This is a genomic window from Asticcacaulis solisilvae (assembly GCF_017875235.1).
Lineage (GTDB): Bacteria > Pseudomonadota > Alphaproteobacteria > Caulobacterales > Caulobacteraceae > Asticcacaulis > Asticcacaulis solisilvae_A.
The window spans coordinates 1-55,572 of sequence record NZ_JAGGMI010000022.1 but is presented as its reverse complement, the minus strand read 5'-3'; the positions used below and the strand labels follow the sequence as shown (position 1 = coordinate 55,572).

The window sequence follows — 55,572 nt, the reverse complement described above, 5'->3', positions numbered from 1 at the left end:
ACGGCCGCATAACCCCGGCATCCAAAAATACCCAAACCCAAGTAACGGACAAAAAACAAACCCCGCCAAAAAGACGGGGTTTGTCAGCAGTCTGAAGGCTCCCGAGGGAGCCTTTTTTCATGAATGGCGGACAGAGAGGGATTCGAACCCTCGATAGAGTTGCCCCTATACACGCGTTCCAGGCGTGCGCCTTCAACCACTCGGCCACCTGTCCATCCAGATCGTGACAGGCATAAGGGCCGTCACGCGGAAGGCGGCCTTTATAACCACGCCGCGCGACTTCGCAAGCTGGAAAGCACTCTTTCATTGGCTTTTTTTGTAACCATATCGGAGGCTGGCGCGTATAAGCAGTGTAACGAAAGGTTCCTTTGCATATGTTCGGTCTCAAAACCCAGATGATTTCCCAGAGCCAGGCCTTGCCGGGTCGGCCCGATCCCATCCCCACCGAAGAGACGCACGTGGTCCTCGGCACCCCGCTTAAAGGTCCGTATCCGGAAGGCTCGGAAAGCGTCGTCTTCGCCATGGGCTGCTTCTGGGGCGTCGAGCGCCTGTTCTGGAAACAGCCGGGCGTCTTCACCACCGCGGCAGGCTATATCGGCGGCTTCACGCCCAACCCGACCTATAAGGAGGTCTGCTCCGGCCAGACGGGGCACACCGAAGGCGTGCTGGTCGTCTATGATCCCAAGGTGATCAGCTTTCAGCAACTGCTGAAGATCTTCTGGGAGAACCATGATCCGACGCAAGGGCACCGCCAGGGCAATGACGTCGGCACCCAGTATCGCTCGGCCATCATCCCGTCGACGTCGGAACAATATACCCTGGCCATGACCAGCCGTGACGCCTTCGCCACCCAGATGAAGGCGCTCGGCAAGGACGCCATCACCACCGAAGTCTACCAGCCTTCGGATACGACCGAGGCGGATGCGCCGACGCCGTTCTACTTCGCCGAGGACTACCACCAGGGTTACCTCGACAAGAACCCGGGCGGCTATTGCGGCCTGAAGGGCACCGGCGCGACCTGCGTTATCTAGAGCGATATGGCGAAAAGTGTGAAGCGGTTTTCACCATAAATATCGCGACAAAGCAAAAACTTAGATCGGGATGATTGCTTCCATCTAAAATCATTCCGATCTAAAAGCTGATAATATGCCGGGGAGCTGGGTTTCCAGGTCCTCGGCGATCAGGCCTATGCCGAAACGGCGGGCGGCTTCGGCGTGCAGCCAGGCCGCCGCGCAGGCGGCATCGAATGTCGCCATGCCCTGGGCCATCAGTCCCGTCGCCATGCCAGCCAGCACATCGCCCGTGCCGGCGGTCGCCAGTTGCGGCGGCGCGTCGCGGTTGATGACGGTGCGGCCATCCGGCGCGGCGATGACGGTGTCTTTTCCCTTTAACAGCACAACGGCGCCGGAAGCCCGCGCGGCTTTCTGAGTGTCTGAGACACGGTCGCTGACCGGGCCGAACAGGCGGGTGAACTCGCCTTCGTGCGGGGTGAGCAGCGTGGTGGCGGACGTCGCGCGAAACAGCGCCGCCGGAACCTTCTTGAACACGGTCAGGGCATCGGCATCGAGCACACAAGGGCCTGAGGCAAGCGCGGCCATGGCGAAGTCGCAGGTCCGGGGGGAAAGGCCCGCGCCGGGACCAATAAGGACGGCGGTGATGCGCTTGTCTTCAAGGAGGTGTGAAAACGCCGCCGCGTCCCTGGCGACCTTGGTCATGATGGCTTCGAGGGCCGTGGCATAGACAGGCAGGGCCGTCTCGTCGCACACCACCGACACCAGGCCCGCGCCAATGCGTAAACACGCCCGCGCCGCCAGCCGCGCCGCACCCGTCGACTGGATCGGACCGCCGACAATCAGAGCGTGGCCGCGATCGTACTTGCTGCCGTCGGGCCTCGGGCGGGGCAGGGCGTCGCGCCATAGGTCAGGGCTGTTGTCCGTGGTCATGATGGTTCTCCGACAAAGGGCAGCAGGCGAGTGAGGTCGTCCAGTGCAATATCTTTGCCATAACGTAACGGCAACCCATGGTGCAGGCGTACCCAGTCCTCCATCATCGCCGCCTGCTGTTCGTAGCCGTAATCGCGATAAGGCTTGCCGGGGATCAGGTCGTAGGCATAGCGGCCGCGGTGAATGATGACGTCGCGGATGAAGTAGCTGAGCAGCGTCATGCCGGTACGGTATTGCCAGACATGGACCAGTTCGTGGGCCAGGACGGCCAGCATGACCGCGTTACGGCTCATGTCGCGCGGGAGGTTCGGCCAGAAAATCGTGCGGCCGCGGACCAGGATAACGGCATAGCCCCTCAGCCAGCGCGACACGTGCGACAGAGGATGCGGCTTGCCCTTTAGCACGACGTCATCAGGCGTTTCCGCCAGCAGCCCCGGAGGCAATGCCGCGCGCTCGGCAGCGGTGAGGGGGCGGGAATAGGGCGTCAAGGCAGAAGCCCCGCCCACCATTTGCTCCGCAAATGGTCCCCCCTCCCCATAAATGGGGAGGGCGAAAATATAGGGTCTGATTTATTATTGCATGCCGATCCGCGGCGGTTGGTGACAAACTGAAAGCTGACAGTACTTCGCCCTCCCCATTTATGAGGAGGGGGGACCGCTGCTTGCAGCGGTGGGCGGGGCCAGCTGTCGTTCCACGGAATCATTGCCGCCGAGCTTAGGCGCGAATAGAGTGCGCGGCAATTCGAGAGGAAACACCCATGAATCTGGCCTTCGCGCCCCTGGCCCCGACAATCGTGCCTGTCACTACGGGTGAAGGCTTTCCGGTCCGCCGGGTGTTCTGCATTGGCCGCAACTACGCCGCCCACGCCCGCGAAATGGGATCGGATCCCGACCGCGAACCGCCCTTTTTCTTTACCAAATGGGCGGAAGTGGTCGTCCCTTCGGGTACAGAAATTTCCTATCCGCCGGAAACGTCCAGCTACCATTATGAGGCCGAACTGGTTGTCGCCATCGGCAAGGCCGGCCGTAACATTGCGCCCGAAAGAGCCCACGATCATATCTTCGGCTATGCCTGCGGGCTCGACATGACCCGCCGCGACCTACAGAACGACGCCAAGGGCAAGGGGCGGCCGTGGGACATCGGCAAGAATGTCGAACAGTCCGCGCCCATTGGCCTGATCCGTCCCGCAGCGCAGTGCCCAGCCATGGATACGGGCGCCATTACCCTGACCCGCAACGGCGAAGCCAAACAGACCGGCGACCTTGGCGAGATGATCTGGCCGGTCGCCGACGTCATCGCCTATATTTCGCGTTTTTATGAATTGCGGCCCGGCGACCTGATCTATACCGGCACGCCCGAAGGCGTCGGTCCTGTCACCCCCGGCGACACGCTGCGCGTTCATATCGACGGGCTCGATGATCTCACCATCACCATCGGCGCCCCCAAGTGACCGAAAAACCGCAAACCCAAAAGCCCGTCTGGTCGCTGCTCTACGTCCAGGTCCTGGCAGGCATCGTCATCGGTGCGGCCATCGGCCTGATCTGGCCCAACGTCGCGGCGCAGCCGTGGATGAAGGCTATCGGCGACGGCTTTGTCAATGCGCTGAAGATGATGATCGCCGTGCTGATCTTCTGCACCGTGGTGTCGGGTATCGGCCATATGAAGGCCGCCGGCCAGGTTGGCCGCGTGGGCATCAAGGCCATCATCTATTTCGAGATCATGTCGACCCTGGCCCTGGTCATCGGCCTGGTCGTCGGCAATCTGGCGCATCCGGGCGCGGGCCTCAACGCCACGGGCGACCAGGCTGCGATCGCCAGATACGTCGCGCCGGAAACGCATGAAAGCCTGTCCGATTATCTGCTGCATCTCATACCCAAGAGCTTCTTTTCCGGTTTTGCGGAAGGAAATATCCTCCAGGTTCTGCTGCTGGCCATCCTGACCGGCTTTGCCCTGATGCGGTTGGGTGACCGTGTCACCCACGTACGCACGCTAATCGACGAAGCCACCCACGTCATCTTCGACATCGTCAATATGGTGATGAAGGCAGCGCCTTTGGGCGCCGGCGCCGCCATGGCCTTCACACTCGGCAAGTACGGCGCGGCGGTCATCGGCAACCTGGTGGCGCTGATCGGCGTCTTCTACCTGACCGCGGCGATTTTTATCGTCGTGGTGCTGGGGGCGGTATGCTGGGCATTCGGCTTCTCGATATTCCGCCTGATCCGCTATGTCCGCGACGAACTGCTGGTGATCCTTGGCACCTCCTCGTCCGAAAGCGCGCTTCCCAGCGTCATGGAAAAGATGGAGCGGCTGGGTTGCTCGAAACCCGTCGTCGGTCTCGTCATCCCCACGGGCTACAGCTTCAATCTCGACGGCACCAATATCTACATGACCCTGGCGACGCTGTTTATCGCCCAGGCCATGAATGTCGACCTGACAATCATGGATCAGGTGACGCTACTGGTTGTCGCCATGCTGACCTCAAAGGGGGCCAGTGGCGTCACGGGGGCAGGATTCATTACGCTGGGCGCGACCTTGGCCGTTATCAATCCGGCGCTGATACCGGGTATGGCGATCGTACTCGGCATCGACAAGTTCATGAGCGAATGCCGGGCGCTGACCAACTTTATCGGCAACAGCGTGGCGTGCGTCGTCGTATCACGCTGGGAAGGCGAGTTGGACAAGGAAGCCCTCAAGCGTGGCTTATCGGCGCGGACGGAACCGGTTTTGCCGGAGGCTTGAGCACCTTCCTAAAAGTGTGAAGCGGTTTTCGGGAGAAAGCGCGCGTGAAATTACGGCGCGACTGTCGACGCCGACACGCTGGTCATTTCGGGCACATCGACCGGCGGCAGGGCGGGCTCGTAGCTCTTTGGCGTCGTCGAGACGTTCTGCGCCGAGAACTCATCGGCCATTTCGCTTCCGGTATTGGTCAGGCGCTCGCCTTCCGGGTTGCAAGCGGCGACCGCGATGGCCAGCAGGGCGGCGGCGACGGGAAGAATTTTGGCGGCAGGACTGCGCATCGGAAGGCTCCGTGAGAAGGTTTTCCCTTCATATGCCGTCGTTGCGTCGGAATGCTTCGTGTTTGCCACGCCCTGATGATAAAATGTCGGTAAGCGCTTTTCGTCTGACCACGACGTGGTAAGGTCTGACCAAAAATTTGGGAGACAGAGATGAAAACCGCGCTCGCACTGATATTGACATTACTCGCTACCCCGGCCTTCGCGCAGATAACGACCGAGCAGGACCATCGCCAGATGCTCGACCAGTTGGGTATCACGTCGATCCGCCCCGGCCCGAGCGGCGATCCGTCCGCGCCCAATGCCGCCAATACCGATGAGAGCAAGGCCAATCCCACTCCAGACTGGCCCGAGCTTCTGACGCTGAAAAATGGCAAGCCCGTCACCACGGCCGATCAATGGCACAAACTGCGCCGTCCGGAAATCGCCGCCGATTTCGAGCGCGAGATCGTCGGCCGTATCCCCGTCAGTGTCCCCAAGGTGGCGTGGTCGGTAGTCGCCAGCGAGATGGAATATATCAACTTCAAGCCGGTGATCGCGACGAAGCTTAAAGGTGTTGCCGACAATTCCGCTTTTCCGGAACTTGATGTCGCCATCGACGCAATGCTGATCCTGCCGGCCGATGCCGCGAAGACACCCGTGCCCGTCCTGGTCATGTTCACCTGGGGCGGGGCGAAGTTTCCGGCGCCGCAGCAGCCGGCGCCCGACGACATGGCGCGCATCAATGCCGCGCTAAAGGCCGAGCTTGTCGCACGCGACCCCAGCCTGGCTGGCGTCTTTGCCAGATATCCCGCCTATGACCTGGCGGCCGCGGCGCCTTTCCCACCGCCGCCGGGCTCAGGGCCGGAAGAGCGCATCCAGCAACTGGTCGCCGACGGCTGGGGCATCGTGCTGCTCAGTCCGACCAGCTACCAGGCCGACAACGGCGCGGGTTTGACGCGCGGCATTATCGGGCTGACGAATAAAGGTCAGCCGCGCAAGCCCGACGACTGGGGCGCGTTGCGCGCCTGGGGCTGGGGCGCCAGCCGCGTCCTCGACTATCTCGAAACACGGCCGGAGGTGGACGCAAAGCACGTCGGCATCGAGGGCGTGTCGCGCTATGGCAAGGCGGCGCTGGTCACCATGGCGTTCGATGAGCGCTTTGCGCTCGGCCTCATCGGTTCGGCGGGCGAGGGCGGCGTCAGCCCCTATCGCCGCAACTTCGGCGAACAGGTGGAAAACCTGGCCGGATCGGGCGGTTATCACTGGATGGCGGGCAACTTCCTGAAATATGCCGGCCCAAAGACCGCGGCCGATCTACCGATCGATTCGCACAGCCTGATCGCTCTGGCCGCACCGCGCCTGACCTTCATTTCGTATGGCGTGCCGGAAATGGGCGACGCCCTGTGGCTGGACCAGCAGGGCAGCTTCATGGCGACCGTCGCGGCGGGATCGGTGTGGAAACTGCTGGGTGCGAAAGATCTGGGCGTCGGCAACGATTACAAGATCGCCCGGCTGCCGCCGCCCGAAACCGATCTGCTCGACGGCGAACTGGCCTGGCGCCAGCATACGGGTGGGCATACGGATGCGCCCAATATGCGCCATTTCCTGAAGTGGGCGGACGGCAAGGTCGGCCGTGCCTCACTGCTCAAATAGCGGTAAACGCCTGCCTTCCCCAAATGGTTTATTTCCCTGTCAATCGCCTGCCGCCTCGTGTTAGGTTCCGTCGAATCTCGTGGCGGGGGCTGCGAAAGGGAGTGAATGACCGACTTGACCGGCCTGCCTTTTCCCGCGGATCGCGGACCCATGGCCGAAAAGGTGCGGAATTTCGACTGGGCGTCGACGCCGCTGGGGCCGATCACGGGTTGGTCTCCGGCGCTGAAGATCGTCGTCGACCTGATGATGGCGTCGAAATTCCCCAAGTGCCTGTTCTGGGGGCCGGACCTCATCGCCATCTTCAATGACGCCTACTATCCGCTGCTGGGCGAGACCAAGATCCATTCGCTGGGGGAGCCTTACCGCGTCACCTGGGCCGAGGTCTGGGACGACATGAAGCCGATCATCGATAAGGCGATGGGCGGCGAAGCGGTATTTATCGAGGACCATCACATTCCGGTCGCCCGCTATGGCGCGCCCGAGGACGCCTATTTCACCTTCTGCTATAGTCCCGTCCGCGACGAGAACGGCCGGATCAATGGCATCATGGACACGGTCGTCGAAACGACCGGCAAGGTCCATACCGCCCGCGAACTGAAGGCCGAGCGCGAACGCCTGCTGCAACTATTCGAACAGGCGCCCAGCTTCATGACCGTCTTGCGCGGCCCGGAACACGTTTTCGAATACATCAATCCGCAATATGCCAAGCTGATCAATGGCCGCGACGTCGTTGGCAAGACCCTGGCCGAGGGGCTCCCCGAGGTTGTCGAGCAAGGCTTCGTTGGCCTGCTCGACAGCGTATATTCCACGGGAGAGCCCTATACGGCCTATGCCGCCAAGGTTGACCTGCTTCAGGACGACGGGGCCATAGAGGAACGCTTTCTTGATTTCGTCTATCAACCCATCCGCGATGCGTCGGGCGAGGTCACCGGCGTCTTCGTCGAAGGCTCGGATGTTACCGAACGGCATTTCGCCGAACGGGCCGTCCTCGACCGTGAGGAACGCCTGCGCGAACTGAACGAAACACTTGAGGTGCAGGTCGCCGAGCGCACGGCCCAGCTTGACCGCGTCTGGCGCAAGGCGCGCGACGTCCAGGTGGTGGTGGGGCTGGACGGCATACTCCACGCCATCAGCCCGGCCTGGGAGACGATACTGGGGCGCGATCCGGCCGATGCGACAGGCCGGCATTTCAGCGAATTCATCTGGCACGAGGACCTCGGCCGCACCCAGGACAATCTCGACCGCGCCCTGACGCGCGGCGACCTGAACGGATTCGAGAACCGCTACACCCATGCCGACGGCACGCCGCGCTGGCTGTCGTGGCGCACCACGACCGAAGGCGACCGCATCTACGCCTACGGCCGCGACATCACCGCCGAAAAGGACCAGACCATCGCCCTGGCCGCCGCCGAGGACGCCTTGCGTCAGGCGCACAAGATGGAGGCTGTCGGCCAGTTGACCGGCGGCGTCGCGCACGATTTCAACAATATGCTGGCCGTCATCATGGGCTCGCTGGACCTGTTGACCCGCCGCGTCGGCGTCGAGGACCCGCGCGCCAAACGCTATCTCGACGCCGCCATGGACGGCGCCAAGCGCGCCGCCGCCCTGACCCAGCGCCTGCTCGCCTTTTCGCGCCAGCAGCCGCTCCGGCCCGAAGCCATAAATGTCAACCGCCTGGTCTCGGGCATGTCCGACCTGCTCAGGCACTCGATCGGCGCGGGCATAAGGCTGGAGACCGTGCTGGCCGGAGGCTTATGGAGCGTCAATGCCGACCCGAACCAGCTCGAAAACGTCATCCTCAATCTGGGCGTCAATGCCCGCGACGCCATGCCCAAGGGCGGCCGGCTGACGATCGAAACCCAGAACGCCCACCTCGACTACCGCTATGTCGCGGCCCAGCCCGGCCTGCCCGAAGGCCAGTACGTGCTGATCGCCGTCACGGACACCGGCACGGGCATGACGCCCGAGGTCATCGCCAAGGCCTTCGATCCCTTCTTCACCACCAAGGAGACCGGCAAGGGCACAGGACTGGGGCTCAGCCAGGTCTATGGCTTCGTCAAGCAGTCGGGCGGCCACGTGAAGATCTATTCCGAACCCGGCGAAGGCACCACGGTCAAGATCTACCTGCCGCGCGTCGTCGCCGCCGCGAAGGCAGAGAACGAAGGGGCCGACTACGGCCTGCCGACCGGCGAAGCGCAGGAAATCGTTCTGGTCGTCGACGACGAGGCCGCCGTGCGCCAGTTCAGCATCGATGCCCTGACCGAGCTCGGTTATCGCGTGCTTGAAGCCGACGGCTATGCCGGCGCCATCCGCATGATCGAGCAGCATCCGGACATCGCGCTTCTGTTTACCGACATCGTCATGCCCGACGGCAATGGCCGCAAGCTGGCCGACGATGCGCAAGGCCTGCGCCCGGATCTGAAGGTGCTTTACACTTCGGGCTATACGCGCAACGCCGTGGTTCATAACGGCGTCGTCGATCCGGGCGTCGAGCTGATCGGCAAGCCCTTCACCGTTGATGCGTTGGCCGCCAAGGTGCGCGAAATCCTTGATAAGGCAGATTAACTCTGCGCAATCATGATCGATCGCGATTGACGCTGAGCACCCCCTGACTTATCCTTGGTCGTACACATACCAAGGGAGGGGACTATGGTTGTACTCGGACGGCGTATCCGCACGGCCCTGTGCATGGGGCTGGCACTGACGGTCGCGGCGCCGGCGTGGAGCCAGGCGACCACCGATGCGCCCAAATCCGAGGCCCCGAAGACGGATACAGGCAAGACGGCCACGACCGACCAGACCTTGACGATATTCGGCCGCAAGCGGAACAGCCCCAATCCCGACCACGTCCGCATCGACCCGAACCAGGCCTCGTCGTGCGCCTTCATGGAAGAATACGATCCCAATTACGATCCGATCGTCCAGGGCTACCTCGATGACTTCAACGTCCGCCGCGAGGAGGACGACAAGAATTTCAGCGCCAATTCGCCGGGCGGCAATGCCCGCTCGGGCCAGCGCTCGGACCTGCCCGGCATGAACGGCGAGCTGGGGCCGAACGACCGGGCGCCACCGTGCAATCCGTCCGATCGCTATTTCGCCGCCGGCCGCGCCATGATCGCGCGCAAGGACAAGTCGCTGCGCGAGGCCTACGCCGCCTTCGACGACAAGAAGTACGAAGAGGCGCTGGTCCTCTTCCAGAAGTCCTACGTCAAGATGGGCTATGACGTCGCCGCCCTGATGGAAGGCAAGATGTACCTGCTGGGCCTGGGCACCAAGCCCGACAGCAAGCAGGCCGTCATGTGGCTGACCAAGGTGGCCGAAGCGCCCTTCAATCCGGAAAAGGACGTCCAGAAGTGGGAGGAGGATGATCCGGCCTTTATGGCGCCGCGATCGGACGCCGCCATGCTATTGGGACGCATCTACCTGACCGGCTGGGGGATCGACAAGGACGCCAGGACGGCGCGCAAATGGTACATCAAGGCCGACACCTTCGGCTTTGTCCCGGCGGCCCACATCGCCGGGCGCATGTTCGAAGGCGGCATCGGCGGCGAGGTCGATATGAAGGCCGCGGTCAAGTACTATACCCGCGCCGGTGAGGCCGGCTACGCGCCGTCGCAATACAGCATGGGCGTCATCCTTTATGACGGCGCCGACGGCGTGCCCGCCGATCCAAAGCTGGCGGCCGAGTGGTGGTCGCACGCCGCCAAACGCGGCCATCCCGACGCACTTTATGAGATGGGCCGGCTCTATGACTTGGGCGAAGTCGTCGCCGCCGATCCGCAAAAAGCCATCGTCTACTATAAGGAAGCCGCTCTGGCCGGCCAGGCCGACGCCCAGGTCGCCATCGGCACCTTCTTCTATACGGGTGAGATTGTTGGCCAGGACCATGCCATCGCGCGCAAATGGTTCGCGTCCGCCGCCGAACAGGGCAATCCGGACGGCATGTTCAACCTCGGCGTTATGCTGTCAAAAGGCGAGGGTGGCGATGCTGACCGCGCCGTGGCGCTGATCTGGTTCCGCCTGGCCGAGGAGATGGGGTTGGAAAAGGCCGGCAAGGCGGCCAGTGCGCTTGAGCCCAAGCTGACGGACGAGGAGAAGGCGCGCGCCAACAGCGTACTGAAGGAACTGAAGGCCGCCGGGTAATATGATCCCGCGAAAAAGGTGGACTGACAAAAACGTGCTTTGACGTATCCGCCCATTCGCCCCTAAAGAGTCTTTCCCTAAGAAGAGAGACTATCAGTATGCGTTTGTATGAGACGGCCTGGGTCCAGGTCGACGGCCAGGACCAACCCTTTCAGGTGCACAAGGATCGCAAGAATGCGGCGATCTTTAATGTCGGCGAATGGCAGTACGACATCGACGGCCGGGCGATGCGCACCTCGCCGGATGCGCCGCGCATTCTCAAGATCCTGAGCCTGCAGGAAGCGCGCGAACTTGGCCTGCGCCAGGACTATAACCGCGACATTTCGATCGGGATTTAAGCCAAATCGACCTCTCCCCGCTTACGGGTTTGGCGCCAGCGAAAGTATAGCTTTCGCCAGCCATGGACGAGAGCGGAGCATAAGCGCTGACGATCGGGTGAGGGGCCGCCTACCGCTATAACCACGGAAAACACTAAAAGCTTCGCTGCCGCTCAGTGACCCGGAAGGCGCGGAATTCTCGCCTTCTGCCTCTCCAAATCTAATAGATTTGGGGAAGGGCCATTTGCGAAGCGAATGATGGGCCTTCTTTCCCACCTTGCTGCAATCGCCGCTGTGATAGTATTGTTTTTCTGACGCTGTATCCACTACGCTTTAGCGTGCATTTGGGTGTCTACAGTATCAAGCCTCTGGTGCATTGTATCTCGCCGTTAAATACGCAAGATGCATTAGTAGGTTCCACCCTATACAAAATATAACGTTAGGATTGCGAACCAATAAAAAGCCCGTTAAAATTATCCCATATGATTCTATTTCTGATTTTTACATTTTGAGTTTGACGAGTTAATCAAATAACGGGGCACGTTGTGGAGAGTATGAAGGCGAAAGAATTAATTTCCGGTGCTATGGAGATTCTTTATTTTATATTTTCTTGGATAGTATTGCTTACTATTAGTGTGATCATTTCTGGTAAATTTGCAGCAAAAGCTTTTCCTGTTGGATTTATAGGTGATGATAAAATTGCGATAAATATCGTTATCCTTAAAATGAAGGCGACAGGAGATGAAGTCGCTTTGGGATTTTCTATTTTTATACTGTGTCTAGCGGCCTCTGTAATATTTGGCGGTGGGGCAGCTTATGAATATTTTAAAATTCATTCTGGAATTGACGTCGGGCAGTGGAATTCACTTTGCGTGATATCGAGCGCCGCGTGTCTAACTATATCAATATTTGCCTATCTGATTTCAAAATTACTTGTTCCTCCGCGCGTAATAAGTGGAACTGAGCGTCAGGAAATGATTGAGAAATTGAAAAATGACAAGTGAATATTTCAATTATGAGCCTTATCACGAGGGCGGCGCGGTCGACGGGCGCTCGCTATCCAGTGTGATCGCGTTAGTCAGCGGGAAGGGGGGAAGCGGTAAGACGCTTATCGCTACTGCTATTGCTCTTGGCTACGCAAACGCCGGAAAGAGAGTTTTATTGATAGATGCTGATTTTGGCACCGGGGGGCTGACTTACTATCTAGGGTTTAGTGCTTTTGAGCGCGCACGCGAAGGATTGACTGAGGTGATGATTCAGCGGGATCAGCATGAAATTTCTCCTTTAATGCTCAAAGAGTACACTGCGAAGGCTAGCTTTGAGGCCCAAAGCGAAGCAAAGATGCTTTCATTGATCGATTTAATGCCTGTGGGCGAGCACAGGCAAATTGAAGACGGTGTGAGTAACGTTGCTATATATAAATTACGAGAAATATTAGAAGAGTGCCGCCATAAGTATGATTGCGTTATATTCGACTGCCGTGGAGGTATAGATTATGAGTCGCTATCCGTCTGTGATGTTGTAGGTAAAATTATACTTGTTGTTGAAACTGATGCAGCATCTATTCAAGCGTCTAGACATTTGTCAGAGGTTTTGCACAAGAACGGGTATGGCAAGAAATTGTCCGGTTTTATTTTGAACAAAGTTATTGATGATCCGTCAGCAATGTCTCAGGCGGGGTTAACATTTTTCAAATGCGAAAATCTTGGATCTATACCTTTTGATATACAGACGACGCGAAATTTTATTAAAGGTGAAATCCCCCAAATCTCGTCGATTTTCTGCCGTCATGTTTTCAAGGCACTTTGGAAGGCTGATCGGGCGATGGATAAGTACTCAAGTATAAAAACTTTGTCACGTGAAGAGTTTAATTCTTTTGCGACGAGAGACCCGTATGCGAGTGGCGGTGGTCTTGTAATATCCGCTATAGCATTTTATGCTCTATTAGGTATGTCAATTGCATATTTTAATGGCGGAAGAGAATGGTTATCTAGTCATTATATAGAACTTTTATCCGCTTCACTTGTAGGTGTTATCGTAGCTGCATCAGATAAATTGAGGAATTCTATAGGCTATGTATTCAGAGTTTATGCAGAGTCCCCAGCGGTCTTGATGAGACGATTACTTCGTACATAGACTCCCACTTCGCACCCGCGAAAATAGTTGCGCGGGTGCTCTGGCCTTTTGGCGCGTTTTCAGCTATATGCGCCGCAAATCAGAACAAACATCCCGTTATCAGGCGCCTCGCACCCAACGATATGAGGCGCTTTTGTCGTATGCAAAGGCTTTCATGAACCTGCGTAATATTGCCATTATCGCTCACGTTGACCACGGTAAGACGACCCTGGTTGACGCCCTCCTGGCCCAGTCGGGCGTCTTCCGCGCGAACGAAGCGACGGTCGAGCGCGCCATGGACTCGAACGACCAGGAACGCGAGCGCGGCATCACCATCCTCGCCAAGTGCACCAGCGTTCTGTGGAACGGCAAGGCCGGCGAAACCCGCATCAACATCATCGACACCCCGGGTCACGCCGACTTCGGCGGCGAAGTCGAACGTATCCTGGGCATGGTGGACGGCTGCGTCATCCTGATCGACGCCGAAGAAGGCGTCATGCCGCAAACCAAGTTCGTGCTGGGCAAGGCGCTCAAGCTGGGCCTGCGTCCGATCCTGTGCATCAACAAGGTCGACCGCCCGCACGCTGATCCGGACCGCGTCCACAACGAAGCCTTCGACCTGTTCGCCGCCATGGGCGCGTCGGACGAGCAACTGGACTTCCCGCACATCTATGCGTCGGGCAAGAACGGCTGGGCGACCATGGACCTGAACACGCCGTCGGAAACCCTGGCGCCGCTGTTCGACCTGATCGTCGACCACGTGCCGGCCCCGGCCGTGCAGAAGAATATCGACCAGCCCTTCCAGATGCTGAGCGTCCTGATCGAATCCGACCCGTTCCTGGGCCGCATCCTGACCGGCCGCATCCAGTCGGGCAAGGCCGTCCCGGGCCTGGCCATCAAGGCGCTGGACCGCAACGGCAACGAAATCGAACGCGGCCGCATCACTAAGGTCCTGGCCTTCCGTGGCTTGAAGCGCCAGCCGCTGGACGAAGGTTCGGAAGCCGGTGACATCGTCGCCATCGCGGGCCTGTCAAAGGCGACCGTCGCCGACACCCTGTGCGACATGTCGCTCACCGACGCCCTGCCGGCGCAACCGATCGATCCGCCGACCATCTCCATGACCGTGTCGGTCAATGACTCACCCCTGGCCGGCCGCGAAGGCGACAAGGTCCAGTCGCGTGTCATCGCCGCGCGTCTGCTCAAGGAAGCCGAATCGAACGTCGCCATCCGCGTCACGGAAACGGAAGAAAAGGACGCCTACGAAGTCGCCGGCCGCGGCGAACTGCAACTGGGCGTTCTGATCGAAAACATGCGCCGTGAAGGCTTCGAAGTCGCCATTTCGCGTCCGCGCGTCGTCTTCAAGCAGGATCCGGAAACCGGTGAGCGCCTCGAGCCGATCGAAGACGTCGTCATCGACGTCGATGACGAATATACCGGCGTGGTGATTGAGAAGCTGTCGGCGCGCAAGGCTGAACTGAAGGACATGGCGCCGTCGGGTGCGGGCAAGACCCGCATCACGCTGAAGAGCCCGTCGCGTTCGCTGATCGGTTACCAGGGCGAATTCCTGACCGACACGCGCGGTTCGGGCGTGCTGAACCGCGTCTTCTCGCACTACGAAGGCTATAAGGGCCTGATTGACCAGAACCGCAAGGGCGTGCTGATCTCGAACTCGGACGGTGAAACGGCGGCTTACGCGCTGTGGAACCTGGAAGAGCGCGGCACCATGTTCGTCGGCGCCGGCGAAAAGACCTATATGGGCATGATCATCGGCGAGAACTCGCGTTCGGACGACCTGGACGTCAACCCGATGAAGGCCAAGCAGCTGACCAACGTTCGCGCTTCGGGCAAGGACGAAGCGGTCCGGCTGACGCCGCCGCGCCGTCCGACGCTGGAACAGGCCATTGCCTACATCGAAGACGATGAACTGGTCGAAGTCACGCCGAAGTCGATCCGCCTGCGCAAGAAGGAACTCAATCCTTCGTTCCGCAAGAAGCGCGTCAAGGAAGAGGCGTAGTCCGATCATGGGGGAAAATGCTTTTCCCCCATGTGCTCCCTTTTGAAGATTGAGCGGCCCTGCTTTCATGCGGGGCCGTTTTTGTTTGCGCGGGAGCCCCCTCTCCCCGCTTGCGGGGAGAGGGCTGGGGTGAGGGGCAACTTGCGAAGTTCTAAAAGCAGCCGGCAGTTACAGGTTATGAAGTTTCCTGTTCGACACGCGCATTCCAATGCAGATGGAAATAAGCCCCTCACCCTAACCCTCTCCCCGTAAACGGGGAGAGGGGACTAAAAAGCGAGTCGACGTCTGATTGTGTCGGATACGCGCATCTACACTGCTGACAAAGCTGGGTGCGCCCGTGCATGATGGTCCGGCAGACACGCGAAGGAGCCTTCATGACCCAGCCCGACTACGGTTCAATCCTCATCCGCGGTGCGCGCGAGAACAATCTGAAGAACGTCTCGGTCGATATCCCGAAGCGACGCATCACCGTCTTCACCGGCGTGTCGGGATCGGGCAAGTCGTCTCTGGTCTTCGGCACCATCGCCGCCGAAAGCCAGAGGCTGATCAACGAAACCTATCCGGCCTTCGTCCAGCAGTTCATGCCGCATTACGGCCAGCCCGACGCCGATCTGCTGGAAAACATCTCAGCCGCCATCATCGTTGACCAGCAACGCCTGGGCGGCAATTCGCGCTCGACCGTCGCCACCGTCACCGACGCCGCCCAGATGCTGCGCGTCCTGTTCGCGCGCCTGGCCGAACCACGGCTGCCGGCGCCGGGCTATTATTCCTCCAACGATCCGCGCGGCATGTGCGGGGAATGCGAAGGCATCGGCCAGGTGGCCGCCATGGACATGACGGCGGTTGTCGATGAGACAAAGTCGCTGAACGAAGGCGCCCTGCTGCCCAAGGACTATTCGCGCGATACCTGGTACTGGGAAATCTACAACAATTCCGGCCTGTTCGACATGGACAAGCCGGTCAAGGACTATAGCGACGAAGAGCGGCACAACCTCCTGCACCTCGACGACGGTCGCAAGATCAAGGTCGGCAAGATCGGACTGACCTATGAGGGCGTCGTCACCAAACTGAAGAAGGGCTTGGGTTCCAAGGATCCGGAAACGCTGCAGCCGCATGTCCTGCGCGAATACGAGAAGATATTTACCCGCGCCACCTGCCCGGCGTGCCAGGGCGCCCGCCTGAAGGCCGAGGTGCTGGCCAGCCATGTTTTGGATAAGAATATCGCCGAGTTGTCGGCCATGCAGGTCAGCGACCTGGCTGACTGGGTCCGCGCCATGGACGCGCCGCAGGTCGGGCCGATGCTTCAGGCCCTGTCGGCGCGGCTGGACAATCTGGTGACGATCGGGCTCGGCTATCTCAGCCTCGACCGCGAAAGCTCCAGCCTGTCGGGCGGTGAAAGCCAGAGAGTCAAGATGGTGCGGCACCTGGGTTCTTCGCTGACCGACATGACCTACGTCTTCGATGAGCCGTCGGTCGGCCTGCACCCCCACGACGTCGGGCGGCTGGCCGGGCTGATGCAGCAGTTGCGCGACAAGGGCAATACGGTGCTGATCGTCGAGCACAAGCCCGACATGATCGCCATCGCCGACCACGTCGTCGACATGGGGCCGTTCGCCGGCAGCCGGGGGGGCGAGATCGTCTATGAAGGCGACTATGCCGGGCTGCTGACGTCGGGGACCCTGACCGGCAACCACATGACAAAGCACCAGCCGATCAAGGACAAGGTGCGAAAGCCGGACGGCGTGCTGAAGATCGAAAACGCCAGCCTGAACAATCTCAAGAACGTCTCGGTGTCGATCCCCAAGGGCGTGCTGACGGTGGTGTCGGGCGTGGCGGGGTCGGGCAAGTCGTCGCTGATCCAGGGCTGCCTGCCCAAGGCCTATCCCGACACGATCATTATCGACCAGAACCTGGCGCGCGGGTCGCGGCGATCGAACACCGCCACCTATACCGGTATCCTTGACGCGGTGCGCAAGGCGTTTGCTAAGGCGAATGGCGTCGATGCCGCGCTGTTTTCGGCTAACTCCAAGGGCGCCTGTCCGGACTGCAACGGGCTGGGGGTGACCTATACCGACCTGGCGCACCTCGACCCGGTGGCGGCGACCTGCGAGACCTGCCATGGCAAGCGTTTCCTGCCCGACGTCCTGATGCATCACCTGCGCGGCAAATCGATCAGCGACGTCTATGAGATGAGCGTTTCGGACGCCGTGGTGTTCTTTACTGAACCGGCGATAGCGCGGATTTTGAAAGGCCTCGATGATGTCGGCCTGGGTTACCTGACGCTCGGCCAGCCGTTATCGACACTGTCGGGCGGGGAGCGCCAGCGGCTGAAGCTCGCGGCCGAATTGGGGAAAGAGGGCAATATCTACGTGCTGGATGAGCCGACGACGGGTTTGCATATGAACGACGTCGACACGCTGATCGGGCTGTTCGACCGGCTGGTCGACGCGGGCTCTTCAGTGATCGTGATCGAGCACAATCTCGATGTGATTTCGCGTGCCGACTGGGTGATCGACCTGGGGCCGGGCGCGGGGCATGACGGCGGTGAGGTTCAGTATGAAGGCGTGCCGTCGGGGTTGATGGCGTGCGAGGCGTCGCTGACGGGACGGTATCTCAAGCAGAGGTGATATCTTCCCTCTCCCCGCTTGCGGGGAGAGGGTAGGCGCAGGGCGGCGAGCCTGAGGGGCAAGCTGTCAGAGTGTGAGGCGCGGGAATTGTTAGCGAGCAAGAACTTGGCTATTCGTCATTGCCTTGGTAGCCAGCTTCAACAAGCCCCTCACCCTAACCCTCTCCCCGCAAGCGGGGAGAGGGGATTGAAGTTTGATACGCCTTCGGTGTCACGCCATAATGGCTCTTGAAGCTCTGGGTGAAGCTTGAAAGAGTCGCGAATCCGACATCGAAATAGATATCCGAGGCCTTGCGGCGTTCGACCTTGAGCAGATGCGCGGCGTAGTCAAGGCGGCGACGATGCAGCCATTGTCCGGGGCTCATATCATAAACCGCCTGGAAGCGGCGTTTGAAGGTCGACAGGCTCATATGACACAGAAACGCCAGTTCCTCCTGGCTGAGGCCGTTCTGCCAATGCGCATCCATTACGCAGCGCAGGCGCGCATCGGGCGCCGGAGCCACGGGTGCATTGAACAGGTCGAAGGCGGCCGGGCCATTGGCTTCAAGGATCAATAGCAGCAGTTCTTCAAGTTTAACTGTGCGCATGGCCGGTGAGAAGTCTGCCGGATTGACCGGCCCATCCGCCAGGACATCGCGCAGCGCTGACAGCTGCGGGCTGATGGTAAAGCGCGCAAAATCGTCGCGGACCCGCGCTGTCCCTGCCGGAACATTATAGCGCTTACGGAAGGCCGTCAGCTCATCGTCGCCAAAAAAAGCCAGCAGGCTGCGATAGGGCTTGCCGGCCACGGCGATGTCGGTCGACAGGCACTGTCCACGCCGGAACAATAGTCCGCCGCCGGCCGGCAGTTCCAGGCTATGGCTGCCCTGTTGCAGGCGCTTGCGGCCGCAAATGACCAGCGACACGGCATTGGCGGTAAAGCTGATCATCGATCGTACCGGCGCGTCCGCGGCCTGATGACGGTAAAAACGAACCGAGCAGGCGGGCGTTTCCGGCCGCAGGATGTCGGGCAGGGTGATGACCTTTATCTGCGGGACATCGGACGAGTCCACTTGATCCTCCGGCGACAGTTTTTGGCAGGTCGGCGACAGTGCGTTTCCACGCAACCGGTTAAGGTTCACCGCGCCTGCAATTTCATGGAAGTGTATAAGGACCCCGCCCCGTGATCAACCGAACTCTGTTACTGATGGGGCTGGCCAGCCTGGCGGCACCCGTCGCCTTGCCGGCCGCGTCCCAGACGTTGCGCCCGCAGATGGACCTGGAAACCGCTCGCAAAATGCAGGACGGCTGCCTGGCATTTGCCAAAGAGCGCAAGCTTAAGGTCGCCGTGGCTGTCTACGACTATGCCGGCCGACTGATTACCTTTGCCTATATGGACGGTACGCCGACAGCTGTCGCCGAAGTGGCGCACTGGAAGGCCAGATCGGCGGCCACGGTCCAGATTTCCAGCGAGGAAACCGGCAAGTGGAACCTGCCGGGTGTTCCTGGCATCGCCACGGTCGGCGGGGCCGTGCCGCTGTTCGACGCATCGTGGAACGCGTTGGGCGGCATCGGCGTGTCGGGCGCTTCGGTCGAAGACGACATCGCCTGCGCCAAGGCGGGCATTGCGGCATCCGGAGTGACGCAACCGAAATAAAGCGCATCCCAAAAAGTGTGCAACGGTTTTTGGATAAGATGCGCGACAAACAAAGACTTGGCCTGTCTCCCAAGAATGGCCGCTTACGGCCCCGTGCGTCACGCCGGGGCCGCTTTTTATCGGCCAAAGCGTTCGATGACCTCGCCGATCGCCATGTGGCCCTTGCACGCACCGCTGCCGGCGATATCCTCGCCGTTCTCGACGGCCTGCGCGTAGACCGCGGCCGGATCGGCTTCGATCGTGCGGCGAACCGCATCAAGTTTGGGCCAGCGCGTGCGGTCGGCGACTTCGTGGAAATCCAGCCAGCGCGCCACGCCGATCAGCATGCCGTCAGCCAGGGACGAGCGGTCGCCGCACAGGAAGGGTGAGGGATCGATCATTTCCTCAAGCTTATCGTGGCGTTCGATGACGGCACGACGGCCGTAGACCCGCAGGGCATCCTGCATCGTCGGGTTTGGCGGCTCCATTTCCAGCGCGGTCCACAGCGGACTGAAGGCGCCGGTAAAGCCGGTATTGATATAGGCCATATGCTGGTGCATCAGATCGGCCTGCCGGGATTTGGGATCGAAGCTGATGCGGCGTTCTTCGTCGCGGGCCTCGAACCAGCGGGCAATCGCCATGGTTTCCGTCAGTATGTCGCCGGCATCTGTGATCAGGACAGGCGTTTCGACGCGCGGATTGATGCGTTTGTAAGCCGGTTTACGCATCTCGCCCAGCATATCGACGCGGCACAGGCGGTACGGCTTGCCCAGCCATTCCAGCACCGCCACAAGTCCCATCGAACTTCCCGCCGGGAAGCCATATATAAGGATCGGTTCCATTACCAAAGTCTCCGTGATGTTTGATGTCACGCTGCGCAGCAATGTGGATTTTAGGACTCCGGCTCCCCAAGTAAATTACGCACTTTTTGGTAACCTCAGGACTGTCCGATGAAAGACCTGGTCTCCCGCTGCCCGATCGAGGAAGTCATGCAGGTGTTGAGCGGCCGCTGGCCGGCCTTGCTGGTCTACTATCTCAAGGACGGCACCAAGCGTTTCAGCGACCTCAGGCGCGACAATCCGACGATTTCGCACAAGATGCTGACGATGGAACTGCGCAAGCTGGAGAATGCCGGTATTGTCCAGCGCGCCGAGTTCGCCGGCTATCCGCTCAGGGTGGAATATGACCTGACGCCGGCGGGCCTGAAACTTGTCCCGCTGATGGACGCGCTCGGTGACTGGTGGGAGGCGCTTCAGGAGGAGGTCGAGCCTGAAGCGGTTTAGGTCCGCGTATATTGCTTGTTAAATCAAAGCCCGTTACGGTGCCATGATAACGATTACAATTCGGGGAGACGCGCCGTGAAATCCATCCTGCTTGCCGCCGCCATGCTGGCAATGCCCTTGGCCGCGACCGCCGCGACGCCTGTGCAAACCCATGGCGCGCTCGCTATCAAAGGCAACCGCGTCATCGACGCGTCCGGCAAGCCGATCGCCCTGGCCGGCGTCAGCTACTTCTGGTCCAATAGCGGCTGGGGGCAGGATCGCTTCTATAATGCCGGCAGCGTCGCGACCTTCGCGAAAGACTGGAATGTATCGCTGGTCCGGGCGGCCATGGGGATCGACGGCAAGGGCGGCTATGCGGTCGAGCCCGACGCCAATCGTGCCCGCGTCGAAACCCTGGTTGATGCCGCCATCGCCAATGGCGTCTATGTCATTATCGACTGGCACTCGCACCGCGCCGAAAAGGACCCGGCCGCGGCTGTCGCCTTTTTTACCGCCATGGCGCAGAAATACGGCAATACGCCGAACGTCATCTATGAGATCTATAATGAGCCGCTGCGCGACATCAGTTGGTCGACAGGTGTAAAACCCTATTCGCAGACGGTGATCGATGCCATCCGCGCGGTCGATCCCGACAATCTGATCATTGTCGGCTCGCCCACCTGGTCGCAGGATGCCGATATCGCCGCTGCCGATCCGGTCAAGGGCACAAACATCACCTATACCATCCACTTCTACGCCGGCACGCATAAGGACGCTTTGCGCGCCAAGACGAAGGCGGCGCTCGACAAAGGTGCGTCGGTCTTCGTGTCGGAGTGGGGTTCGGTCAATGCCGACGGCAATGGCGCGGCTGATGTCGAGGAAACCGCCAAATGGCAGGCCTTCATGCGCAAACATTGCCTGAGCCAGGCCAACTGGGCTGTCAGTGACAAGAAAGAAGGCGCGTCGCTGTTCAAGCCGGGCGCATCGTCGACCGGGCCCTGGAGCGACGCCGATCTGACGGATTCGGGCAAGCTGGTGCGCGATGTGCTGAAAGGCTGGAAGGTAAGCTGTCAGTAGCCGGCCGGTTTTCGGTTACCGCGGGCCTTATCCGTACACGGAATAGTGAGCCGGTAAATTCCCCAAAAGCAACGCAAACGATTGCGCCTTTATGTGTCCCGTGACACTCTCAACAGTTCGGGAGTAAACACACAAAGAGTAAGCGTAATGGAATTGCTTATCTTGGCCGCCTTGCCGGTCATAGCTGTCGCCGGCGTTGGACTGTCCTGCGAAATCCGCAAGTTGCGGCGAAAATAGTCCGTCTCACGATCCAGCTTCTGCCAGACTGATCTCACCGCTTTGGCGGACGCGAGCGATGCGCGGCAGGACGGATTTGATCGAGAGGGCGTGCATCTCGGCGGTCGCACTGGCGCACAGGTCTTCGAGCACGACCAGTTCGTAGTTGCGCTCCCAGGCGTCGCGCGCCGTCGACTCTACGCCGAAATTGGTGGCGATGCCGCCCAGGACGATGGTGCGGATGCTGCGGCGGCGCAAGAGCAGGTCGAGATACGTGCCATAGAAGGCGCCCCAGTTGCGCTTGCGGATGACGATATCGGTCTCATGCGGCAGACCCGGGGCGAATTCGGCATAGCCTGGCGGCAGGCCGCCTTCCGGCCGCGGTGTCGGCTCATCGACCGGCTGTTTCAGGGCGTCGGCATAGTCCGGCGCAAAATCGACATGGACCAGGAAGACCGGGGCACCGGCGGCGCGGAAGCGTTCGGCCACCGTCTTTGCGGCAGCCACGACATCGGCGCCGGAACGCGGCTCACGCGGCGCATTGACGATGCCGTTTTGCAGGTCGATCAGGACAAGGGCGGTGGTGGCTGGGGAGAGGGTAAGGGGCATGAGGGGTGCCTTGAGTTTAAGCTCTTCTCCCCGCTTACGGGGAGAAGGTGGTCCGCAGGACCGGATGAGGGGCAGAAACTGTTTCCGCGCTTGCTATTCTTCCGATTGCCCCTCAGGCTCGCCGCCCTGCGCCTACCCTCTCCCCGGCCTCGGCGGCAGCCAAAGCAGGGAGAGGGGACTTTTATCGCCCCTCTCTAACGCCTTACTTGATCACCGCGCAGGCGAGGCGCGGGCCTGCATTGCCGACCGGCTGAGACGTATAGTCGTCCGGATTGCCGTGGATCACCACCGAGGCGCCGTCGTCGTCGAGCAGCTTGGCGCCGGAGCCCTTGACGGTCACCAGAGTCGAATAGATCTCGGCCGTTGCCGTGCCATCGGCCTGGACGAAGATGTTCGGCAGATCGCCGAAGTCCGTGGCGTCGGCGCGCAGCAGGCCGTGGATCACCGTGCCTTCACCGTGGACGTGGGAGCCGGCCGAAGCGAACTTTTCATCGGTGCAGGCGCCCTTTTCATGGAAATGGATGGCATGCCAGCCGGGCGTCAGCCCCTTGGCCTCGACGCGCAGCAGCACGCCCTTGGGGGCGTCGGTGACCACCACCTTGCCCAGGTCCGCGCCGGTCGGCCCCTTCAGGGCGCCGGTATAGGTGGCGGGCGTTTGGGCCATAACGGGTGTGGCGATGGCGGCGATAAGGGCGGCGGCGGCGATTAGGCGCATACGGGAACTCCTAGAGGGGCGGGATCGGGTGATGTGTTTTGCGCGAGTCGTTCGCAAGAATTCAAGACGAACATGGCGCGGGCATGGCCTTTCACGCGAATGTGAGCGTCAAAAAATCAAGCCTGGCAAAGCCTTTGCGTATTAATTCTAAAAATCAGAAATTTGGCGCGAAGCTTTCCGGATTGGCGCGATGCCATTCGCGCCTCAGCCGCGGCTCGACCGCACCGCTGACCAGCGCGCCGGCCTCCAGGTGGGTATAGGTGACGCCGCCGCGCACCACTTCGCCGGTTGAGGCGCGGACTTGCAGGTGCCAGGGCTTGAGCTGCGACGGGTGGCTGAGCCCGGCCGCGCCCAGCATTTCGGCCAGGCCTGGAGGGTATTGCGGTGATAGGAACGGACGCGTCTGGACTTATCCGACACGACCAGTGCATTGGCGCGGCCCTTGTCCTGGGTCGCCACACCGGACGGGGAGTGATTGGTGTGGTAGGCGCGGGCCTGAACGCAGCAGAACCCGCTGGAACACGAAGAAACGCGAGATCACGACGCTGCTCCCAAAACGCGTCAAAATACAAGTCTGTCAAGTTACGCGCCATATGCGACGGTTTTGTTCAACCGTATAAAATCGTTGCCAGTGTTGCGCCCAGCGCATAGGCTCGGCGTCATGAAACGACCTTGTGGCGGAGTGAGCATGGTAGACCGGCGGTATGTAGTGGGCGCATTGGCGGCCTTGTTCGGCAGCGTTGCGGCCGAGGCCCTGGCGGCGCCCAAGAAGAAAAAGAAGGCGGCCGCGAGCAAGAAGAAGTCCTCTTCCAAGTCGAAGAAGAGCAGCAAGAAGTCGACCAAAGGCAAGAAGGCCGCGCCGAAAAAGGTCGAGGCGCCCAAGCCCCCTCCGCCGCCGCCCGTGCCCGCTGTCACCGCGCCGGAAGTCGCCGCCCAGCTCAACAATGCCTACGACCTGATCCTGCGCGAATGGTTCACCGCCTCGCCGGTGCAGGCGACCTCGGCCGGCCTCGACAAAGGCCAGTTCGCGGTGGCCAAGACGAAGCTCGACGATCGTTCCGAGGCGTCGAAGGCATCGAACCTGGCGCGTCTGCGCCGCGCCGTCCAGACGCTGAGGGCCATTGATCGCAATGACCTGTCGGCCGCCGACCGGCTGAACTATGATTCCGTCCTGTGGGACAATGAGAACCAGCTCGCCCTCGCCCAGGGCTTTGCCTATGGCGACTACGGCGTCTTTGCCGGCGGGTTCGCCGCGCCCTATGTCGTCAGCCAGCTGACTGGCGCCTATCAGTTCGTGCCCGATTTCCTGGCGACCCAGCACGAGATCGCCAATAAGGCCGACGCCGAATCCTACCTGATGCGCCTGAGCGATTTCGCCCGCGCCGTCGATCAGGAAAACGAGCGCATCCGCGCCGATGCCGGCCGTGGCGTCATCCCACCCGACTTCGTCCTCAAGAAGGCGATGCAGCAACTGATCGCGCTGCGCGACACCGATCCGGCCTATAGCCCGGTCGTCACCGCGCTCGATTCGAAGACCCAGGCGCTGGGCATCGCCGGCACGTGGCGCGATGACGCCTCGGCCCGCCTGACCGGCCCGGTCCGTGAAGCCCTGACGCGCCAGATCGACATCCTTTCGGGGCTGGCCGGTCAGGCGAAGCACGACGCCGGCGTGCGCAACCAGCCGAACGGCGAGGCCTATTACGCCCAGTGCGTAAAGCTTTCGACGAGCACCGACGACAGCGCCAAGGAGGTCCACGCCATTGGCCTGGACCAGGTGGCGCGCCTGAGCGCCGAACTCGACAGCCGCCTGCGCGCCCTGGGGATGACGCAAGGCACACCGGGCGAGCGCATGCACGCCATGTATACCGACCCGAAATACCTCTATCCCAATACCGACGACGGCAAGGCCAAGCTGCTCAACGACCTGAACGGCCTGGTGCACAAGGTCGAGGCGCGCCTGCCGAGCTATTTCGGCGTGCTGCCGAAGTCGAAAGTGTCGATCCGCCGCGTACCGGTGGCGACCGAGGCGGGGGCGCCGGGCGGCTACTACATGCCGGGATCGATCGACGGCTCGCGGGCGGGCGCCTATTACATCAACCTGCGCGACACGGGCAATAACCCCAGCTGGACCCTGCCGACGCTCACCTGCCACGAGGCCATTCCCGGCCACCACATGCAACTGACCATCCAGAACGAGGCGCAAGGCATTCCGACCCTGCGCAAGCTCCTAGCCTTCAACGCAAATGTCGAAGGCTGGGCGCTCTATTCGGAGCAACTGGCGTCGGAGATGGGAATCTACAACGACGATGCGCCGGGCCGTATCGGCTACCTGCACGACGCGCTGTTCCGCGCGGTGCGCCTGGTCGTCGATACCGGCATGCACAATCTCGGCTGGAGCCGTGAACAGGCGATCACCTATATGCGCGACGCCATGGGCGACAGCGAAAGCGCCGTCACGGCCGAGATCGAGCGCTATGTCGTCTGGCCGGGCCAGGCCCTGGGCTACATGATGGGCAAGATCACCTGGCTGCGTCTGCGTGACGCGCAAAAGCGCAAGCAGGGCGGAGCATTCGACATCAAGGCCTTCCACGACACGGGCATGCTGGCCGGGTCGGTGCCGCTGTCGGTGCTGGAGCAGTTGTATAAGGATAAGGGGCTGATCTGATCTTTCCTTCTCCCTGCTTGCGGGGAGAAGGTGGTCCGTAGGACCGGATGAGGGGCAGAAACTATTTCCGCGCGTGCCGCTCTTTCCGTTTGCCCCTCACCCTAACCCTCTCCCCGCAAGCGGGGAGAGGGGACCATGACATTTTCGTAACTTGACAGGTTGGTTGCGCTGGCAACCACTGGTCCCCTGTTCATAGAGGGGCCAGACATGCTCGACCGTCGCCAACTGCTGATTTCCGCCGTCGCCGTTGCCGGTACGGCATCATTGCCCGCCGCCGCCGCTCCGACATCGCAAAGCGATCCGGCGGCCGCCAAGGCGCTTAATGAAGCGTTCGATGCGATTTTCAAGGAACGCATCGCCAACGCACCGGAAAGCGCCACTTCGCTTGGCCTCGACAAGGGCGAACTGGCAGGGCTCAAATCGAAGTTGACGCCTGCCACCGAAGCCGAGGACCTGGCTTCGCTGGCGCGCCTCGACAAGAGTATCAAGACGCTGAAGGCCATTCCGCGCGCCAAGCTGGAGGGCATGGACCGGATCAATTACGACACTATCCTGTGGCGCGCTGAACTGTCGAAGGACGGCGCCGACCGCTTCCGTTTCGGATCGTGGGGCGGTGCCAATCCTTATGTCCTCAGCCAGCTGAACGGCGCATACCGTTCGACGCCGGACTTCCTGGCCAACCAGCACACGATCGAGACCAAGGCCGATGCGGACGCGTTTCTCGCCCGCATGGACGCCTTTGCCGAAGTGATTGGCCAGCAGACCGAGCGCTTCAGGGCCGATGTCGCCAATGGCGTCCTGGCGCCCGACTTTGCACTCGACAAGGCGCTGGTCCAGATGGAATCGCTCCGCGCCATCAAGGGCGCCGACAGCCCGATGACCCAGGCGCTGGTCAAGAAGACGGCGGCCAAGGGTATTGCCGGCGACTGGGCGGCGGAAGCAGCCAGACGCGTTGAAGGCTCAATCGCCGCGGCGCTCGACGCCCAGATCGCCGCGGTGAAAGCCGCGCGCGGCAAGGCGGTGCACGATGCAGGGGTGTGGCGGCTGAAGGACGGCGATGCCTATTACGCCTTCGCGGCCAAGGTCGGTACCACGACCAATATGACGCCCGATGAGATTCACAAGGTCGGCCTCGACCTCGTCAAGGAGATCAGCGCCGAGGCCGACGTCAGGCTGAAGGCCCTGGGCTACTCGACCGGCACGGTGGGGGAACGCATGCGCGCCCTGTCCGAGGACCCGAAGTATGTCTATGCCAATACCGATGAGGCCAAGGAAAAGCTGATCGCCGACCTGAACGTTCAGATCCAGGCGATTCAGGCCAAGCTGCCGCAATGGTTCGGCATCCTGCCCAAGGCCGCGTGCGAGGTCCGGCGGGTGCCCAAGGAGATCGAGGCCGGCGCGCCGGGTGGCTACTACCAGGGGCCGAACCTCGACGGCACCCGGCCGGGCGCCTATTACATCAACCTGCGCGACACGGCGGAATGGCCGTCGTGGTCGCTGCCGACACTGACCTATCACGAAGCCATTCCGGGCCACCACCTGCAGATCGCCTTGCAGATCGAAGCGCAAGGCCTGCCGATGCTGCGCAAGACCGGCGGCTTCTCGGCCTATTCGGAAGGCTGGGCGCTGTATTCGGAACTGCTGGCCGGCGAGATGGGCATGTACGACAATGACCCGCAGGGCTATGTCGGCTACCTGCAATCGTCGCTGTTCCGGGCGATCCGGCTGGTCGTCGATACCGGCATGCACGCCAAGCACTGGAGCCGCGAGCAGGCGGTTAAGTATTTCGTCGAGACCAATGGCGACCAGGAGTCTTCGGCGATCACTGAGATCGAGCGCTATTGCGTGTGGCCCGGCCAGGCGCTGAGCTACATGGTCGGCAAGCTGCAATGGATGAAGCTGCGCGAGGCCATGAAGGCCAGGCAAGGCGCGAAATTCGACATCCGCGCCTTCCACGACACCGGGCTGCAGGCGGGCGGCGTGCCGCTGGCGGTGCTTGAGCAGGTGTATAAGGACAAGGGACTGATCTGATTTATGGCCGCGCCCGGATTCCGCGAAGGCGGCTGTGTCTGTGGCGGCTTGCGCTTCAAGGCGTGGGGCGAGCCGTTGCGCGTGACGATCTGTCATTGCCTGTGGTGCCAGCGCCGCACGGGTACGGCCTTTGGAACCGAGGTGGTTTATCCCGAAGAGCGGGTCGAGTTGCTCGGCGAAACCCTGGTCCGCTACAGGCACATGTCGGACGAGTCCGGCCGCTGGCTCGACGTCGAATTCTGCGGCCGGTGTGGCGGCAATCTCGGCTTTAGGCTCGAGGCGGCGCCGGGCATTCGGACGCTGCCGGCGGGCACATTCGACGATGCCACATGGCTGTCGCCGGCGGGACAGACATTCCGCCAGGTCTTTGTCCGCTCGCGCCGGGATTGGGCCGACGCCTCTCCGCTGGTCGAAATGCACGAACGGCATTTCCGGAATTAGAGCGATATGGCGAAAAGTGCCAAGAAGCGTCTTTGGGGTTTTCGCCTTAAATATCGCGACAAAACAAAAGCTTAGATCGGTATGATGTTTCCACTTAAAATCATACCGATCTAGCCTTGGGGTGCTCAGTCCTGCGCGTACTGCTCCAGCAGCCGCCGCAGCCGCTCGCCCTCCGGCTTGAGCATGCGGATATAGCGAACCGCATGAATGGCCGCCGACAGCAAAAGCGCGCCGCCGAAGAGCAGCGACCCTTGAACGACGTGCCGCCATTCCATCTTTCCCACCGCATGGAGCTGGCCGACCGACAGGGCCAGCACGCCGGCAAAGACCAGTAGCGCCACGCCCATCATGCGCGTGCGTGCCCGCGCCGTCCGGTTCTCGTCGATCAGCGCCCTGAGCGCGTCCGGCATGGAGGTGGTGGCTTCCGGGTAGGCGCGCACGTGCCGCTTCTGCTGCGCCTGGGCAATGAGGAACGCCAGCCACGATATCACCAGCAAGGCAAGGATACCCCATTCCTGCGTAATATCGGCGATCTTCCCCCACATAACGGCATAGGCGATCGCGCCGGTCCAGACGATCAGGGCCAGGCCGATCAGGCCCATGCCGGTCGAAAACGCGCCGCGGCGCTGCGTCAGAGTTTTCAAGGTTGCCTCCAATATATAGGTTTCAGCGACGGTGGCGCGGTCATTGGCTTCCGATCGCCATAGCTTTTCCAAGGTTTCAAAATCCATCGGACGTCTCCCCAATGATGGCCATCAGTCGCGCCCGCGCGCGGGTCAGGCGGGCACCGATATTGCTTTCGCTTAAGGCGTGCAGGGCGGACATGTCGGCATAGGATACGCCGTCGAGCGCCAGGAGCATCAGTGAGCGATCGACCGGCGGCAGTTCGCGGATCGCGGCGTAAAGCGTTTCCAGCCGAGGATCCTCACCGGATTCGGGCGGCAGGTTCATGAGATCGTCGCGAAACCTGGCGAACTTAAGCCAGCGCAGGCCTTCGCGGCGCCTCCAGGTCAGGGCACGATTGTGCGCCACGCGATAGATGAAGGTGGCGGGGGAGGCGTCGCCACGAAAGGCCGGACGCGCCTTCCAAACGGCGATCAGCAATTCCTGCATCAGGTCATGGCGGTCGGCCGGTGCGGCGAAGGCGCGGCTGATCCGGGTCAGCCGGCCGACATGCGGCGCGATCCAGTCGGCGAAGTCGTCGTCTGCCGCCACCATCGGGTCAGGGCGCGACCTGTGCGGCCGCCGCTTCGCGTTTCAGGCGCAGGGCTTCGCGGTTGTTGCTCTCGAACGCGCCGTTCGACATGCCGATAACGATGCCGATAAGGCCGACTGCCAGCGCCGCGGCCAGCACCGGCCCAAAATGTTCGCGCTTCAGAAACAGACCCAGCATGACAAATCTCCTTGTGTTGTGTCGGGAGATTAGACGCCCACGGGCTGGCGATCCTTACAGGGAGTTACACAAAAAGATCGAGCACCAGGACCGACGCCAGCCCGACAATCCCGACCAGCCCTTCCATGAGCGTCCAGGTCCTGAGCGTATCCTTGATCGACAGCCCGAAATATTCCTTGAACATCCAGAAGCCCGAATCGTTGACGTGGCTGAACATCAGTGAACCCGCGCCTATGGCCAGGACCATCAGGTTCGGATCGACGCCCGATGTCGCGACTAGAGATGTAACCAGGCCCGCCGCGGTCAGGCCCGCCACGGTCGCCGATCCCAGCGAGACGCGGATGATGCCCGCGATCAGCCAGCCCAGCACCAGCGGCGGCACCGGAACGGCCTGCAGCAATGTGCCCATCTGGGCGCTGACGCCGCTGTCGACGAAGACCTGCTTGAGGGCGCCCGCGCCGGCGATGATCAGCAGGATCGGCGCGATTTCCCGCAGCGCCCCGCCCGAGCTTTCCATGAGCTTACGGAAACCCGTGCCGCGCGCCGTCCCCAGGCTGATGCTGGCGACGACGAGCGCGATCAGGAGGACCAGGATCGGATGGCTGACGAAGTTGACCAGCGCCTTGTGTTCCGCGGGCACGGTTCCGGAGAAGTTGAGCGCCGTGGCGCCCGCCAGCAGCACCACCGGCAAGAGCGCGGTGGCGAAGGCATTGAACGCACTCGGCAGTTCGTCGTCGGCCTTGGGCGGCGCCAGGAAGAGGTCGGGCGGATTGGCGGTGACGCCCTTGACCGTCATGGCGAAGACGGGACCGGCGATCAGAAGCGTCGGCACGCCGACGATCAGGCCATAGATCAGGGTCACGCCCATGTCGGCGCCGAACATCGGCACGATGGCGGTGGGCGAGGGGTGCGGCGGCAGGAAGCCGTGCGCGATCGACAGGCCGGCCATCAACGGTACGGCCAGCCAGACCAGCGACTTGCCTGACTGGCGCATCAGCGAAAAGATCAGCGGCACCATCAGCACGAAGCCGACATTGTAAAAGAGCGGAATGCCGACGATGAAGCCCGTCAGCGCGAGGGCCAGGCTCATGCGCGAAGCGCCAAACAGCCGGATCAGGACGGCGGCGATCTTTTGCGCCGCGCCGGAATCGGCGATCAGCCGGCCGAATATGGCCCCCAGCGCCAGCAGGATGGCCAGCGAGCCCAGCATGTCGCCTATGCCCTTTTCGACCGACTTGGGGATGGCGTCGAGCGGCATGCCCAGCATGAGGGCGGCGGCAATGGCGGCGATGACGAAGGCCAGCAGGGGCTGGACCTTGCCCCAGGCGATCATGACCACGAGGCCAAGAACGGAAATGGCGACGGCGGTCAACGCCCAGGTCGGGTCGGCGGCGGAAAGCGCCTGCATGATTCAGTCCTCCCTCATGCGGGTCTTTTATACCGCCCGCCATTTTTGCGGATCGCGCATTTTAAGCGAAATGCGCGTATCGGACCGGAGCCTATGCGAGAACCATGACTTGCGCAACGTCCGTCATGTGACCGCTCACACTCCCGGAAGAATAATATGGTGCACGGTCCGTTCACTCTTTTGCACCCTTGACATATTCGCCAATTGATTTTAGCTGGAGACGTTAAGTGAAGTGCATTCCAGTAGCTTTTCGTAAAATCAATCTCATAACATTGTAGCAAAAAAACTAGAATTGGTCAGCCCTACTGTGGGGACCGGTCCATTTGTTTTGTCCTAATTCCTAGTCTTCATCATTGGGCGCGTCGAGAATGACGGCCCGAGAGCGTTTAATTGCGTCGACATCACAGCTTTTACTTACGGATAGCATAGCCGTTGCTGTGGCTTGCGGCGCCTTATTGCGTGCAATCCTCCTCAACAACGTTTCCCTTAACAGGAGAGAAACATCATGGCTGTTTACAACGGCACGAGCGCCAACAATTTCTATGGCGGCACCACCGGCAACGACACCATCCACGGCAACGATGGCAATGACACCCTGTACGGCGCCGACGGCACCGACTCCATCACCGGCGGCAATGGCAACGACTTCCTCAATGGCGGCGGCACGGGCAACGACACGCTCGATGGCGGCGCCGGCAATGACACCATTTCGGGCGCCAGCGGCAACAACCTGATCCTGGCCGGCGGCGGCAATGACACCGTCATCCTGTATCAGGGCGCGGCCACCGTCTCGGGCGGTAATGGCGACGACCTGTATGTCATCCAGGGCGCATCCGCCAACATCGAAGACTTCCAGGGTCACGATACCGTCGACGCCTCGGGCGCGACCGGCAACACTTTCCTCGACCTGTCTCTGGCCTCGGCCTCGACCGTCCAGGGCAAGACGGTCATCTTCAACCCGGGCGGCACGACCTATTCGCCGCTCGACGTCCAGTTCCTGCAGGACCTGAGCGGTTCCTTCAGCGACGACATCGCCAATGTCCGCACCCTGGTCCCGCAGATCGTCGATGCCCTGCAGGCCGTGCAAGGCAATATCGGCTTTGGCCTCTCGTCCTTCCGCGACAAGGCTGTGTCGCCCTTCGGTTCGGCCGGCGACTATGTCTACAATCTCGATCTCGCCATTACCAACAGCGAAGCGGCCCTGGCCGCGGCCTATAACGCCGCGACCGCGGCCAATGGCGGCGACGAACCCGAATCCCAGCTCGAAGCCCTGATGCACCTGGCCCTGACGCCGGGCGAGGTCGGTTTCCGCGCCGGCACCGCGCGCTTTGTCGTCCTGTTCTCGGACGCGCCATTCCACGTGGCGGGTGACGGTGCGTCGGGCGGCATCTCGACGCCGAACGACGGCGACGCGGTGCTCGAAAACGAAGACTATCCGGCTATCGCCCAGCTGAAGGCGGCGCTGGAAGCCGCCAACATCATACCGATCTTCGCCGTGACCTCGGCGGTGACCGCCAGCTACCAGAACCTGGTCGCGCAGCTTGGCCGCGGCACCACGGTAGAGCTTTCCTCGGACAGCTCGAACATCGTGGCGGCCATCACGGCCGGCATCACCACGGTGACCTCGACCGTCATCGAAGACGCCATCGGCGGCGTCGGCAACGACACCCTGATCGGTAATGCGGCCCTGAACGACCTGGATGGCGGTGACGGCAATGACGTCCTGACCGGCGGCCTTGGCCACGACACCCTGACCGGCGGCAATGGCATCGACACGGTCAACTACAGCGCCGAAACGGCCGCCGTCTATGTCGAACTCGACCCTGCCTATGCGGGCTTCCAGTACGGCATCACCTATGGTGACAGCACCTACGATGAGCTCTACGGCATCGAAAACGCCAATGGCGGCGCGGGCAATGATACCCTGCGCGGCAATGCCGGCAGCAATGTGTTGAACGGCAATGCCGGTAACGACGGCATTTACGGCTTCGCTGGCAATGACACCGTCAATGGCGGGGCGGGCAATGACTTCCTCGACGGCGGCGATGGCAATGACTGGCTCGACTCGTCGGCCGGCAGCGACACGGCCGTCGGCGGCAACGGCAACGACACCTTCTCCATCCACGGCGCCGCAGTGGTGGTCGAAGACTTCCAGGGGCATGACAAGATCGACGCCAGCCTGGCGACCGGCAACTCCTATATCGACCTGACGGGCGCGAACACCTCGATCGTCCAGGGCCAGAACGTTACGCTCAACCCTGGCGGCACGACCTATTCGCCGCTGGATGTCCAGTTCCTGCAGGACCTGACCGGCTCCTTCGGCGACGACATCGCCAATGTCCGCACCCTGGTCCCGCAGATCGTCGATGCCCTGCAGGGCGTCCAGCCGAACGTCGGCTTCGGTCTGTCGACCTTCCGCGACAAGGCCGTGTCGCCCTTCGGCTCGACCGGCGACTATGTCTACAACCTCGACCTCGGCATCACCACCAGCGAAGCGGCCCTGGCTTCGGCCTATAATGCGGCAACGGCGGGGGGCGGCAACGACACGCCGGAAGCCCAGCTGGAAGCCCTGATGCACCTGGCGCTGACGCCGGGCGATGTCGGCTTCCGGGTCGGCACGGCGCGTTTCGTTGTCCTTTTCACGGATGCGGCCTTCCACGTCGCCGGTGACGGCGCCGCCGGCGGCATCACCACGCCGAACGACGGTGACGCGGTCCTCGAACTCGAAGACTATCCGGAAATCGCCCAACTGAAAGCCGCCCTCGAAGCCGCCAACATCATCCCGATCTTCGCGGCGACGGCGGGCGTCGAGCCGAGCTATCAGAGCCTGGTGACGGCGCTGGGGCGCGGCACGACCGTGACCCTGAATTCGGACAGCTCGAACATCGTGGCGGCCATCACGGCCGGCATCACTACGGTGACCTCGACCGTCATCGAAGACGCGACCGGCGGCGTCGGCAACGACACTATCAACGGCAACGATGTCGCGAACCTGCTTATCGGCGGCGCGGGCAGCGACAGCCTGATTGGCGGCTCCGGTAACGATACGCTGGATGGCGGTGTCGGCAATGACCGCATGCTGGGCGGCAAGGACAACGACACCTATTACGTCGACAATGTCGGCGATCGCGCGATCGAAAACGCCGGCGAAGGCAATGACACCGTCTTCTCGTCGGTCGATTTCGCCCTCGGCAACGACGTCGAAGTCCTGACCCTGACCGGCACTGCCGCCATCTCGGGCACGGGCAACAGCGGCAACAACCTGATCACCGGCAACAGCGGCGCCAATACGCTGCTGGGCGGCAATGGCGCCGACACGATCGATGGCGGCGCCGGCGCCGACTCGATCGACGGTGGCGCGCACAACGACTACCTGGCCGGCGGCGAGCGCTGGGATACCATCGTCGGCGGTGACGGCAACGACACCATCGACGGCGGCATCAACAACGACCAGATGTACGGTGGCCTCGGCAATGACACCTATTATGTCGACGACATCGGTGACCGCGTGAATGAAGGGGCTTCGGCGGGCATCGATACCGTCATCTCCTCGATCAACTTCTCGCTGGTGGTCGACACCGAGAACCTCTACCTGATCGGCGCGGCCACGACCGGCACGGGCAACAGCCTGAGCAACGGCATCTTCGGCAACGGCAACAACAACACGCTGAGCGGCGCCAACGGCAACGACACCATCTACGGCGGTGCGGGTCTCGACTCGATCAGCGCCGGCGAAGGTGCCGACTTCGTCTTTGGTGAAGACGGCAACGACTCGATCACGGGTGACGCCGGCGCCGACAGCATTGAAGGCGGCGCGGGCAATGACACCATCCTGGGTGGCGAGCGCTGGGATACCATCGTCGGCGGCGCCGGTGACGACAGCATCAACGGCGGTACCGAAAACGACCAGATGTACGGTGGTCTTGGCAACGACACCTTCGTTGTCGACAATGCCGGTGACCGCACCTACGAAAATGTGGGTGAGGGGACCGACACGACCTATTCGTCGATCGACTGGTCGCTGATGGCCAATGTCGAAAACCTGATCCTGACCGGTTCCGCCGTGTCAGGCACCGGCAACGGTCTCAATAACACCATGACCGGCACCGGCGGCAACAACCGCCTGACCGGCGGCGGCGGCAATGACACCCTGACCGGTGGTTCGGGCGCGGACGACTTCGTCTTTGGCGCCGCCGCCAGCACGGGCCGCGACACCATCATTGACTTCGTGCACAACGTCGATGATCTGGTTTTCAAAGGCTCGGACTACGGCTTCGCGGCGGGCCATGTGCTGACGGCGGCGCAGTTCACCGCGGGCGCTTCGGCGGTCGGCACCTCGGCCCAGTTCATCTGGGATGCGGCCACGGGCAATCTCTACTGGGATTCCGACGGTACGGGCGCGACTGCGCGTATCCACTTCGCCATCCTCAACACGACGGCGGGCCTGACGGTGTCGGACTTCGAGTTCACAGCCTAAGATCGCGCTCCACGCATAAGGAAAGGGCTCCGGCAACGGAGCCCTCAGGCTACTGACAAACCCCCTATCTTTTTTGAGAAGGGCCAATTGCCACAATTTGATTCCGATATGTTCACCGCTTGATTCCGAGACGTTCCGTGAATCAGGTGGCAATATACCGCATGAAAATTGTCCACAGACTTTGTCAGCAGCCTGAGGGCTCCGGCAACGGAGCCCTTTCTGTTTCGGGAAGGATGTTCCAAATTATTTATGAGAACATATTGCGAACTTGGAACAAATGGAGTACATGTCATTTCCAACGACAAAAGCGAACGCGCTGCCCTTGCTCAAGGGAATCGTGACATAGGAAGGTTTGGATATGTCTCAAGCAATGTTGAAACTCGTGGCAAAAAACGACTCTGAAAAGCAACGCGCGCTCGAAGCCGCGCTGGCGCAAATCGACCGGGCCTTCGGTAAGGGCTCGGTGATGAAACTCGGTTCGAACGGCAGTGTCGACCAGATCGAATCGGTATCGACCGGTTCGCTGGGTCTTGACATGGCGCTCGGCATCGGTGGCCTGCCGAAGGGCCGCGTCATTGAAATCTACGGTCCGGAATCGTCGGGTAAGACGACCCTGGCCCTGCACACTGTCGCCGAAATTCAAAAGGCCGGCGGCACGGCTGCCTTCGTCGATGCCGAGCACGCGCTCGACCCGGTCTATGCCCAAAAGCTGGGCGTCAATCTCGATGACCTGCTGGTCTCGCAGCCCGACAATGGCGAACAGGCGCTGGAAATTACCGACACCCTGGTCCGTTCGGGCGCCGTCGACATCGTCGTCGTCGACTCAGTCGCGGCGCTTACGCCACGCGCTGAAATCGAAGGCGACATGGGCGACAGCCTGCCGGGCCTGCAAGCCCGCCTGATGTCGCAGGCCCTGCGCAAGCTGACCGGCTCGATCTCCAAGTCGAAGTGCATCGTCGTCTTCATCAACCAGATCCGCATGAAGATCGGCGTCATGTACGGTTCGCCGGAAACAACGACGGGCGGCAACGCGCTGAAGTTCTACGCTTCGGTCCGTCTCGACATCCGCCGCACCGGTTCGATCAAGGTGCGTGACGAAGTCATCGGGAACAATGTCAAGGTCAAGGTCGTCAAGAACAAGATCGCCCCGCCTTTCCGCGAAGTCGAGTTCGACATCCTGTACGGCCATGGCATCTCCAAGATCGGTGAAATCATCGACCTGGGTGTCAAGGCGGGCCTCGTCGAGAAGTCGGGCTCCTGGTACTCGTTCAACTCGACCCGTATCGGTCAGGGCCGCGACAATGCGCGCGACTTCCTGAAGGCCAATCCGGATATGTGCGCCGAGATCGAAAAGGGCATCCGCAACAAGTCCAAGGCGCTGTCTGAGGAATTGCTGGGCACGCCGGAGCCCGACGCTAACGAAGGCGACGAGTCGCTCTGATATCATAATGCTATTCGGCCGGGACGGGCGGTACCCACACCAAACCTCCGTCCGGACTGACCGAAGAAGGCGCTTCCTGGAAACAGGAAGCGCCTTTTTTGTCATACGTCATTGAACGGCCTTTGCGCTTGCGAACACATAGCTATATAGGCTTCACAAATTTCCCTGTTGCCGGAGCGGTTTTTATCCCATGCCGTCGTTGAACCAGATACGTCAGACCTTCCTTGATTACTTCGCCAAGCACGATCATGAGGTTGTCGCGTCCTCGGCGCTCGTGCCGCAGAACGATCCGACCCTGATGTTCACCAACGCGGGCATGGTGCAGTTCAAGAACGTCTTCACCGGCGCCGAGACGCGGCCCTACAAGCGCGCCACCACCTCGCAGAAGGTCGTACGCGCCGGCGGCAAGCACAACGACCTGGACAATGTCGGCTATACGGCGCGTCACCACACATTCTTTGAAATGCTGGGTAACTTCTCGTTCGGCGACTATTTCAAGGAACAGGCGATCGAACACGCCTGGACCCTGATTACCAAGGACTATGGTCTGAATCCGGACCGCCTGCTGACCACCGTCTATATCGATGACGATGAAGCCTTCGACCTGTGGAAGAAGATCGCCGGCCTGCCGGAATCAAGGATCATCCGCATCGCCGGCAGCGATAACTTCTGGTCTATGGGCGATACCGGCCCGTGTGGTCCGTGCACCGAAATCTTCTATGACCACGGTGAGCACATCTGGGGCGGCCCTCCGGGCTCGCCGGAAGAAGACGGCGACCGCTTCGTCGAAATCTGGAACCTGGTCTTCATGCAGTTCGACCAGCAGCCGGACGGTACGCGCGTCCTGCTGCCCAAGCCGTCGATTGATACCGGCATGGGCCTGGAACGCGTCGCCGCCGTGCTTCAGGGCGTCCACAACAATTACGATGTCGACCTGTTCAAAGTGCTGATTGGCGCCTCGGTCGAAGCGACGGGCGTGAAGGCCGAAGGCGACAGCCTGCCGTCGCACCGCGTCATTGCCGACCATCTGCGTTCGACCTCCTTCCTGATCGCCGATGGCGTCACGCCGTCGAACGAAGGCCGGGGGTATGTCCTGCGTCGCATCATGCGCCGCGCCATGCGCCACGCCTATCTGCTGGGCGCTCAGGAGCCATTGCTGCACCGCCTGGCGCCGACGCTTGTGCGTGAAATGGGCGATCACTATGGTGAGCTCAAGCGCGCCGAGGCGACCATCGTCGAGACCCTGCGCCAGGAAGAGGAGCGCTTCCGCCGTACGCTCGGCCGCGGCATGACCCTGTTGGATGAGGCGACGCGCGACCTGAAGGAAGGCGACATGCTGGCGGGTGAAACCGCCTTCAAGCTCTACGACACCTATGGCTTCCCGCTCGATCTGACCCAGGATGCCGTGCGCGCCAAGGGCCTGACCGTCAATGTCGCCGGCTTCGAAGCCGCCATGGAAGAACAGAAGGCGCGCGGCCGGGAAAACTGGGCCGGTTCGGGCGAAAAAGCGACCGCCGCCGAATGGTTCGCCATCAAGGACAAGGTCGGCGCTTCGACCTTTACCGGCTATGACGATCTGAGCATCGAAGGTAAGCTGCTGGCTCTGGTGCATGAAGGCGCGAGCGTTGACAGTGCGCTGGCCGGCGACACGGTCGAAGCCGTGTTTGACCGCACCTCCTTCTACGCCGAAGGCGGTGGCCAGGCCGGTGACACCGGCGAAGTCGTCTTCTCGGGTGGCAAGGGCCGCATCCTAGACACGCAAAAACAGGCCGGCGAACTCTATGTCCACCGCGTCGAACTGACTGAAGGCTCGGTCAAGGTCGGCGACACGGCGACGCTTACGGTCGACGCTGAAAAGCGTCGCACCACGCGTTCGAACCACTCGGCCGCGCACCTGGTGCACGCCGCGCTCAAGAATGTCCTTGGTCCGCACGTCGCGCAAAAGGGGCAATTGGTCGACGCCGAACGCATGCGCTTCGACTTCAGCCACGGCGGTCCCCTCACGGCCGATGAGCTCAAGCGTATCGAGACCGAGGTCAATGCGGTCATCCTGCAAAACGAAGCGGCCAAGACCGAGCTGATGGCGCCGCAACAGGCGATCGATGCCGGCGCCGTGGCGCTGTTCGGTGAAAAGTACGGCGACGAGGTCCGCGTCCTGACGCTGGGCCACGGCCTGGATGGTTCAGAAAGATACTCGGTCGAACTGTGCGGCGGCACGCACGTCGCGCGCACCGGCGACATCGCCCTGTTCAAGATCGTGTCGGAAACCGGCATCGCCGCCGGTGTCCGCCGCGTCGAGGCCCTGACCGGCGAAGCGGCGCGTCAGTACCTGCTGGATGAGGCCAATGTCGCCGAATCGCTGGCCGCCCAGTTCAAGGTGCCGGTGGCGCAGGTCGAAGCCCGCGTCGAAGCCCTGGTCGCCGAGCGCAAGCGCCTCGAAAAGGAACTGGCCGAAGCCAAGCGCGCCTTGGCCGTCGGTGGAGGCGGTGCGGCCGCCGGGCCGGAAGACATCAACGGCGTCAGGGTCCTGGCCCGCGTGCTGGAAGGCGTCGGCGGCAAGGATCTCCGCCCGCTCGCCGAAGACTTCAAGAAGCAGGTCGGCAGCGGCATTGTCGCCCTGGTCGGCAAGCTCGACGGCAAGGCGGCGGTTACGGTCGCGGTGTCACCAGACCTGACGGCGCGCTTCAACGCCGCTGAACTGGCCAAGGCGGCGGTCATCGCCATGGGCGGTGCCGGCGCGGGCGGCAAGCCCGACTTCGCGCAGGGCGGCGCGCCGGACGACACCAAGGCCGATGAAGGCATCGCCGCGGTCAAGGCGCTGATCTAAATTCGACTGAAGTATTGAAAATATGGCCTGACGCGTTCGCGCGTCAGGCCATATGCGTAAGTACGATCGCCAGTGCGGACAGGGTCAGCAAACTGGCCACCGTGCCTTGCGCCACGGTGCGCGCCGCGCCTTCGTACCAGGTGCCGTACATTTTCGTCTGGATGAAGACGCTGACGGCGGTCGGCGTCGCGCTCAGGAAGACGCACACCTTGAAAGTCGCCGGATCGACGCGCAGCAGGGTCATGACGATAGCAACCAGGGCCGGCGCCAGCAATATCTTGCCGGCGATGGCCAGGACGCTGACCGGCTCCGCGCGCACCACCATGCGTGGTTCCATCAGGCCCAACATGCCGCCGAGCGCGACCAATGCCACCGGCGGACCGGATTTGCCTAGTACATCCAGGGCATTTTCGACCGGCGGCAGGAACTGAAAGCCGGCCAGCATCATGATGACGCCGATCAGTCCACCGATGACGGTCGGGTTGCGCGCCGTGTGCATCAGGGCTTCGCGGTGGGTATGTCCCGATGCCTTGGCCAACCCTGCGCAACCCAGACTGAACAGAATCAAAAAATCAGCGGCGACGACAACCGGGCCGGTATGGATGGCTTCGGTGCCGAACAGGCTGAGCGCGATCGGGATGCCTAAGAAGGCCGAATTGTTGATATAGGCCGCCATGCCGGCGGCAGTCGCGGCTTCGGACGGCGCCTTGATCAGCCGTGCCACCAGCATGACGACGACGGCGGTGGTAATCATGGCGGCGACATAGCCGCCAACCGTACCGGCCAGGGCGGGGCTGATGGCCGGCAGGCGCGCAAAGCTGACCATCAGCCAGCTTGGGAAACCGATCCAGTAGAAATAAGCGCTCAGTCCGTCCAGCCCCTGCGCGTTCAGCCGCTTGAACCGGACAAGCAGGACGCCCAGGCCGATAAAGGCAAAGAAGACGAGGACGCGGATAAGAGTATCGAGCATCCCGCCGTTCTAGCTTTGGTTGGATAAGTTACAAGCCTTAATGCGCAGGCGCGGCTGCTGCCGACATCGACGCGGCGGCTTCGGCGGCCTTTTCGGCTTCGATTTCGCCGGGCTTGGGCAGGCCAATATGAGTCACTTCCCAGCTCATCAAGCCTTTGCGCTCAAAGGTGAAGATGGTCGTGCCGCGCTCGGCGTCCTTGACCGTCAGGCGCGAGCGGTCGAGGCTGAAGAAGGCGATGCTGGGCATGGGCGGCTTGGCGACGGCGGAGGTATCATAGATCGGGGCGTCCTTGCCGGCGCCATAGGTCAAGGCCAGGATGGCGCTCGGCTTGAGGTACAGTTCAACATCGACCGGCGGCTTGACCGGACCCTTTGCGGCCTTGGGATTGACCAGGCCATCCCACGCCTTGCCGATGCTGTCACCGATATCCTTGACGGCCTTGCCGGCGGCGCCCGCCGGATCGTCGATCGCCGACGGCGGCGGAGCGGAAACGCCCTTGTCGCCAGCTTCGAGCTGCGCCTTCAGGCTGGTGCGCACAGAGGTGAAGTTGATCAGCTTGGCCAAGGCCTCGACATCTTCGGCGCGCGCGGAACTGCGCACATCATAGAAGGCGATGAGCGGTGAGGCGTAGAACAGGCCAGCGCCGCCGACCAGAACGATAGCCAGGAAAATCGCTAGAACGCGCCCCACGGAAACACCCCTCGAAAGTTCTTGTTAACCAATCCTAACACGGCTCAAGGCGTTGAAACAGGACTATTTGCCCTGCCACAGTTCCGGACGCGCCGAGATGTAGTCGATATACATCTTCGCGATGGCCGCATCGTCGCGTGTATTGGGGTGATAACAACTGCCGCCCTTGGTCTCCGGAATGGTGGCGTAACCGATACGCGTGTCGCCCGAAGCCTTGATCGCCTCGTAAACCTCGCGCGTGCCGTCGGTGTAGTCGCCGCGGCCATCCGCCACCGCCACGATCAGAAAGGCCCTCGGGTTCTTGGCTCGCAGGTTTTTGACGAAGGCCGTGTAAGTCTTGACATAATCGGCCTTGAGTTCCGCCTGGCTCTTCCACGGCTCACCAGTCTTGACCGGCGTCGAAAAGTCGTTGCCCCCGATACCGGTAATGATGATCTGCGGTGTCCATGGCGACGAATCGGCCTGAATCTCGTCATAGATCGCGCGTGGATAAAGCATCGGCATGCGGTACTTCGGGTGCTCGAAGCCGCCGTAATTGCGCACCATACCTAGGCCCGAAAACGCATTGACGCGGTAAGCCGCCTTGAAATGCTTGGCGATCAGCGGCCCGAAGCCCTGCTGCGTGTCGGTGGTCTCAAACACCTCTTCCGGTGTGCAATCATTATAGGGCGAGGTATTGCCATAGCCGACGGTCAGCGAATCGCCGATGAACTCGATCTGGCGCGCATAGGCCGGGGCGGGCAGGGCGGCCGCCTTTTCCGGCACGAAGAAGCCTTCGAAGCGGCCGGTGGCGTATTGTGTTTCGGAGCGCTTTTCCAGCCGGACCGTGTGTTCGCCAGCGCCCAGGTGATCGAGGCGGTGCTCCGTCTTGCCCGGCTTTTTCACGATGGCGACGATGCGGCCATCGACCACGATATTCAGGTTGTTGCTTGGGTCGTCGAACTTCAGTGTGACCGTATCACCGGTAAAGCGGCTTTCGAAATAGACCGCCGGCCATTGATAGCTCCAGCCCGTGGCGTCCTTCAGCGTCCGGCCGCCGATATGCATGTCGAGCCGCGTATCGGCAAGCGCGGGCGAAGCGAGGACGGCGGCAAGCGCGATGAATTTCCACATGGCGGGACTCCCTGTCTGGAAGGGATGTAAGCGGTAAAGACGTAAGAAGACAAGAGCCTCCGGCGGCCGGGGTCGTAACGACCAAAAGCGCATCCCCAAACGTGCGAAGCGGTTTTTGGGGACAGATGCGCGTCGGAAATGCCCCTAGATCGGTATGATTTTAAGTGGAAACATCATGCCGATCTAAGTTTTTGTTTTGTCGCGATATTTAAGGCGAAAACCCCAAAGACGCTTCTTGGCACTTTTCGCCATATCGCTCTAGACTTGACGGGTGAGTAAGCCGTGCACGTATTTCAGTTTCGCTTGAATCGCGGGGGTTAGAATAAAGGGGTACAGGTCGCGCTCGCCCATCGAATGGTGGATTGAATTGAGCGCGACGCTCAAAGGAATCCACACCTCGGCGATCTGGTCGAAATCGAGGATGGTATAGGGATCGAAGGCCGCGTGCGCCCGCAGTTCCGAATGGCTGGGGGGCGCCAGCGCGATGCCATAGATGTGGGCGGTTTCCAGCGAATCGACGATGTGCAGCACATGCGCGAAGCATTCGGCGAAGTCTTCCCACGGATGTGTCGTCGCGTAATAGCTGATGAAGGTTTCGCCCCACAAAGGCGGCGGACCTTCCTTATAGTGCTTGTCCAGCGCTTCGCCGTAATCGGCCCGTTCGTCGCCGAATACCGCCCGAAAGCTGTCGAGCTTACCGGCATCGCGCACCATCCTATTCCAGATGAAGTGGCCGCATTCGTGGCGGAAATGACCAAGCAGGGTGCGATAAGGCTCATTCATCATGGCGCGCTGCTGTTCACGCGTTGGATCATCGGCCTCGGCGGTGCGGATGACGATATGGCCTTCGTCGTGGCCGATGAGCACCGGCTGGCACGATCCGTCCGGCAGGATCTCGTCGTCCTTCAAATCGAAGAGCAGGCCACCCTCAGGATCTTCGGCGCGCGTCGGCCGCGGCAGATCCCAGCGCAGAAACGAGTAGAATAATAGCCGCTGGGCATCGGCGATTCGCCGCCACCGCCGGAGGCCATTCTCTGTCGCCGGATCGGGCACTAGGCCGTTATGCCGGCAGGCGACGCAGTAATCCTCCTGGCTTTCCGCCGGGACCATCCAGTTGCACAGGTCCCATTTTTCGTTGGCGCAGAAGCGATAGACAAACTGTTGCTGATCCAGCCGGCGCCAGCGCTTGCCATCGGCGTCCAACTGGACCGTGTGAACGGCCAGGGCTTCCGGGACGAAGGCCAGACGGAACCCGCAACTGACGCACGACCGGTTTTCGAAATAGACGGCGTTGCCGCAATTGTCGCATCGGAAAAGGCGCATGGGCTCCCTGCTTGCCAGAAAACGCGTCTCTCAATGCCGCGCTCAGGGGTAAGGAATCGATGTGTAGGAGAAGGTCGCTCTAAAAAGACTTACTTCTCTGTCTCGTCGCGCTTCAATCCATAACTGCTTTACAATTTTGGGAAAGGACTAGAGCGATATGCCAAAAAGTGTGCAGCGGTTCTTGGCTAAATATCGCGACAAAACAAAAACCTAGAGCATGATGGCGGTCGACTTAAACGCATCATGCTCTAGCGGCCATGCCAGATATCCGGCTGGCTATCCAGGAAGGTGACGAGACTGGCCGATATCTTAAGGTCGTCGGCCGTCGATGGATGCCAGTCGCAGCCTTCGAAGGTCAGGCCGTTCATGGGGATAAAGGCGATGCGGGTTTCACCTGCGGCCTTGAGCCCGGTCAGGACCTTTTTGACCTGGGCCTGGATTTCGCCGTTGGCCTGGTCGGTCGCCATCAGGACGAAATAGGCATCGGGATTGGCGGCGCGCAAGGATTGGACGAAGCCGATATAGTTCGAGACGTAATCCTTTTGCAGTTCGTCACGCGTCTTCCACTTTTCGCCTGGATTGAGCGGTGTTGAAAAATCGTTGGTGCCGAGCCCGATCACCACAATCTGCGGCGCCCAGTCGTCGGAAGCGGCGTCAGTGTCGGGAATCGCGCCGCTGTCGAGATTGACGATGTTCGGATAGGCCTGGGGCAGGGTAAGGCCCGTGCTGCCATTATAGTTGCGCACGATGCCACGGCCGGAAATGGCATTGACGCGGTAATCGGCATTGAAATGCTTGGCCGTCAGCGGCCCGAAAGCCAGTTGCGTCTGCGTCGTCGCCCATACCCCATCCCCCGGGCATTCGCGCTTTGGCGAGGTGTTGCCGTAACCGACGGTATAGGAATCACCGATGAACTCGATCTGGCGCGCGCGCGGCTTGAGGCTCAGGACTTCAGCCGAGTCGGGCACGAAGATGCCGCTGAACTGCGCCGACGTCCACGCCGCCTCGGTGCGCTTTTCGACGCGGATGCTGTGTTCGCTGTCGGTCAGGCCGGTGAATTCGATCTGGCCGTCGCCAGGCTTGGAAATTGTGCGAACCAGTTGATCGTCGATGAAGATGTCGAGGATATTGGCGCTGTCCTTGACGCGGACAGCGGCGCCGGTGCCACGGAAGCGGCCTTCGAAATAGATACCGGGCCATTGGTGGACATAGCCCTTGCCGTCTTCCGCCGGCGCCACACGGCCCCCGATGTGCAGGGGCAGCGCCTTTTCAGCGAAGGCGGGAGAGGCGGCGGCCATCAGGGCCAGCGCCAGAATCAGCGAATTACGCAAGGGGTTTCTATCCTGTAGGTTGTACGCAACTATCCCAGCGAACCTAGCCGCGGTCAATGTCGGATATGTGACAGTCTATTTACCCTGCCACAGGTCTGGATGTGTCTTGAAATAGCCAGTCAACTGCTCGGAAATGCGCTTGTGGTCGTTGCTGTCCAGATGCCAGTCGCAGCCATTGAGCGTAAAGCCATCGAGACCGATCGTATCGAGCCGTGTCTCGCCGGAAGCCTTCAACTGAGCGGCGACCTTTTCGACTTCTTCTGCGACTGTCGGGCCTTCGTACTTGGTCAGCAGGAAGAAGGCCTGCGGGTGCTTGGCGCGCAGCGTTTTGACGAAGGCGACAAAGGAGGCTTCGTAGTCGGCCTTGAGCGCGGCCTCGTCCTTCCACTTTTCGCCAGGCTTTACCGGCGTCGAGAAGTCATTACCGCCCAGGCCGATGACAATGATCTGAGGCTTCCAGCTGTCGTCCTTATATTCATCCTTCTTGTCGAACAGGATGTAGGGATGCAGCGCCGGCAGGGGATCGCCGGCAAAGCCGTCATAGTTGCGCACGATGCCCCGGCCGGAAAAGGCATTGATCTGATAATCGGCGTCAAATGCCTTTGCTGTCAAAGGGCCGTAGGCCTGCGAGGTATCGGTGGTGTCGTGCAGTTCATCGGGCGTGCACTGTTTTTTGCCTGACATGTTGCCGTAACCGACCGTGTAGGAATCGCCGATGAATTCGATCTGGCGTGGACGCGGCTTGATTGCCAGGAACCGACCGTCTTTGACGCTGAAACCGTTGAACGATCCGCGTTCAGACTGGCTTTCGGTCAGCTTTTCCAGCCGGATGAGATGTGCACCGGCACCAAGGCCTTTGACGGTGATGGAGGTCTTCCCTGGACGGGCGTAGGTTTGGCGTGTCTGGCCATCGACATATAGCCGGTAGATATTGTGCGTGTCGTCAAAACTCAGATCGACACTGTCGCCTTCGATGCGTGTTTCGAAATAGACCCCAGGCCATTGGTGCGTGTGTTCGGTCTTGCTGCTGTGGACGGGCGTGCCTGGAGACGGCGAACCGTATTCACCACGGGTAAAGACGCGGCCGCCGATATTCACATGTGCACCGTCTTCGTTGGGGAGCGTCTTCTCTGCAGCGGCAGCGGGCATTGCTAGGGCAAGCAGGCTTAGGACAGCAAGACTCGAAGCAAAAGCGGCAGCGCGCATCGGGTGTTTCCTCAAGGTATTATATTGGTACGACGACTATCACCGCGAATATTGCGACCGTCAATGTCGCCAGAAGGTCATTTTTTGTCGCCACCCACCCACGAAAAAGCCGCCCGCGAACGGACGGCTTTTCAAACCTCTACGAGGGGAGTGCATGAGGGGAGCTTGCTCCCCTCATGATTTTAAGAAAGCGCCTTGCTCAGGTTCTCGCTGATCTTGTCGAGGAAGCCCTCGGTCGTCAGCCAGCTCTGGTTCGGACCAACCAGCAGCGCCAGGTCCTTGGTCATGAAGCCAGCTTCGACGGTGTCGATGCAGACCTTTTCCAGCGTTTCGGCAAAGCGCGCCAGCTCGGCATTGTCGTCCAGCTTGGCGCGGTGCGCCAGGCCTTGCGTCCAGGCGAAGATCGAAGCCATCGAGTTGGTCGAGGTCGATTCGCCCTTCTGGTGCTGACGATAGTGGCGGGTAACCGTGCCGTGGGCGGCTTCGGCTTCCATGACCTTGCCGTCCGGCGTGACCAGGGCCGAGGTCATCAGGCCCAGCGAACCATAGCCCTGCGCGACCGTGTCCGACTGGACGTCGCCGTCGTAGTTCTTGCACGCCCAGACGAAACCGCCGGACCACTTCAGCGCCGAAGCGACCATGTCGTCGATCAGGCGGTGCTCGTAGGTGAGGCCCAGTTCCTTGAACTTCGCGGCGTATTCGGCGTCGAAAATCTCTTGGAAGATGTCCTTGAAGCGGCCGTCATAGGCCTTCAGGATGGTGTTCTTGGTCGACAGGTAGACCGGATAGTTGCGCTTGATGCCGTATTCGAACGAGGCGCGAGCGAAGTCGCGGATCGATTCGTCGAGGTTATACATGCCCATGGCGACGCCGGGGCCAGGCGACTTGAAGACTTCGTGCTCGATCACCTGACCATCGTCGCCGACGAACTTGATCGAGAGCGTGCCCTTGCCCGGCATCAGGAAGTCGGTGGCCTTGTACTGGTCGCCAAAGGCGTGACGGCCGACGACGATAGGCTGGGTCCAGCCCGGAACCAGGCGCGGGACGTTCTTGCAGATGATCGGCTCGCGGAACACGACGCCGCCCAGGATGTTGCGGATGGTGCCGTTGGGCGACTTCCACATCTTCTTGAGATTGAATTCCTTCACGCGGGCTTCGTCCGGCGTGATGGTGGCGCACTTGACGCCGACGCCGCAGGCCTTGATGGCGTTGGCGGCATCGATGGTGACCTGGTCGTCGGTGGCGTCGCGGTGTTCCATGCCGAGATCGAAATATTGCAGTTCGATGTCGAGATACGGGTGGATCAGCTTGTCCTTGATAAGCTGCCAGATGATGCGGGTCATTTCATCGCCGTCGATGTCGACGACGGGGTTTGCCACCTTGATTTTGGCCATGCGAGTGTCCTCTCTCAAACGAAGCGCACGTGAGGCGACACACAGGATCGCACTCGGCGCTGACGGCCACCGCTATAGACGAAATGACATCGGGCGCAAACTGGATTAATGCGTGTGCCTGGCGGGACCGGGAGATGCGAAATGAACGGCGAGATCGCGCAGCTTGTCGCGCTGACCTGTCACGGTAATGCCGTGTTGCGCGACATGCGCGGGGAGCGGTTCTTTCCTGGCAATTCGACCTGCCGTTTCGCCGAGTACGTCGCATTCCGGGACGCCGAAAGTGACAAGACGCTGACGGCGACGCCCGACCTGTGGTTTGACTGGATACGGCAGCAACAGGCGAAAGGGCTGCTGCTGCACCAGGCGTCCTTGGACGATAACCGGATGACCGCGGGATTTGCCGGCGGTGGGGGCATATGGGCGATCGAAGCGGTCATGGCCGACGGCACCAGCGATGTCTGGACATCGGAATGGGATATCGGCGATCCGTCAGCGCCCGACGGCCGTATCTGGCGTGTCGATTATTTCCGCCATGCTGGCGCGCCAACCCGGCCGCACGGTATGCGCAACCTGTCCGTCGTCGTGGCGGACTTTGAAACAGCGTTGCGTGACATCCGCGCGTTTTCGATCCGGCATAGCGGCAATGAGGGCTTTACCAGTTGTTTTGACAGTGGACTCGAAGCTTTGAACAACGCGGATCGTCATCCCGGCTACCATCAGGACCTCTATCCGCCGCATACGCTTTCGCAGAAGGCGCGGGGCCTGCTGAGCGCTGCGTCCGCGGCCTGGGTGTTTGGCGGCATGGGCTCGTGGAACGACCAGGGCTTCGATGGTGACGAGCAGGTCGAGTACGACCGGGTTTCGGCAGCGCTCTACACGATTATCAATGAAGCCATCGCCGTGGCTGCGTCCAGCGCGTGGCCGGGCAGCGGGATCGCCGATTAGGTCTCATCCAGCACATCGCCTAATGCGTCCAGCCGTTTTTGCCACAAGGGGCGGCGCGCCTTCGACCAGGCATCGAGAATATCGAAACCTTTTGTATCAAGCCGGCAGGAGCGGACGCGGCCGTTTTTCTCGGTCTTGACCAGGCCGGCGGCTTCCAGGATTGCCAGATGCTGCGCCACCGCCGTCAGGGTCATGTCGTAGGGCGCAGCCAGGGCTGAGACCGACATGGCCGTGTCGGTCAGACGTTCGACCATGTCGCGGCGCGTGGCGTCGCCCAATGCTTGCAGGACTTTATTCGCGTCCGTCATCGATCGCCATTCAGCACGGCGGCAAGCTGGCCCAGCAATTGTTGCCATCCGTCCTTGCGCATTTCCGGACCATCCGCGTTCTCGAAATAGGCGCCATGGTGCGTACAGATAAGGCGTGTGCCGTCGCCGTCTTCTTCGAACTCGAACGTTACCAGCGAAGCCGAGAAGGGGGTGCCGTTCATCATCATGTTCGATCCTGAGGCAATGCGGCGTTCGGGAACGATGTCGAGATAAAGGCCTTCGGAGGTAATGACGGCGCCTGGAAACGGCGTCGAAGCGTCCATGACCCAGCGTGAGCTTTCACTGCCGCCCAGGCGGAAGTCGTTGTCATAGCTGCCATCGGCGGTGGGATGGCTGAACCAGCGGGCTTTTATGGCTGTATCGGAAAAAGCGGTGAACACCTTGGCGACGGGGTGCGGATAGGTGGTTTCGGTGATGAAGGTGGCGTGAACGGCAGGCATGGAATTCTTCCTTACAATGGTGAAGTTTAAAATTCAGTATTTCTTTCTGTTTAAATAGTCAAGTTTAAACTTGTGTATTTTGGCAAGTCTCTTCCTGCCTTCACTTCTCCCCGCGTGCGGGGAGAAGGTGGTCCGAAGGACCGGATGGGGGCAAACAGTGTTTCCGCGCATGCCGCTCTGTCCGATTGCCCCTCACCCTAACCCTCTCCCCGCAAGCGGGGAGAGGGGATTAAGTGCGATCGTTTCGCAGCCTCTTCCCTGCCAACACTGCTTCCCCTATAAGCCGCGCCATGAAAGATGCCCGTCCTGCGCCGCCGCTCGATCCGAACCTGACCCTGCCGTGTGTAATCCTTGACCGGCCGCAGCTCGCCGACAATATTGGCTCGGTCGCCCGCGTCATGGCCAATTTCGGCCTGCAGGAGCTGCGTCTGGTGGCGCCGCGCGACGGCTGGCCACAGGAACGCGCCTGGGCGACCTCGTCGGGCGCCAACTGGCCGCTGGATGGCGCGCAGATCTTCCCGACCCTGGCCGACGCCATTGCTGATCTCAAGACGGTCTACGCCACGACGGCGCGGCCGCGCGAAACCCACCTGCCGATCATCACGCCGCGCCAGTGCGCCGACCAGGCCTATGCCGAGGCGCAGACGCACATGAAAGCCGGTTTGCTGTTCGGCGCCGAACGGGCAGGGCTGGAAACCAGCGACATCGCGCTGTCTCACGCCATCGTCACCATCCCGGTCGATCCGCACTTCCATTCGCTCAACCTGGCCCAAGCGGTGAACATCGTCCTTTATGAGTGGCGCCTGAAGGTCATGGACGCTCCCAAGGCCGCCTTCACGCAGAATATGGACGAGCCGGCGGACCTGAAACACCTGCATGGGCTTTACGGCCATCTCGAGGACGAACTGGAAAAGGCCGGCTTCTTCTTCCCGCCGGAAAAGAAGGAGTCGATGGTGCGCAACCTGCGCGTGGCGCTGAACCGCGCACGCATGACAGAGCAGGAGATCCGCACCTGGCGCGGCGTCGTCACCGCCCTGACCAAGGGGCGTGGTCGGGTCCTCGCTAAGCTGGCGAAGGAAAAAGGCGAGGGCGAGTAGCGCTTTTTCTCCTCCCTACGCTTGCGTGGGGAGGTGGCGAGCCTGTCTCGCCGGAGGGGTGCAGCGGTCAGAAAATACCACTCCGTCACCTTCGCTTCGCTCGCTGACACCTCCCCATCGCTGCGCGACAGGGAGGAGGAATTAAAACCCCAGCGCCCTAACATCTGGCTCGATCCATTCGCGGCGGGCCTCAGGCGTGAACAGTCGCTCCTTCGACCAATAGGCCAAGAGCCAGTCCGAGCAGCCAAGCTCCGACGCCATCAGCCGATTGGCCAGGTCATACAGCGGGTGGTCCGCCGCGAACCCAGATGCGAACGCCCTGGCAGCGCGAACCGAAACCTGGGTGATCGTCTCGTGGTAGCCGCTGCTGTCGGTATTCTTCACACCGGTCGCTTCATTATAGGCGCGGATAACGCCGGGTATGATCGACGGCACATCCTCGCGATGCCTGAGCAGCCACAGGGCCAGGGCAAAGTGCGCGGCATGCGTCCATTCCGCTTTCGGCAGGCTCAACCCCAATACGCCTGAGGCAATGCGGTCGATTTCGGTGTCGGTGGTAAAGGTCATAAGGTTCTCCATGGGATAACCCGGACGGCCAAAGAAAAACCCCGCCGGCCGGGCGGGGTTGCAAAGCGGTTGAAGCGATCCTTCAGCCAGCCAAACGCACCCGCGCCGGAAGTTGGCGGGTTTGCTGCTGCTGGGTATGGATCGTCATCGCGGTCATGCGCCGAGGCTTAAGCCCGGGCGCATGACCTGTCAATCTTAGGCCAGACGCTGAGCCTGCTTCAGTCCCGCGATCTGGGTGATGGCAAATACGGTAACCGCCAGGGCTTGCGCCGCGACAAACGCCGTGCCCCAGGCATTCGGACTGACAAGGTCGGTGACCAGAAGGCCGATACTGTCCGCGACCCAGAGCCCATTCAGCGCCACGACCAGCCAGGCCAGCGGCCGCGAGATCTGTGGCCGCGTGCCGATCCAGGCGACGCCCAGCCCATAGGGCACCAGGAACAGGCCGGCATAGAACAGCAGCTCCTGCGGCAGGTTGAGAAAGCCGGACAGAAGGCCCGCGCCTCCCGCCAGCAGCAGGCCCATGGCGGCGCTGGCCATGGCATCGGCGATCAGGGCGAATTTCAACAGATTGGACGCGAACATGAGCACATCTCCTTTGGCTCGTTGGATGATGGCCGATGATCCCGCAAGCCGGGCGGCATGTCGATTAAGCGGGAGGTAATTGAAACGCCGTGGCGCACGCTCTAAGCCTGACAATGAGGAGCAAGACATGACCGCGACCCACGCATTCGGCGAACTGTTGAAAGACTGGCGGGCACGCCGGCGCATGAGCCAGCTCGACCTGGCGCTCGACGCCGAAATTTCACAGAAGCATTTGAGCTTTATCGAGACAGGCCGGTCGGTCCCCAGCCGCGACATGGTCATCCGCCTGTCCGAAGTGCTGGACATGCCGTTGCGCGAACGCAACCGGCTGCTCAACGCGGCAGGCTATGCCGCCATGTACCTGGCGCGCAGCCTCGACGACCCGTCGCTGGCGGCGGCGCGCGCGGCAATCGATCAGCTTCTTGACGCGCACGATCCTTATCCGGCGCTGGCGATTGACCCGCATTGGACGCTTATCGCCGCCAACCAAAGCTTGCAAAACCTTCTGGCGGTAGTGGCGGACAAGACCCTGCTGGAACCGCCGATCAATGTGCTGAAGCTGTCGCTGCATCCGGAAGGCTTTGCGCCCTTCATCGCCAATCTCGGCCAGTGGCGGACGCACATCCTGATGCGGCTACGCCACCAGATGCAGGCCTCGGGCGACGGCGCCTTGTCGCAGTTGCTCGCCGACCTCGAAGCCCTGCCCGCGCCGGAGGATAGTGGACATGGCGACTTCGGAGACGTCTATGTGCCTCTGAAGCTGCGCCTGCCGATGGGCGAACTGTCCTTCTTTTCAACCACGACTGTTTTCGGTGCGCCGTTCGACGTCACCCTTTCGGAGATCGCCATCGAAGCCTTCTTTCCAGCGGATGCGGCGACCCAGGCCATTTTGCGCGGCGCCAGCGCCTAAGCCGGGCTTGCCAGCCGCCGTTAACTATGGAAACCTCCGCCGCGCAAAGGGGGCAGCATGGCGGGCACTGAAATTTATTCGCCGAAACCGCATCGCCGGACATGGGCGCTTCTGACCATTCCACTGGTCTGGCTGTTCATCTATGCCGGCGTGTGGCTGTCCGGCCGGGTCGCCGCTGTTTTCGGGCTTAATGTTTCCGCCGCCAGCGGCCGCTGGCAGGATAATCTGGCGGCCCTGTTCGCTTCGGGGCCCGTACTGCTGCTCTTATGGCTGTGGCTGCGCTATTTCGAAGGGCGTCCGCTCTCATCGGTCGGCCTCGGCCCGTGGCAGGGCAGGCGGTTTGGCGCCGGCTTTCTGTCAGGCTTCATTATGGTCGTGGTCGCGGTGGTGGAAATCGGCCTGGTCGCGCAATACGAAATCGTCGGTCCTGGCGCCTGGTACGACCACCTGACGCCGACCTGGCTGCTCGCCAGCGCGCTGGCCATCATCGGCACCCTCCTGCAGGCGACGGTGACCGAGGCCATGTTCCGTGGCTGGATGCTGCAAACCGTAGCGGGACAGTGGGGGGCGGTACTGGCCGTCGCCTTCAACATGGTCGCCTGCCTCGTCATTCAGGGCGGGCCGGGGGTATTGCGTTCGCCCGAAGCGCTGCTCGGCGTCATCAATATCATGTTGATCAGCTGGTATATGTGTCTGCGCGCCATGCGCGAGCAAAGCCTGTGGGGCATATGCGGATTTCACGCCGCGTGGAACCTGACCCTGGGCTGGGGATTCGGGCTGAACGTCGATGGCGGCCGGTTGAATATCACGCCCGCCTTGCTCAAGATCGAGGCGCCGGTGGAGCATGACTGGATCTGGACAGGCGGCGACTTTGGTCCGAACGCCAGCATTATTATGACGAGCATGGCGGTGCTGCTGCTTGCCACCTGTTTCCGCGGCAGGAAAGGCGGATCGGGCAAGCCTGCCCCGGTCCGCGAAAGCTATGAGACGATCATCGATCACTAAAGCATGTCCCGGCAAGCGCCAAAGCAGGTTCCTGACGGTTTGCCGCCAGAGAGGGCTTCAAGCTGAGAACTATCCCCTTGTCTTGCTTCCGCATCGTGCCACTATGGCGGAAACATCCGTGTGGCCGCAGGGCAGGGAGTAAAGATGGCCGGTATCGAACTCTATGCGCCACGTCTGGCGAAGCATCGCCGGACCTGGAGCTTGGCAATCATCGCGTTGGGGATCGTCTTCCTGGCGCTGCAGATTGTGCTTTTGCCGGTTTTCCTGATGACGGCCATCAATTTGGCAGGCATCCGGATCGATCCCCAAAACCTCCAGGCGTCGCTGTTGGCCGTCCTGCCGGAATGGCCGGTATTTGCGTCATCCCTGTTCGCCTGCGCGGTTACGTCCGTGGCGATCTTTCTGTGGGTACGCTTTTTTGAGCGCCGCGGCCTGCAGACAATCGGATTTAACGGGCAGGGGCTGAAGCGTTTTGGGCGGGGCTTTCTCATCGGACTTGGTTTCCTGGGCGCGGTCGTCGGCGGCCTCGCGCTTTTGGGCGGATATCGCATCGAATCGCCGGGCATCTGGGCGGCGCCTTCACTGTCGGCCTTCGTGCCTATCCTGGTGCTGTTGGTCGGCTTCTGCATCCAGGGCAGTGGCGAGGAGATACTGATGCGTGGGTGGCTGATGCAGCTTATCGCTTCGCGCCACGGCATGTACTGGGCCATTGGCGTCAATTCCGTCATCTTCTCTCTCATGCATTCCCTGAACACGCCGCCGACGCCGCAACTGGGGCTCGGCTTGCTGAACATCCTGCTGGTGGGCGTCTTCTTCAGCCTCTACGCCATCCGGGAGCAGTCCTTGTGGGGCGTATGCGGGTGGCACGCGGCGTGGAACTGGATGCTCAGTGGCGGTGTCGGGCTGGAAGTCAGCGGCATGGCGGTAAAGGTCGCGCCGCTTATAGATCTGATCGGAACGAAAGACGCGGCGTGGTGGCTGACCGGCGGCAGCTTTGGTCCCGAGGGGAGTGTGGTCGCGACGGCCGTCCTGCTGACGGGTACGATATGGCTGGCCTGGCAGCTGCGCCGCAATCCGCCAAAAGGCTTTCCGGTCTTGGCTGAATAAGCAGATTGCAGCGTAACGCAATTATATAAGAAATCGGCAAAAAGGTCGTTGACTCCCCGGGGCGGTCTCACTAGAAGCACCACTCCCGGCGACGGCGCTTCCAAGCGGTTTCGACGGGGCCGCGGACAGCGAAACTTTTTCGGAAGAATCGCTTGACGCAAAAAATGGAGCGATTATATACGCCGCTCCGCTGACGAAGCCCTCGGGTTTCTGAAGCACTCCGAGACAAAAAATTCTTTTTAAAAAGAATTGCTTGACACGGAAAATTAAAGCGGTATAAGCGCCGCTCCGCTGATGAAGCTCTTAAGCGTCTGAAGCAAACCGAAGGAAAGAAATTCTTTTTAAAAAGAATTGCTTGACACGGAAAAATTAAGCGGTATAAGCGCCGCTCTCTTCGATAACGAGATAAGGTTGTCGCTCTGGACGGTTTAACCGCCGTTTGGTGATAGAAATTCTTGTGCCGCTCGGCGGTGCATTTTCGGTCTTTGACATTGTAGATATTGGAAAGAGAAACGCAGGCGGCGGTGATCTAGCGGAGATGTTGAGATACATCTCTACACGACTACCAAAGTGTT

At 61.3% G+C, this 55,572-nt stretch carries 49 protein-coding genes and 1 tRNA gene; 25 read left to right on the top strand and 25 right to left on the bottom strand.

Annotation, left to right across the window (positions count from 1 at the left end; genetic code table 11):
- Positions 1 to 124: 124 nt before the first annotated feature.
- A tRNA-Ser gene (locus J2X24_RS21815) sits at positions 125 to 214 on the bottom strand.
- Positions 215 to 374: 160 nt separating this feature from the next.
- Between J2X24_RS21815 and msrA the strand changes: the two genes are divergently transcribed.
- Positions 375 to 1,031: a peptide-methionine (S)-S-oxide reductase MsrA gene (gene msrA / locus J2X24_RS21810; protein ID WP_209726134.1), complete on the top strand. Its 657-nt coding sequence runs from the start codon at positions 375 to 377 to the stop codon at positions 1,029 to 1,031.
- Positions 1,032 to 1,121: 90 nt separating this feature from the next.
- Here msrA and J2X24_RS21805 read toward each other — a convergent pair whose 3' ends face one another.
- Together J2X24_RS21805 and J2X24_RS21800 are read right to left on the bottom strand one after the other, a co-directional pair.
- Positions 1,122 to 1,943: an NAD(P)H-hydrate dehydratase gene (locus J2X24_RS21805; protein ID WP_209726132.1), complete on the bottom strand. Its 822-nt coding sequence runs from the start codon at positions 1,941 to 1,943 to the stop codon at positions 1,122 to 1,124.
- The gene (locus tag J2X24_RS21800) at positions 1,940 to 2,431 is read right to left on the bottom strand and encodes a hypothetical protein (protein WP_245345029.1); all 492 of its coding nucleotides are present in this window, start codon (positions 2,429 to 2,431) and stop codon (positions 1,940 to 1,942) included. The genes J2X24_RS21805 and J2X24_RS21800 overlap by 4 nt, the downstream gene beginning before the upstream one ends.
- Before the next feature lie 269 nt (positions 2,432 to 2,700).
- Between J2X24_RS21800 and J2X24_RS21795 the strand changes: the two genes are divergently transcribed.
- Entirely contained in the window at positions 2,701 to 3,393 is a 693-nt protein-coding gene (locus J2X24_RS21795) for a fumarylacetoacetate hydrolase family protein (RefSeq protein WP_209726128.1), read from the top strand.
- Positions 3,390 to 4,682, top strand: coding sequence for a C4-dicarboxylate transporter DctA (gene dctA / locus J2X24_RS21790; RefSeq protein WP_209726126.1), 1,293 nt, complete (start codon positions 3,390 to 3,392; stop codon positions 4,680 to 4,682). Before J2X24_RS21795 ends, dctA begins: the two co-directional genes overlap by 4 nt.
- A 50-nt stretch (positions 4,683 to 4,732) precedes the next feature.
- Here dctA and J2X24_RS21785 read toward each other — a convergent pair whose 3' ends face one another.
- Positions 4,733 to 4,960, bottom strand: coding sequence for a hypothetical protein (locus J2X24_RS21785; RefSeq protein ID WP_209726124.1), 228 nt, complete (start codon positions 4,958 to 4,960; stop codon positions 4,733 to 4,735).
- Positions 4,961 to 5,110: 150 nt separating this feature from the next.
- Here J2X24_RS21785 and J2X24_RS21780 point away from each other — a divergent pair, with 150 nt between their 5' ends.
- The 8 genes from J2X24_RS21780 (at position 5,111) to J2X24_RS21745 (ending at position 17,808) form a co-directional block, all read left to right on the top strand.
- Positions 5,111 to 6,592: a glucuronyl esterase domain-containing protein gene (locus J2X24_RS21780; protein WP_209726122.1), complete on the top strand. Its 1,482-nt coding sequence runs from the start codon at positions 5,111 to 5,113 to the stop codon at positions 6,590 to 6,592.
- A 105-nt stretch (positions 6,593 to 6,697) separates the two neighbouring features.
- Positions 6,698 to 9,157: a hybrid sensor histidine kinase/response regulator gene (locus J2X24_RS21775; protein ID WP_209726119.1), complete on the top strand. Its 2,460-nt coding sequence runs from the start codon at positions 6,698 to 6,700 to the stop codon at positions 9,155 to 9,157.
- A gap of 84 nt (positions 9,158 to 9,241) precedes the next feature.
- Positions 9,242 to 10,735, top strand: coding sequence for an SEL1-like repeat protein (locus J2X24_RS21770; protein ID WP_209726117.1), 1,494 nt, complete (start codon positions 9,242 to 9,244; stop codon positions 10,733 to 10,735).
- A 98-nt stretch (positions 10,736 to 10,833) separates the two neighbouring features.
- Complete coding sequence (locus J2X24_RS21765) at positions 10,834 to 11,073, top strand: hypothetical protein (RefSeq protein ID WP_245345028.1); 240 nt, start codon at positions 10,834 to 10,836, stop codon at positions 11,071 to 11,073.
- Positions 11,074 to 11,606: 533 nt separating this feature from the next.
- Positions 11,607 to 12,056: a hypothetical protein gene (locus tag J2X24_RS21760; RefSeq protein ID WP_209726115.1), complete on the top strand. Its 450-nt coding sequence runs from the start codon at positions 11,607 to 11,609 to the stop codon at positions 12,054 to 12,056.
- A complete protein-coding gene (locus J2X24_RS21755) occupies positions 12,046 to 13,188 on the top strand; it encodes a CpaE/TadZ family protein (protein WP_209726114.1) in 1,143 nt (380 codons plus the stop codon). Before J2X24_RS21760 ends, J2X24_RS21755 begins: the two co-directional genes overlap by 11 nt.
- Before the next feature lie 154 nt (positions 13,189 to 13,342).
- On the top strand, positions 13,343 to 15,181 hold the full coding sequence (gene typA, locus J2X24_RS21750; RefSeq protein ID WP_209726112.1) for a translational GTPase TypA: 1,839 nt from the start codon (positions 13,343 to 13,345) through the stop codon (positions 15,179 to 15,181).
- Between the two features lie 374 nt (positions 15,182 to 15,555).
- Positions 15,556 to 17,808 (top strand): ATP-binding cassette domain-containing protein, encoded by a 2,253-nt coding sequence (locus J2X24_RS21745; protein ID WP_209726110.1) that lies wholly within the window; start codon positions 15,556 to 15,558, stop codon positions 17,806 to 17,808.
- Between the two features lie 154 nt (positions 17,809 to 17,962).
- Here J2X24_RS21745 and J2X24_RS22890 read toward each other — a convergent pair whose 3' ends face one another.
- Positions 17,963 to 18,859: a helix-turn-helix domain-containing protein gene (locus J2X24_RS22890; RefSeq protein ID WP_209726108.1), complete on the bottom strand. Its 897-nt coding sequence runs from the start codon at positions 18,857 to 18,859 to the stop codon at positions 17,963 to 17,965.
- A 110-nt stretch (positions 18,860 to 18,969) separates the two neighbouring features.
- On the opposite strand from J2X24_RS22890, the gene J2X24_RS21735 reads away from it, so the two are divergent.
- On the top strand, positions 18,970 to 19,443 hold the full coding sequence (locus tag J2X24_RS21735) for a GlcG/HbpS family heme-binding protein (RefSeq protein WP_209726105.1): 474 nt from the start codon (positions 18,970 to 18,972) through the stop codon (positions 19,441 to 19,443).
- A gap of 116 nt (positions 19,444 to 19,559) precedes the next feature.
- Here the strand turns inward: J2X24_RS21735 and J2X24_RS21730 are convergent, their stop codons facing one another.
- Positions 19,560 to 20,264 (bottom strand): glutathione S-transferase family protein, encoded by a 705-nt coding sequence (locus tag J2X24_RS21730; protein WP_209726103.1) that lies wholly within the window; start codon positions 20,262 to 20,264, stop codon positions 19,560 to 19,562.
- Positions 20,265 to 20,372: 108 nt separating this feature from the next.
- On the opposite strand from J2X24_RS21730, the gene J2X24_RS21725 reads away from it, so the two are divergent.
- Together J2X24_RS21725 and J2X24_RS21720 are read left to right on the top strand one after the other, a co-directional pair.
- A complete protein-coding gene (locus J2X24_RS21725) occupies positions 20,373 to 20,705 on the top strand; it encodes a winged helix-turn-helix transcriptional regulator (protein ID WP_209726101.1) in 333 nt (110 codons plus the stop codon).
- 75 nt (positions 20,706 to 20,780) lie between these two features.
- Positions 20,781 to 21,761 (top strand): glycoside hydrolase family 5 protein, encoded by a 981-nt coding sequence (locus tag J2X24_RS21720; protein ID WP_310005334.1) that lies wholly within the window; start codon positions 20,781 to 20,783, stop codon positions 21,759 to 21,761.
- 243 nt (positions 21,762 to 22,004) lie between these two features.
- Here the strand turns inward: J2X24_RS21720 and J2X24_RS21715 are convergent, their stop codons facing one another.
- From J2X24_RS21715 to J2X24_RS21705, 3 genes are all read right to left on the bottom strand, one after another.
- The gene (locus J2X24_RS21715; protein WP_209726099.1) at positions 22,005 to 22,586 is read right to left on the bottom strand and encodes a hydrolase; all 582 of its coding nucleotides are present in this window, start codon (positions 22,584 to 22,586) and stop codon (positions 22,005 to 22,007) included.
- A 202-nt stretch (positions 22,587 to 22,788) separates the two neighbouring features.
- Positions 22,789 to 23,301 carry a superoxide dismutase family protein gene (locus tag J2X24_RS21710; protein ID WP_209726097.1) on the bottom strand — a complete coding sequence of 171 codons (513 nt, stop codon included), beginning with the start codon at positions 23,299 to 23,301 and terminating at the stop codon, positions 22,789 to 22,791.
- Positions 23,302 to 23,455: 154 nt separating this feature from the next.
- The gene (locus tag J2X24_RS21705) at positions 23,456 to 23,659 is read right to left on the bottom strand and encodes a hypothetical protein (protein ID WP_209726095.1); all 204 of its coding nucleotides are present in this window, start codon (positions 23,657 to 23,659) and stop codon (positions 23,456 to 23,458) included.
- A 330-nt stretch (positions 23,660 to 23,989) separates the two neighbouring features.
- Between J2X24_RS21705 and J2X24_RS21700 the strand changes: the two genes are divergently transcribed.
- From J2X24_RS21700 to J2X24_RS21690, 3 genes are all read left to right on the top strand, one after another.
- Positions 23,990 to 25,966, top strand: coding sequence for a DUF885 domain-containing protein (locus tag J2X24_RS21700; RefSeq protein ID WP_209726094.1), 1,977 nt, complete (start codon positions 23,990 to 23,992; stop codon positions 25,964 to 25,966).
- A 207-nt stretch (positions 25,967 to 26,173) separates the two neighbouring features.
- Positions 26,174 to 27,997 carry a DUF885 domain-containing protein gene (locus J2X24_RS21695; protein WP_209726092.1) on the top strand — a complete coding sequence of 608 codons (1,824 nt, stop codon included), beginning with the start codon at positions 26,174 to 26,176 and terminating at the stop codon, positions 27,995 to 27,997.
- Between the two features lie 3 nt (positions 27,998 to 28,000).
- Positions 28,001 to 28,438, top strand: coding sequence for a GFA family protein (locus J2X24_RS21690; protein WP_209726090.1), 438 nt, complete (start codon positions 28,001 to 28,003; stop codon positions 28,436 to 28,438).
- A gap of 125 nt (positions 28,439 to 28,563) precedes the next feature.
- Here the strand turns inward: J2X24_RS21690 and J2X24_RS21685 are convergent, their stop codons facing one another.
- The 4 genes from J2X24_RS21685 to J2X24_RS21670 form a co-directional block, all read right to left on the bottom strand.
- Complete coding sequence (locus J2X24_RS21685) at positions 28,564 to 29,169, bottom strand: hypothetical protein (RefSeq protein ID WP_209726088.1); 606 nt, start codon at positions 29,167 to 29,169, stop codon at positions 28,564 to 28,566.
- On the bottom strand, positions 29,159 to 29,656 hold the full coding sequence (locus J2X24_RS21680; protein ID WP_209726086.1) for an RNA polymerase sigma factor: 498 nt from the start codon (positions 29,654 to 29,656) through the stop codon (positions 29,159 to 29,161). Before J2X24_RS21680 ends, J2X24_RS21685 begins: the two co-directional genes overlap by 11 nt.
- Positions 29,657 to 29,660: 4 nt before the next feature.
- Positions 29,661 to 29,831: a hypothetical protein gene (locus J2X24_RS21675; RefSeq protein WP_209726085.1), complete on the bottom strand. Its 171-nt coding sequence runs from the start codon at positions 29,829 to 29,831 to the stop codon at positions 29,661 to 29,663.
- Between the two features lie 64 nt (positions 29,832 to 29,895).
- A complete protein-coding gene (locus tag J2X24_RS21670; RefSeq protein WP_209726084.1) occupies positions 29,896 to 31,239 on the bottom strand; it encodes a GntT/GntP/DsdX family permease in 1,344 nt (447 codons plus the stop codon).
- 505 nt (positions 31,240 to 31,744) lie between these two features.
- On the opposite strand from J2X24_RS21670, the gene J2X24_RS21665 reads away from it, so the two are divergent.
- The 3 genes from J2X24_RS21665 (at position 31,745) to alaS (ending at position 39,984) form a co-directional block, all read left to right on the top strand.
- Entirely contained in the window at positions 31,745 to 35,716 is a 3,972-nt protein-coding gene (locus tag J2X24_RS21665; protein ID WP_209726083.1) for a hypothetical protein, read from the top strand.
- A gap of 358 nt (positions 35,717 to 36,074) precedes the next feature.
- Positions 36,075 to 37,157 (top strand): recombinase RecA, encoded by a 1,083-nt coding sequence (gene recA / locus J2X24_RS21660; RefSeq protein WP_209726082.1) that lies wholly within the window; start codon positions 36,075 to 36,077, stop codon positions 37,155 to 37,157.
- Positions 37,158 to 37,347: 190 nt separating this feature from the next.
- On the top strand, positions 37,348 to 39,984 hold the full coding sequence (alaS, locus tag J2X24_RS21655) for an alanine--tRNA ligase (protein ID WP_209726081.1): 2,637 nt from the start codon (positions 37,348 to 37,350) through the stop codon (positions 39,982 to 39,984).
- 43 nt (positions 39,985 to 40,027) lie between these two features.
- Here the strand turns inward: alaS and J2X24_RS21650 are convergent, their stop codons facing one another.
- The 7 genes from J2X24_RS21650 to J2X24_RS21620 all read right to left on the bottom strand — a co-directional run bounded on the left by J2X24_RS21650 (position 40,028) and on the right by J2X24_RS21620 (position 48,012).
- Entirely contained in the window at positions 40,028 to 40,954 is a 927-nt protein-coding gene (locus J2X24_RS21650; RefSeq protein WP_209726080.1) for an AEC family transporter, read from the bottom strand.
- A gap of 37 nt (positions 40,955 to 40,991) precedes the next feature.
- Positions 40,992 to 41,645, bottom strand: coding sequence for a DUF2939 domain-containing protein (locus tag J2X24_RS21645; RefSeq protein ID WP_209726078.1), 654 nt, complete (start codon positions 41,643 to 41,645; stop codon positions 40,992 to 40,994).
- Positions 41,646 to 41,708: 63 nt separating this feature from the next.
- A complete protein-coding gene (locus J2X24_RS21640; RefSeq protein WP_209726076.1) occupies positions 41,709 to 42,758 on the bottom strand; it encodes a GDSL-type esterase/lipase family protein in 1,050 nt (349 codons plus the stop codon).
- Between the two features lie 258 nt (positions 42,759 to 43,016).
- The gene (locus J2X24_RS21635; protein ID WP_209726074.1) at positions 43,017 to 44,081 is read right to left on the bottom strand and encodes a zinc-binding metallopeptidase family protein; all 1,065 of its coding nucleotides are present in this window, start codon (positions 44,079 to 44,081) and stop codon (positions 43,017 to 43,019) included.
- Positions 44,082 to 44,329: 248 nt separating this feature from the next.
- Complete coding sequence (locus tag J2X24_RS21630; protein ID WP_245345027.1) at positions 44,330 to 45,412, bottom strand: SGNH/GDSL hydrolase family protein; 1,083 nt, start codon at positions 45,410 to 45,412, stop codon at positions 44,330 to 44,332.
- Between the two features lie 75 nt (positions 45,413 to 45,487).
- On the bottom strand, positions 45,488 to 46,618 hold the full coding sequence (locus J2X24_RS21625) for an SGNH/GDSL hydrolase family protein (protein ID WP_209726072.1): 1,131 nt from the start codon (positions 46,616 to 46,618) through the stop codon (positions 45,488 to 45,490).
- 182 nt (positions 46,619 to 46,800) lie between these two features.
- Positions 46,801 to 48,012, bottom strand: coding sequence for an NADP-dependent isocitrate dehydrogenase (locus J2X24_RS21620; RefSeq protein WP_209726070.1), 1,212 nt, complete (start codon positions 48,010 to 48,012; stop codon positions 46,801 to 46,803).
- 141 nt (positions 48,013 to 48,153) lie between these two features.
- Between J2X24_RS21620 and J2X24_RS21615 the strand changes: the two genes are divergently transcribed.
- A complete protein-coding gene (locus tag J2X24_RS21615) occupies positions 48,154 to 48,957 on the top strand; it encodes a hypothetical protein (protein WP_209726068.1) in 804 nt (267 codons plus the stop codon).
- Here the strand turns inward: J2X24_RS21615 and J2X24_RS21610 are convergent.
- Positions 48,954 to 49,265: an ArsR/SmtB family transcription factor gene (locus tag J2X24_RS21610; RefSeq protein ID WP_209726066.1), complete on the bottom strand. Its 312-nt coding sequence runs from the start codon at positions 49,263 to 49,265 to the stop codon at positions 48,954 to 48,956. The two genes, J2X24_RS21615 and J2X24_RS21610, sit on opposite strands and share 4 nt — an antisense overlap.
- The gene (locus J2X24_RS21605; protein WP_209726064.1) at positions 49,262 to 49,726 is read right to left on the bottom strand and encodes an SRPBCC domain-containing protein; all 465 of its coding nucleotides are present in this window, start codon (positions 49,724 to 49,726) and stop codon (positions 49,262 to 49,264) included. Before J2X24_RS21605 ends, J2X24_RS21610 begins: the two co-directional genes overlap by 4 nt.
- A gap of 290 nt (positions 49,727 to 50,016) precedes the next feature.
- On the opposite strand from J2X24_RS21605, the gene J2X24_RS21600 reads away from it, so the two are divergent.
- Positions 50,017 to 50,823, top strand: coding sequence for an RNA methyltransferase (locus J2X24_RS21600; protein WP_209726062.1), 807 nt, complete (start codon positions 50,017 to 50,019; stop codon positions 50,821 to 50,823).
- A gap of 141 nt (positions 50,824 to 50,964) precedes the next feature.
- Here the strand turns inward: J2X24_RS21600 and J2X24_RS21595 are convergent, their stop codons facing one another.
- Positions 50,965 to 51,390 (bottom strand): hypothetical protein, encoded by a 426-nt coding sequence (locus J2X24_RS21595; protein ID WP_245345026.1) that lies wholly within the window; start codon positions 51,388 to 51,390, stop codon positions 50,965 to 50,967.
- A gap of 195 nt (positions 51,391 to 51,585) precedes the next feature.
- Positions 51,586 to 51,975, bottom strand: a complete 390-nt coding sequence (locus J2X24_RS21590; RefSeq protein WP_209726058.1) for a hypothetical protein — start codon at positions 51,973 to 51,975, stop codon at positions 51,586 to 51,588.
- A gap of 127 nt (positions 51,976 to 52,102) precedes the next feature.
- On the opposite strand from J2X24_RS21590, the gene J2X24_RS21585 reads away from it, so the two are divergent.
- The 3 genes from J2X24_RS21585 to J2X24_RS21575 all read left to right on the top strand — a co-directional run bounded on the left by J2X24_RS21585 (position 52,103) and on the right by J2X24_RS21575 (position 54,997).
- Complete coding sequence (locus J2X24_RS21585) at positions 52,103 to 52,885, top strand: helix-turn-helix transcriptional regulator (RefSeq protein WP_209726056.1); 783 nt, start codon at positions 52,103 to 52,105, stop codon at positions 52,883 to 52,885.
- 57 nt (positions 52,886 to 52,942) lie between these two features.
- Complete coding sequence (locus J2X24_RS21580) at positions 52,943 to 53,890, top strand: CPBP family intramembrane glutamic endopeptidase (protein ID WP_209726054.1); 948 nt, start codon at positions 52,943 to 52,945, stop codon at positions 53,888 to 53,890.
- Between the two features lie 144 nt (positions 53,891 to 54,034).
- Entirely contained in the window at positions 54,035 to 54,997 is a 963-nt protein-coding gene (locus J2X24_RS21575; protein ID WP_209726052.1) for a CPBP family intramembrane glutamic endopeptidase, read from the top strand.
- Between the two features lie 369 nt (positions 54,998 to 55,366).
- Here J2X24_RS21575 and J2X24_RS21570 read toward each other — a convergent pair.
- On the bottom strand, positions 55,367 to 55,572 hold a 206-nt coding region (locus tag J2X24_RS21570; RefSeq protein WP_209726050.1), incomplete at its 5' end, for a hypothetical protein.

Coding starts and splice junctions, on each gene's coding strand:
- J2X24_RS21730 (WP_209726103.1), bottom strand. CDS start 20,264: ATGGAACCGATCCTTATATATGGCTTCCCGGCGGGAAGTTCGATGGGA.
- J2X24_RS21585 (WP_209726056.1), top strand. CDS start 52,103: ATGACCGCGACCCACGCATTCGGCGAACTGTTGAAAGACTGGCGGGCA.
- J2X24_RS21770 (WP_209726117.1), top strand. CDS start 9,242: ATGGTTGTACTCGGACGGCGTATCCGCACGGCCCTGTGCATGGGGCTG.
- J2X24_RS21695 (WP_209726092.1), top strand. CDS start 26,174: ATGCTCGACCGTCGCCAACTGCTGATTTCCGCCGTCGCCGTTGCCGGT.
- J2X24_RS21705 (WP_209726095.1), bottom strand. CDS start 23,659: ATGCTGGGCGCGGCCGGGCTCAGCCACCCGTCGCAGCTCAAGCCCTGG.
- J2X24_RS21685 (WP_209726088.1), bottom strand. CDS start 29,169: ATGGATTTTGAAACCTTGGAAAAGCTATGGCGATCGGAAGCCAATGAC.
- msrA (WP_209726134.1), top strand. CDS start 375: ATGTTCGGTCTCAAAACCCAGATGATTTCCCAGAGCCAGGCCTTGCCG.
- J2X24_RS21635 (WP_209726074.1), bottom strand. CDS start 44,081: ATGCGCCTTTTCCGATGCGACAATTGCGGCAACGCCGTCTATTTCGAA.
- J2X24_RS21625 (WP_209726072.1), bottom strand. CDS start 46,618: ATGCGCGCTGCCGCTTTTGCTTCGAGTCTTGCTGTCCTAAGCCTGCTT.
- J2X24_RS21620 (WP_209726070.1), bottom strand. CDS start 48,012: ATGGCCAAAATCAAGGTGGCAAACCCCGTCGTCGACATCGACGGCGAT.
- J2X24_RS21680 (WP_209726086.1), bottom strand. CDS start 29,656: ATGGTGGCGGCAGACGACGACTTCGCCGACTGGATCGCGCCGCATGTC.
- typA (WP_209726112.1), top strand. CDS start 13,343: ATGAACCTGCGTAATATTGCCATTATCGCTCACGTTGACCACGGTAAG.
- J2X24_RS21640 (WP_209726076.1), bottom strand. CDS start 42,758: ATGTGGAAATTCATCGCGCTTGCCGCCGTCCTCGCTTCGCCCGCGCTT.
- J2X24_RS21670 (WP_209726084.1), bottom strand. CDS start 31,239: ATGCAGGCGCTTTCCGCCGCCGACCCGACCTGGGCGTTGACCGCCGTC.
- J2X24_RS21780 (WP_209726122.1), top strand. CDS start 5,111: ATGAAAACCGCGCTCGCACTGATATTGACATTACTCGCTACCCCGGCC.
- alaS (WP_209726081.1), top strand. CDS start 37,348: ATGCCGTCGTTGAACCAGATACGTCAGACCTTCCTTGATTACTTCGCC.
- J2X24_RS21605 (WP_209726064.1), bottom strand. CDS start 49,726: ATGCCTGCCGTTCACGCCACCTTCATCACCGAAACCACCTATCCGCAC.
- J2X24_RS21690 (WP_209726090.1), top strand. CDS start 28,001: ATGGCCGCGCCCGGATTCCGCGAAGGCGGCTGTGTCTGTGGCGGCTTG.
- J2X24_RS21745 (WP_209726110.1), top strand. CDS start 15,556: ATGACCCAGCCCGACTACGGTTCAATCCTCATCCGCGGTGCGCGCGAG.
- J2X24_RS21755 (WP_209726114.1), top strand. CDS start 12,046: ATGACAAGTGAATATTTCAATTATGAGCCTTATCACGAGGGCGGCGCG.
- J2X24_RS21785 (WP_209726124.1), bottom strand. CDS start 4,960: ATGCGCAGTCCTGCCGCCAAAATTCTTCCCGTCGCCGCCGCCCTGCTG.
- J2X24_RS21795 (WP_209726128.1), top strand. CDS start 2,701: ATGAATCTGGCCTTCGCGCCCCTGGCCCCGACAATCGTGCCTGTCACT.
- J2X24_RS21675 (WP_209726085.1), bottom strand. CDS start 29,831: ATGCTGGGTCTGTTTCTGAAGCGCGAACATTTTGGGCCGGTGCTGGCC.
- J2X24_RS21765 (WP_245345028.1), top strand. CDS start 10,834: ATGCGTTTGTATGAGACGGCCTGGGTCCAGGTCGACGGCCAGGACCAA.
- J2X24_RS21775 (WP_209726119.1), top strand. CDS start 6,698: ATGACCGACTTGACCGGCCTGCCTTTTCCCGCGGATCGCGGACCCATG.
- recA (WP_209726082.1), top strand. CDS start 36,075: ATGTCTCAAGCAATGTTGAAACTCGTGGCAAAAAACGACTCTGAAAAG.
- J2X24_RS21575 (WP_209726052.1), top strand. CDS start 54,035: ATGGCCGGTATCGAACTCTATGCGCCACGTCTGGCGAAGCATCGCCGG.
- J2X24_RS21805 (WP_209726132.1), bottom strand. CDS start 1,943: ATGACCACGGACAACAGCCCTGACCTATGGCGCGACGCCCTGCCCCGC.
- J2X24_RS21610 (WP_209726066.1), bottom strand. CDS start 49,265: ATGACGGACGCGAATAAAGTCCTGCAAGCATTGGGCGACGCCACGCGC.
- J2X24_RS21600 (WP_209726062.1), top strand. CDS start 50,017: ATGAAAGATGCCCGTCCTGCGCCGCCGCTCGATCCGAACCTGACCCTG.
- J2X24_RS21715 (WP_209726099.1), bottom strand. CDS start 22,586: ATGCCCCTTACCCTCTCCCCAGCCACCACCGCCCTTGTCCTGATCGAC.
- J2X24_RS21760 (WP_209726115.1), top strand. CDS start 11,607: ATGAAGGCGAAAGAATTAATTTCCGGTGCTATGGAGATTCTTTATTTT.
- J2X24_RS21665 (WP_209726083.1), top strand. CDS start 31,745: ATGGCTGTTTACAACGGCACGAGCGCCAACAATTTCTATGGCGGCACC.
- J2X24_RS21710 (WP_209726097.1), bottom strand. CDS start 23,301: ATGCGCCTAATCGCCGCCGCCGCCCTTATCGCCGCCATCGCCACACCC.
- J2X24_RS21615 (WP_209726068.1), top strand. CDS start 48,154: ATGAACGGCGAGATCGCGCAGCTTGTCGCGCTGACCTGTCACGGTAAT.
- J2X24_RS21725 (WP_209726101.1), top strand. CDS start 20,373: ATGAAAGACCTGGTCTCCCGCTGCCCGATCGAGGAAGTCATGCAGGTG.
- J2X24_RS21590 (WP_209726058.1), bottom strand. CDS start 51,975: ATGTTCGCGTCCAATCTGTTGAAATTCGCCCTGATCGCCGATGCCATG.
- J2X24_RS21700 (WP_209726094.1), top strand. CDS start 23,990: ATGGTAGACCGGCGGTATGTAGTGGGCGCATTGGCGGCCTTGTTCGGC.
- J2X24_RS21650 (WP_209726080.1), bottom strand. CDS start 40,954: ATGCTCGATACTCTTATCCGCGTCCTCGTCTTCTTTGCCTTTATCGGC.
- J2X24_RS21595 (WP_245345026.1), bottom strand. CDS start 51,390: ATGACCTTTACCACCGACACCGAAATCGACCGCATTGCCTCAGGCGTA.
- J2X24_RS21580 (WP_209726054.1), top strand. CDS start 52,943: ATGGCGGGCACTGAAATTTATTCGCCGAAACCGCATCGCCGGACATGG.